Source organism: Paracidovorax cattleyae, assembly GCF_900104515.1.
GTDB lineage: Bacteria > Pseudomonadota > Gammaproteobacteria > Burkholderiales > Burkholderiaceae_C > Paracidovorax > Paracidovorax cattleyae.
Genome location: NZ_FNJL01000023.1, coordinates 1 through 55481, shown reverse-complemented (window position 1 = coordinate 55481; position 55481 = coordinate 1). Strand labels below are relative to the sequence as shown.

50 protein-coding genes, 1 pseudogene and 1 riboswitch (1 of these 52 running past the window's edge) are annotated in these 55481 nt (G+C 69.1%); of the genes and pseudogenes, 23 read left to right on the top strand and 28 right to left on the bottom strand.

Translation table 11 applies throughout. The annotated features are described in order from the left end of the window. The 5 genes in view from BLR05_RS17845 to BLR05_RS17825 are tightly spaced (at most 41 nt apart) and all read right to left on the bottom strand, a layout consistent with a single transcriptional unit that may run on beyond the window. Positions 1 to 424, bottom strand: the 5' portion of a protein-coding gene (locus BLR05_RS17845; protein ID WP_235491989.1) for an AzlC family ABC transporter permease. It extends 308 nt beyond the left edge of the window; 424 of the gene's 732 nt are visible here — the first part of the coding sequence; it begins with the start codon at positions 422 to 424; its stop codon lies beyond the left edge, outside the window. Between the two features lie 14 nt (positions 425 to 438). Beyond that, a complete protein-coding gene (locus tag BLR05_RS17840; RefSeq protein WP_092836748.1) occupies positions 439 to 2184 on the bottom strand; it encodes a dipeptide ABC transporter ATP-binding protein in 1746 nt (581 codons plus the stop codon). A 34-nt stretch (positions 2185 to 2218) separates the two neighbouring features. Continuing rightward, entirely contained in the window at positions 2219 to 3100 is an 882-nt protein-coding gene (locus BLR05_RS17835) for an ABC transporter permease (protein WP_092836745.1), read from the bottom strand. A 41-nt stretch (positions 3101 to 3141) separates the two neighbouring features. After that, complete coding sequence (locus tag BLR05_RS17830) at positions 3142 to 4083, bottom strand: ABC transporter permease (protein WP_092836743.1); 942 nt, start codon at positions 4081 to 4083, stop codon at positions 3142 to 3144. Between the two features lie 16 nt (positions 4084 to 4099). Further along, positions 4100 to 5737, bottom strand: a complete 1638-nt coding sequence (locus tag BLR05_RS17825; RefSeq protein WP_092836740.1) for an ABC transporter substrate-binding protein — start codon at positions 5735 to 5737, stop codon at positions 4100 to 4102. Between the two features lie 197 nt (positions 5738 to 5934). Here BLR05_RS17825 and BLR05_RS17820 point away from each other — a divergent pair, with 197 nt between their 5' ends. Then, on the top strand, positions 5935 to 7350 hold the full coding sequence (locus BLR05_RS17820) for an aminotransferase-like domain-containing protein (RefSeq protein ID WP_092836737.1): 1416 nt from the start codon (positions 5935 to 5937) through the stop codon (positions 7348 to 7350). 28 nt (positions 7351 to 7378) lie between these two features. Here BLR05_RS17820 and BLR05_RS17815 read toward each other — a convergent pair whose 3' ends face one another. The 6 genes from BLR05_RS17815 to BLR05_RS17795 form a co-directional block, all read right to left on the bottom strand. Next, positions 7379 to 9502, bottom strand: a complete 2124-nt coding sequence (locus BLR05_RS17815; RefSeq protein WP_092836845.1) for a TonB-dependent siderophore receptor — start codon at positions 9500 to 9502, stop codon at positions 7379 to 7381. A gap of 339 nt (positions 9503 to 9841) precedes the next feature. Continuing rightward, positions 9842 to 10015 carry a hypothetical protein gene (locus tag BLR05_RS26620; RefSeq protein ID WP_167361291.1) on the bottom strand — a complete coding sequence of 58 codons (174 nt, stop codon included), beginning with the start codon at positions 10013 to 10015 and terminating at the stop codon, positions 9842 to 9844. After that, positions 10015 to 10566, bottom strand: coding sequence for a hypothetical protein (locus BLR05_RS17810; protein WP_230681189.1), 552 nt, complete (start codon positions 10564 to 10566; stop codon positions 10015 to 10017). The genes BLR05_RS26620 and BLR05_RS17810 overlap by 1 nt, the downstream gene beginning before the upstream one ends. A 217-nt stretch (positions 10567 to 10783) precedes the next feature. Then, positions 10784 to 11206, bottom strand: a complete 423-nt coding sequence (locus BLR05_RS17805) for a DUF4087 domain-containing protein (RefSeq protein WP_092836734.1) — start codon at positions 11204 to 11206, stop codon at positions 10784 to 10786. After that, positions 11203 to 12117: a glycoside hydrolase gene (locus BLR05_RS17800; RefSeq protein WP_092836731.1), complete on the bottom strand. Its 915-nt coding sequence runs from the start codon at positions 12115 to 12117 to the stop codon at positions 11203 to 11205. Before BLR05_RS17800 ends, BLR05_RS17805 begins: the two co-directional genes overlap by 4 nt. A 31-nt stretch (positions 12118 to 12148) precedes the next feature. Next, positions 12149 to 13120 (bottom strand): LysR family transcriptional regulator, encoded by a 972-nt coding sequence (locus tag BLR05_RS17795; protein WP_092836728.1) that lies wholly within the window; start codon positions 13118 to 13120, stop codon positions 12149 to 12151. Between the two features lie 139 nt (positions 13121 to 13259). Here BLR05_RS17795 and BLR05_RS17790 point away from each other — a divergent pair, with 139 nt between their 5' ends. Further along, positions 13260 to 13682: a PACE efflux transporter gene (locus BLR05_RS17790; RefSeq protein ID WP_026432501.1), complete on the top strand. Its 423-nt coding sequence runs from the start codon at positions 13260 to 13262 to the stop codon at positions 13680 to 13682. Between the two features lie 7 nt (positions 13683 to 13689). On the opposite strand, the gene BLR05_RS17785 is transcribed toward BLR05_RS17790, so the two are convergent. Together BLR05_RS17785 and BLR05_RS17780 are read right to left on the bottom strand one after the other, a co-directional pair. Further along, positions 13690 to 14613: a response regulator transcription factor gene (locus tag BLR05_RS17785; protein ID WP_092836725.1), complete on the bottom strand. Its 924-nt coding sequence runs from the start codon at positions 14611 to 14613 to the stop codon at positions 13690 to 13692. Continuing rightward, positions 14600 to 18061, bottom strand: a complete 3462-nt coding sequence (locus tag BLR05_RS17780) for a hybrid sensor histidine kinase/response regulator (protein ID WP_092836722.1) — start codon at positions 18059 to 18061, stop codon at positions 14600 to 14602. The genes BLR05_RS17785 and BLR05_RS17780 overlap by 14 nt, the downstream gene beginning before the upstream one ends. Positions 18062 to 18248: 187 nt before the next feature. Between BLR05_RS17780 and urtA the strand changes: the two genes are divergently transcribed. From urtA to BLR05_RS17740, 8 genes are all read left to right on the top strand, one after another. Continuing rightward, positions 18249 to 19517, top strand: a complete 1269-nt coding sequence (gene urtA, locus BLR05_RS17775) for an urea ABC transporter substrate-binding protein (RefSeq protein WP_092836719.1) — start codon at positions 18249 to 18251, stop codon at positions 19515 to 19517. A 206-nt stretch (positions 19518 to 19723) separates the two neighbouring features. Then, positions 19724 to 20638 carry an urea ABC transporter permease subunit UrtB gene (urtB, locus tag BLR05_RS17770; protein ID WP_092836716.1) on the top strand — a complete coding sequence of 305 codons (915 nt, stop codon included), beginning with the start codon at positions 19724 to 19726 and terminating at the stop codon, positions 20636 to 20638. A gap of 43 nt (positions 20639 to 20681) precedes the next feature. Then, complete coding sequence (gene urtC, locus BLR05_RS17765; protein WP_092836713.1) at positions 20682 to 21899, top strand: urea ABC transporter permease subunit UrtC; 1218 nt, start codon at positions 20682 to 20684, stop codon at positions 21897 to 21899. Positions 21900 to 21927: 28 nt separating this feature from the next. After that, positions 21928 to 22671, top strand: a complete 744-nt coding sequence (gene urtD, locus BLR05_RS17760) for an urea ABC transporter ATP-binding protein UrtD (protein ID WP_092836710.1) — start codon at positions 21928 to 21930, stop codon at positions 22669 to 22671. Between the two features lie 430 nt (positions 22672 to 23101). Continuing rightward, on the top strand, positions 23102 to 23791 hold the full coding sequence (gene urtE, locus BLR05_RS17755; RefSeq protein ID WP_092836707.1) for an urea ABC transporter ATP-binding subunit UrtE: 690 nt from the start codon (positions 23102 to 23104) through the stop codon (positions 23789 to 23791). 27 nt (positions 23792 to 23818) lie between these two features. Next, complete coding sequence (fmdA, locus tag BLR05_RS17750; protein ID WP_092836704.1) at positions 23819 to 25045, top strand: formamidase; 1227 nt, start codon at positions 23819 to 23821, stop codon at positions 25043 to 25045. 28 nt (positions 25046 to 25073) lie between these two features. Then, positions 25074 to 25439, top strand: a complete 366-nt coding sequence (locus tag BLR05_RS17745) for an FmdB family zinc ribbon protein (RefSeq protein ID WP_092836701.1) — start codon at positions 25074 to 25076, stop codon at positions 25437 to 25439. Positions 25440 to 25501: 62 nt separating this feature from the next. After that, positions 25502 to 26536 carry an aliphatic amidase gene (locus tag BLR05_RS17740; protein ID WP_092836698.1) on the top strand — a complete coding sequence of 345 codons (1035 nt, stop codon included), beginning with the start codon at positions 25502 to 25504 and terminating at the stop codon, positions 26534 to 26536. Positions 26537 to 26568: 32 nt separating this feature from the next. On the opposite strand, the gene BLR05_RS17735 is transcribed toward BLR05_RS17740, so the two are convergent. Together BLR05_RS17735 and cynR are read right to left on the bottom strand one after the other, a co-directional pair. Further along, on the bottom strand, positions 26569 to 27084 hold the full coding sequence (locus tag BLR05_RS17735) for a hypothetical protein (RefSeq protein WP_092836695.1): 516 nt from the start codon (positions 27082 to 27084) through the stop codon (positions 26569 to 26571). Next, positions 27081 to 28010 (bottom strand): transcriptional regulator CynR, encoded by a 930-nt coding sequence (cynR, locus tag BLR05_RS17730; RefSeq protein WP_092836692.1) that lies wholly within the window; start codon positions 28008 to 28010, stop codon positions 27081 to 27083. Before cynR ends, BLR05_RS17735 begins: the two co-directional genes overlap by 4 nt. 126 nt (positions 28011 to 28136) lie before the next feature. Between cynR and BLR05_RS17725 the strand changes: the two genes are divergently transcribed. Beyond that, a complete protein-coding gene (locus BLR05_RS17725) occupies positions 28137 to 29348 on the top strand; it encodes a muconate/chloromuconate family cycloisomerase (protein WP_092836689.1) in 1212 nt (403 codons plus the stop codon). A 65-nt stretch (positions 29349 to 29413) separates the two neighbouring features. Beyond that, a complete protein-coding gene (locus BLR05_RS17720; RefSeq protein ID WP_244160127.1) occupies positions 29414 to 30463 on the top strand; it encodes a tripartite tricarboxylate transporter substrate binding protein in 1050 nt (349 codons plus the stop codon). Here the strand turns inward: BLR05_RS17720 and argC are convergent. Next, positions 30435 to 31391, bottom strand: coding sequence for an N-acetyl-gamma-glutamyl-phosphate reductase (gene argC, locus BLR05_RS17715; protein WP_092836686.1), 957 nt, complete (start codon positions 31389 to 31391; stop codon positions 30435 to 30437). The two genes, BLR05_RS17720 and argC, sit on opposite strands and share 29 nt — an antisense overlap. Before the next feature lie 114 nt (positions 31392 to 31505). Between argC and BLR05_RS17710 the strand changes: the two genes are divergently transcribed. Continuing rightward, the gene (locus tag BLR05_RS17710) at positions 31506 to 32399 is read left to right on the top strand and encodes a LysR family transcriptional regulator (RefSeq protein WP_092836683.1); all 894 of its coding nucleotides are present in this window, start codon (positions 31506 to 31508) and stop codon (positions 32397 to 32399) included. A gap of 39 nt (positions 32400 to 32438) precedes the next feature. On the opposite strand, the gene BLR05_RS17705 is transcribed toward BLR05_RS17710, so the two are convergent. Further along, positions 32439 to 32672 (bottom strand): hypothetical protein, encoded by a 234-nt coding sequence (locus BLR05_RS17705; protein ID WP_092836680.1) that lies wholly within the window; start codon positions 32670 to 32672, stop codon positions 32439 to 32441. Positions 32673 to 32819: 147 nt separating this feature from the next. On the opposite strand from BLR05_RS17705, the gene BLR05_RS17700 reads away from it, so the two are divergent. Then, on the top strand, positions 32820 to 34196 hold the full coding sequence (locus tag BLR05_RS17700; protein WP_092836678.1) for an aminotransferase-like domain-containing protein: 1377 nt from the start codon (positions 32820 to 32822) through the stop codon (positions 34194 to 34196). 14 nt (positions 34197 to 34210) lie between these two features. Here BLR05_RS17700 and BLR05_RS17695 read toward each other — a convergent pair. Both BLR05_RS17695 and BLR05_RS17690 read right to left on the bottom strand, forming a co-directional pair. Continuing rightward, positions 34211 to 34681: pseudogene (locus tag BLR05_RS17695) on the bottom strand (class I SAM-dependent methyltransferase); the annotation flags it as partial. A 9-nt stretch (positions 34682 to 34690) separates the two neighbouring features. After that, positions 34691 to 35584, bottom strand: coding sequence for a LysR family transcriptional regulator (locus tag BLR05_RS17690; protein WP_092836675.1), 894 nt, complete (start codon positions 35582 to 35584; stop codon positions 34691 to 34693). Positions 35585 to 35728: 144 nt separating this feature from the next. Between BLR05_RS17690 and BLR05_RS17685 the strand changes: the two genes are divergently transcribed. Next, positions 35729 to 36469, top strand: a complete 741-nt coding sequence (locus BLR05_RS17685) for an SDR family NAD(P)-dependent oxidoreductase (RefSeq protein WP_092836673.1) — start codon at positions 35729 to 35731, stop codon at positions 36467 to 36469. 45 nt (positions 36470 to 36514) lie between these two features. Here the strand turns inward: BLR05_RS17685 and blaOXA are convergent, their stop codons facing one another. Both blaOXA and BLR05_RS17675 read right to left on the bottom strand, forming a co-directional pair. Further along, a complete protein-coding gene (gene blaOXA / locus BLR05_RS17680) occupies positions 36515 to 37345 on the bottom strand; it encodes a class D beta-lactamase (RefSeq protein WP_196290533.1) in 831 nt (276 codons plus the stop codon). A gap of 60 nt (positions 37346 to 37405) precedes the next feature. Next, positions 37406 to 38386 (bottom strand): GlxA family transcriptional regulator, encoded by a 981-nt coding sequence (locus BLR05_RS17675; protein WP_092836667.1) that lies wholly within the window; start codon positions 38384 to 38386, stop codon positions 37406 to 37408. 104 nt (positions 38387 to 38490) lie between these two features. Between BLR05_RS17675 and BLR05_RS17670 the strand changes: the two genes are divergently transcribed. Further along, positions 38491 to 38952, top strand: coding sequence for a tautomerase family protein (locus BLR05_RS17670; RefSeq protein ID WP_092836664.1), 462 nt, complete (start codon positions 38491 to 38493; stop codon positions 38950 to 38952). Between the two features lie 34 nt (positions 38953 to 38986). Here the strand turns inward: BLR05_RS17670 and BLR05_RS17665 are convergent, their stop codons facing one another. Beyond that, on the bottom strand, positions 38987 to 39928 hold the full coding sequence (locus tag BLR05_RS17665) for a LysR family transcriptional regulator (protein ID WP_377778457.1): 942 nt from the start codon (positions 39926 to 39928) through the stop codon (positions 38987 to 38989). 160 nt (positions 39929 to 40088) lie between these two features. Between BLR05_RS17665 and BLR05_RS17660 the strand changes: the two genes are divergently transcribed. Next, positions 40089 to 41006, top strand: a complete 918-nt coding sequence (locus BLR05_RS17660) for an amino acid ABC transporter substrate-binding protein (protein ID WP_092836662.1) — start codon at positions 40089 to 40091, stop codon at positions 41004 to 41006. Continuing rightward, positions 41006 to 42391 (top strand): aminotransferase class V-fold PLP-dependent enzyme, encoded by a 1386-nt coding sequence (locus BLR05_RS17655; RefSeq protein WP_092836659.1) that lies wholly within the window; start codon positions 41006 to 41008, stop codon positions 42389 to 42391. The genes BLR05_RS17660 and BLR05_RS17655 overlap by 1 nt, the downstream gene beginning before the upstream one ends. A 14-nt stretch (positions 42392 to 42405) precedes the next feature. Here BLR05_RS17655 and BLR05_RS17650 read toward each other — a convergent pair whose 3' ends face one another. The 6 genes from BLR05_RS17650 to BLR05_RS17625 all read right to left on the bottom strand — a co-directional run bounded on the left by BLR05_RS17650 (position 42406) and on the right by BLR05_RS17625 (position 46667). Then, positions 42406 to 42921: an ureidoglycolate lyase gene (locus tag BLR05_RS17650; protein WP_092836656.1), complete on the bottom strand. Its 516-nt coding sequence runs from the start codon at positions 42919 to 42921 to the stop codon at positions 42406 to 42408. Next, positions 42918 to 43655 (bottom strand): amino acid ABC transporter ATP-binding protein, encoded by a 738-nt coding sequence (locus BLR05_RS17645; protein WP_092836653.1) that lies wholly within the window; start codon positions 43653 to 43655, stop codon positions 42918 to 42920. Before BLR05_RS17645 ends, BLR05_RS17650 begins: the two co-directional genes overlap by 4 nt. Next, the gene (locus tag BLR05_RS17640) at positions 43642 to 44295 is read right to left on the bottom strand and encodes an amino acid ABC transporter permease (protein ID WP_092836650.1); all 654 of its coding nucleotides are present in this window, start codon (positions 44293 to 44295) and stop codon (positions 43642 to 43644) included. Before BLR05_RS17640 ends, BLR05_RS17645 begins: the two co-directional genes overlap by 14 nt. Then, positions 44292 to 45017: an amino acid ABC transporter permease gene (locus tag BLR05_RS17635; protein WP_092836647.1), complete on the bottom strand. Its 726-nt coding sequence runs from the start codon at positions 45015 to 45017 to the stop codon at positions 44292 to 44294. The genes BLR05_RS17640 and BLR05_RS17635 overlap by 4 nt, the downstream gene beginning before the upstream one ends. Positions 45018 to 45078: 61 nt before the next feature. After that, positions 45079 to 45903 (bottom strand): transporter substrate-binding domain-containing protein, encoded by an 825-nt coding sequence (locus BLR05_RS17630; protein ID WP_092836833.1) that lies wholly within the window; start codon positions 45901 to 45903, stop codon positions 45079 to 45081. After that, positions 45900 to 46667 carry a FadR/GntR family transcriptional regulator gene (locus tag BLR05_RS17625; protein WP_244160126.1) on the bottom strand — a complete coding sequence of 256 codons (768 nt, stop codon included), beginning with the start codon at positions 46665 to 46667 and terminating at the stop codon, positions 45900 to 45902. The genes BLR05_RS17630 and BLR05_RS17625 overlap by 4 nt, the downstream gene beginning before the upstream one ends. Positions 46668 to 46914: 247 nt before the next feature. Between BLR05_RS17625 and BLR05_RS17620 the strand changes: the two genes are divergently transcribed. The 5 genes from BLR05_RS17620 (at position 46915) to cas2 (ending at position 55434) form a co-directional block, all read left to right on the top strand. Continuing rightward, positions 46915 to 47682, top strand: a complete 768-nt coding sequence (locus tag BLR05_RS17620) for a hypothetical protein (RefSeq protein WP_092836644.1) — start codon at positions 46915 to 46917, stop codon at positions 47680 to 47682. A 68-nt stretch (positions 47683 to 47750) separates the two neighbouring features. Beyond that, a riboswitch (S-adenosyl-L-homocysteine riboswitch) is annotated at positions 47751 to 47865 on the top strand. A 56-nt stretch (positions 47866 to 47921) separates the two neighbouring features. Beyond that, on the top strand, positions 47922 to 50618 hold the full coding sequence (gene metH / locus BLR05_RS17615; RefSeq protein ID WP_244160125.1) for a methionine synthase: 2697 nt from the start codon (positions 47922 to 47924) through the stop codon (positions 50616 to 50618). A gap of 380 nt (positions 50619 to 50998) precedes the next feature. After that, positions 50999 to 54133, top strand: a complete 3135-nt coding sequence (gene cas9, locus BLR05_RS17610; RefSeq protein ID WP_353615682.1) for a type II CRISPR RNA-guided endonuclease Cas9 — start codon at positions 50999 to 51001, stop codon at positions 54131 to 54133. Between the two features lie 6 nt (positions 54134 to 54139). Continuing rightward, on the top strand, positions 54140 to 55069 hold the full coding sequence (cas1, locus tag BLR05_RS17605) for a type II CRISPR-associated endonuclease Cas1 (protein WP_092836638.1): 930 nt from the start codon (positions 54140 to 54142) through the stop codon (positions 55067 to 55069). Between the two features lie 38 nt (positions 55070 to 55107). Then, complete coding sequence (gene cas2, locus BLR05_RS17600; RefSeq protein WP_013592779.1) at positions 55108 to 55434, top strand: CRISPR-associated endonuclease Cas2; 327 nt, start codon at positions 55108 to 55110, stop codon at positions 55432 to 55434. The last annotated feature ends 47 nt before the right edge of the window (positions 55435 to 55481 follow it).

Here is a 55481-nt window from a genome sequence, read left to right as displayed (position 1 = left end):
CGGGCGTGGACCGCCCGCCCGGAGCGGGCTGCGGAAAGCGCTGTACGAAGCGTGCGTAGATCGGGTCGCCCGCCAGGTAGGCCAGCAGCATGCGCCGCCATCGCCCGTGGCCACCGAAGTAGCGCCGCCAATGCACGCTGAAGACCACGAAGCGCAGGTTCAGCACCCAGGCGGTGGCGGCGATGACCCAGAGCGGCGCGCCCACGGCGATCAGCGGCAGGCAGGCCAGCTGTGAGGCGCTGGCGAACACCAGCAGCGACATGGCGAGGACCAGTTCCAGCCCCAGGCCGCTGTTGCGCATGGCCACGCCCGTCACCAGGCCCATGGCCACGGTGCCCAGCGCGGCGCCGGCGATGTCGCGCCCGCCGCGCAGGAAGGCGCGGCGCCAGGCCGCATCGGCGGGCAGCAGGCGGCGCCGTGACAAGGAAAGGGATGGCATCAGGCGGCCGCAGCGAAGGGACGCGGATCGGCGCCGGCTTCGGCGTCTACATCGGCCGCGGCACCGGCCAGCTCGGCGCGGGGCGCGGCGGCCAGCAGGCGGCGGGTGTAGTCGTGCGCGGGCGCGCCGAACACGGCGGCGGTGGCGCCTTCCTCGACGATGCGGCCCTGGCTCATCACGATCACGCGGTCGCACAGCTGGGCGGCCACGCGCAGGTCGTGGGTGATGAAGAGGATGCCCAGGCCCAGGTCGCGCTGCAGCTCGCGCAGCAGGTCGAGGATCTGCGCCTGCACCGACACGTCGAGCGCCGACACGGCTTCGTCGGCCACCAGCACCTGGGGCTGGCAGGCGATCGCGCGGGCGATGGCCAGCCGCTGGCGCTGCCCGCCCGAGAACTGGTGCGGATAGCGCTGCAGCGCGGTGCGCGGCAGCTGGATGCGGTCCATCAGCTCTTCGGCCATGCGCTGCGCGTGGCGGCGGTCCATTCCGAAATTCATGGCGCCTTCGATCATCGACGAGCCCACCGTGCGGCGCGGGTTGAGCGAGCGGTTCGGGTCCTGGAACACCACCTGCACGCGCGAGCGCAGCGGCCTGAGGCGGCTTTCGGGGAGGGACTGGACCTCGCGCCCGGCCCAGGCGATGCGGCCTTCGCTGGGGTCGATCAGGCGGATCATGCAGCGCGCGAAGGTGGACTTGCCCGAGCCCGATTCGCCCACCACGCCCACGGTCTCGCCGCGGTGCACGGCCACGCTCGCGTCCTGCAGCGCGGTATTGCGGCGGGCGCGGCCCAGCCAGTCGCGGCGGATGTAGGTCTTGCCCACGCCCTGGCCCTGCAGCAGCGGGCTGCCGCCGGGCAGAGCGCGTGCGGGCGGCGGCGTCATGCCGGGCACGGCGGCCAGCAGCATGCGGGTGTAGGCCTCGCGCGGACGGCGCAGCACCTGCTCGCAGGGGCCGTGCTCCACCAGCGCGCCGCGGTGCATCACCATCACCTCGTCGGCAATCTCGGCCACCACGCCCATGTCGTGCGTGATGAACAGCACGGCGCTGCCCTGCTCGGCCTGCAGTTCGGCGATGAGCTGCAGGATCTCGGCCTGCGTGGTCACGTCCAGCGCGGTGGTGGGCTCGTCGCAGATCAAAAGGCGCGGCTTCAGGATGATGGCCATGGCGATCACGATGCGCTGGCGCTGGCCGCCCGAGAGCTGGTGCGGGTAGCTGCCGAAGATGCGATCGGGGTCGGGCAGGCGCACGCGCGCGAACACCTGCAGGATGCGGCGCTTGCGCTCGGCCGCGCCCTCGGCCGTGTGGGTGCGCAGCAGTTCGTCGATCTGCTCGCCGCAGGCCAGCACGGGATTGAGCGCCGTCATCGGCTCCTGGAACACCATGCCCATGGCCCGGCCGCGCAGCGCGCGCAGGCGCTTTTCGGGCACGTAGCGGCCGGCCTGCAGCAGTGTCTCTCCGCCCAGGCGGATATCGCCTGCGGTGATCGCCAGGCCCTTGGCCAGCAGGCCCATCACGGTGGTGGCGAGCACCGACTTGCCGGAGCCCGATTCGCCCACGATGCACAGCGTGCGGCCGGCCTCGATGCGCACGTCCAGGTGCGCGATGGCATGCGGCCGGTCGGCATCTGCGGGCAGGGCGACCTGCAGGCCGCGCACGTCCAGCACGGTGCGCAGGGCGTCGGATCCGGTGCCGGTGCCGGCGGCGAGCGCTTCGCCCAGGGCGCGTTGTTGGGGGTGGGGTTTCATGGCGTGGGGCCTTCCGTGGCTTGCATGCACGCGTTCACGCGCGGCGGGAGAATTTGGGATCGAGCACGTCGCGCAGGCCGTCGCCCAGCAGGTTGATGGCCAGCACCGTCGGCACCAGGAAGAGCGCGGGCCACAGCACGTTGCCCGGCGCCTGCGAGAACAGCACCCGGCCTTCGGCCATGATGTTTCCCCAGGTGGGCACGTCGGACGGCAGGCCCAGCCCCAGGAAGCTCAGGATGGCCTCGGTCAGCACGGCCGACGCCGCGATGAAGGTGCCCTGCACGATCAGCGGCGCCAGCGCGTTGGGCAGGATGTCGCGCCACAGAATGGTGGCGTTGGGCGTGGCCAGGGCGCGGGCGGCCTCGACGAAGGGCTCGTCGCGCAGGCCGATCACCAGCGCCCGCACCAGGCGCGTGACGCGCGGCACCTCGGGCACGGCGATGGCCAGGATCACGGTGGGCAGCGTGGCGCCCAGCATGGCCACCAGGGTGATGGCCAGCAGCACGGCGGGAATCGCCATGAGCCCGTCCATCACGCGCATCAGCACCGCATCGGCCGCGCGGAAGTAGCCTGCCAGCATGCCCAGCGTGCAGCCCAGCACCACGGCCAGCGCGGCGGTGAAGCAGCCCACCATCAGCGAGATGCGGGTGCCGTAGAGCACGCGGCTCCAGATGTCGCGGCCCACGCTGTCGCTGCCCATCCAGAAGGTGTGCTGCACCTGCGCGCCGTCGGGCAGGGTGACGGCGCCAGAGACGCCGGCCGCCGCGTTGATGAAGGAGGCGTCCATCGCCGCCGGGTCGATGGTGCCCAGCCAGGGCGCCAGCAGGCCCAGCAGCGCGAGCACGGCCAGCACGGCGGCGCCGCCGCGCACGGCGCCGTGGCGCAGCAGGCGGGTCCGGGAAGTGGTGGGGTTCATGGGAGGGGCTCCAGGTCTTGAGCGGGGCGTTTTCCTGCCGGTCAGTAGCGGATGCGCGGATCGAGGGCCAGGTAGCTCAGATCGACCAGCAGGTTCACGGCGACATAGATCAGCGCGAAAAACAGCACCACCCCCTGCAGCACGGGAAAGTCGCGGTTGAGCACCGCATCCACCGTGAGCTGGCCCAGGCCGGGAATGGCGTAGACCGTCTCGGTGACCACCACGCCGCCCAGCAGCAGCGCGGCGCTCACGCCGATCACGGTGACCACCGGCACGGCGGCGTTACGCAGCGCGTGGTGGCTGAGCACGACGCGCTCGCTGATGCCCTTGGCGCGGGCGGTGCGGATGTAATCCTCGGTCAGCGCCTCGCTCACCGCCGCGCGCGTCACCCGCGCCAGCAGGGCCACGTAGGTCACGGCCAGGGTGAGGCAGGGCAGCACCAGCTGGCGCGCCCAGGGGCCCAGGCCGTCGGCCATGCGCCGGTAGCCCTGCACGGGGAACCACTGCAGCTTCATCGCCAGCAGGTAGATGAGCACGTAGCCGATCACGAAGACCGGGACCGAGAAGCCCGCCACCGAAAACGCCATCACCGCCTTGTCGAGCCAGCTGCCCATGCGCCACGCGGCCAGCGTGCCCAGCGGCAGCGCGATGGCCACGGCCAGCACCAGGGTCCCTGCGGCCAGCGACAGGGTGGGTTCCACGCGTTGGGCGATCAGTTCCAGCACCGGCTTGTTCAGGAAGAACGAGAAGCCCAGGTCGCCCTGCAGCACCTTGCCCGCCCACAGCAGGAACTGCGTCCACAGCGGCTGCGTGAGGCCCAGCTGCGCCCGGATGCGATCCAGGTCTTCGCTGGTCGCGCTGTTGCCGCCGATGATGGCCGCCGGATCGCCCGGCGTGAGCCGCACGATCATGAAGACGGTGATGGCCACCACCAGCACGACCGGCAGGGTGGAAAGCAGGCGTTTGCCGAGAAAGGCCAGCATGGTTGCGCTCCCCGCCTTACGGCTTGCGGATGTTCCAGTACACCTGGGCGCCGGCCGGCACCAGGCCGCTCACGCCCTTGCGCACCGCCGCCGGCTGGCTGAACTGGCCCACGGGCACATGGGTGACGGTCTCGAAGGCGCGCAGCTGCGCGGCTTCGGCGAACTTCTTCTTGTCGGCGTCCGTGGCGGCGGCGGCGAACTGCTTCTTGATGGATTCGAGCGTGGGGTCGTCCTGCCAGCCGAACCAGCCCTTGTCGCCCGTGGCGTTCATCATCGACATGGTCAGCGGGTTCAGGATGTCCGAGGCCGTCCAGGCGGTGAGGAAGGCGCTCCAGCCGCCGGCGCCGGGCGCATCCTTGCGGGCGCGGCGGCTCACCAGCGTCTGCCAGTCCATGTTCTGCAGATCGACCTTGAAGCCGGCCTGCTCCAGCTGCTGCTTGGCCACCAGCGGCAGCTTGCCGATGGTGCCGTTCTCGGCCGGGCGCATGAGCACCACGGGCTCGCCCTTGTAGCCTGCCTCCTGCAGCAGCGCGCGGGCCTTCTGCGGGTTGGAGACGCCGGTGTATTCGCCCGTCCTGTCCGATTCGAACGGCGTGCCGCAGGGGAACATGCTCTTGCACAGGCGCGTGAGGCCGGGCGCGCCCACCTGGGTGCGCAGGAAGGCCTCCTGCCCCAGCGCCAGCATGGCGGCGCGGCGGATCTTCTCGTTGTTGAACGGCGCATGCAGGAAGTTGAAGCGCAGGATGAACTGGTTGCCCGCGGGCTGCGCGTCCACCAGTTCGATCTGCGGACTGGCGCGCAGCACGGCGTACTGCTCGAACGCGGGCTGCTCCAGGATGTCCGCCTCGCCGTTGAGCAGCGCGTTGAGCTGCGTCTGCGCATCTCGGATGAAGAGCCATTCGACGCGATCGACGTACACGTTCTTGCCGCCGGCCGTGCCCGAGGGCGCCTCGGCGCGCGGCTTGTACTTCGCGTTCTTCACGAACACGGCCTTCTCGCCGGGCCGGAATTCGTCGGCCTTGAAGAGGTAGGGACCGGAGCCGATGGTTTCCTTGACCTGCACGTCGCCGGGCGTATCGGCCACGCGCCGGGGCATGATGAAGGGCACGTTGGACGAGGGCTTGCCCAGCGCTTCGGTCACCAGGCCGAAGGGCTCCCTGAGCTGGATTACGAAGGTCCTGGCGTCGGGCGTCTCGTACCGGTCGATGGCCCTGGCGAGCTGGCCGCCGAAGGTGTCCCGGCTGGCCCAGCGCTTGAGCGAGGCCACCACGTCCTCGCTGGTGACGGGCTTGCCGTCGCTGAATTCCAGCCCGTCGCGCAGCGTGAAGGTCCAGGTCCTGTTGTCCCTGGACGCGTTCCATTTGCCCACCATCTGCGGCTGGATCCGGCCCTGCGCGTCGGTTCCGAACAGGGTGTCGTAGATCATGTAGCCGAAGTTGCGCGAGATGTAGGCGGTGGTCCAGATCGGGTCCAGCACGGTCATGTTCGATGCGGGAATGATGCGCAGCGTCCCGGCGGCTGCGGCGGGCTGCGCGGATGCGCCGGCCGGCAGGCCGCAGGCCAGTGCGGCCGTGACGGCGCAGGCCCAGCGCGCAACGCGCGCTGCGGCGCGGCGGCGGGCCGGCAGGGCGGGGGAGGACGGTTTGGTGTGCATGCGGGGCTTCCTGGGTGGCGGGTTCGGGCCGTATCGAGGACGGCTGGCTGGACGCTATTGAGGCACCGAATGCAAGAAATGTGTATGTACAGTTGGCACGGCCTGTTGTAGAACAGTTGCCGCCGCGCCCCTTTTTGGGGGCCCACCGCGCACAGCTTGCGTGCATCGCCTGATCGCTTCCACCGTCCGAGCCCGCCATGATCCATCTCGACCCCGACAGCCCGCAGCCGCTGGTGCGGCAGGTGTACGACGCCCTGCTGGGCGACATCACCACGGGCCGCCGGCCCGCCGGCGAGCGCCTGCCCTCGGTGCGCAAGCTGGCGCAGGCCTGCGGCATCAGCACCATGACCGCGACCAACGCCTACCAGCGGCTGGTGGCCGAAGGCCATGTCGAGGCGCGCCCGGCCAGCGGCTACTTCGTGGCCGCGCTGCCGGTGGACCGGGCGCAGCGCCGCCGCCCGTTCCAGGGGCGCACGTCGGTGGATTCGCTCTGGCTGCTCAAGCACGTGTACGAGGACGACCGCGCCCTGCGCAACGCCGGCTGCGGGTGGATCCCGCCCGAATGGCTCTATGCCGACGGCGTGCGGCGGGCCATGGCGGCACTGGCGCGCAAGGCGCCCACGGGCCTGGCCCGCTACGGCACGCCCTACGGCTACCTGCCGCTGCGCCAGCAGATCCAGACCCTGCTGGGCCAGCGCGGCATCGAGGCCGCGCCGCACCAGATCGTGATGACGCACGGCGCATCGCAGGCGCTGCTGCTGGTCGCCAAATGCCTGCTGCAGCCCGGCGATGTGGTGCTGGTGGACGAGCCGGGCTCCACCAACCTGTTCGCCATGCTACGCTCCATGGGCCTGAAGCTGGTGGGCGTGGAGCGCACGCTGCAGGGGCCCAGCCTGGCGGCGCTGCAGTCGCTGCAGCAGCGCCACCGCGCCAAGGCATTCTTCACCACCTCCAACCTGCACAACCCCACAGGCAGCCAGATCAGCCCCGCCGTGGCCTACCAGCTGCTGCGCCTGGCCGAGCAGATGGATTTCACGCTGGTGGACAACGAGGCCATGGCCGGGCTGGAGCCGGCCGGCTCCACCTGCCTGGCGCGGCTGGACCAGCTGCGCCGCGTGATCCACGTGGGCAGCTTTTCCAAGACCGTCTCGCCCGGCCTGCGCGCGGGCTTCGTGGCCTGCAGCGAGGAGATGGGAGAGAAGATCATCTTCCAGAAGATGGTCAGCAGCCTGACCACGTCGGAGCTGAACGAGAAACTGCTGCTGGCCGTGCTGGTGGACGGCCATTTCCGCGCCCACCTGCAGCGCCTGTCAGAGCGCCTGCAGCAGGCGCAGCAGGCCGTCTGCCGGGGCCTGCAGGCCGCGGACATGCAGCTTTTCATGGAGCCTGCGGGCGGCCCCTTCCTGTGGGCCCGCTTCGAGCGGGACGACGTGGACATGCGCGCCCTGGCGCAGCGCGCCATCGACCATGGCTTCCTGCTGGCGCCCGGCGACCTGTTCCGCAGCGACCTGCGGCCCGCGCCCTGGCTGCGATTCAACGTCGGGTATGCCGACGATGCGCAGCTCTACCGCTTTCTGGAGCGCGAGGCGCTGGCGCTGCGAAGGCAGGCATGAGCCATTCCCTCCACGGCACTCCGGCGCGTCAGAACCTGACCTGCACCCCCGCCACCACCTGCCGCCCCATGCCCGGGATGACCGCGATCGCGTTCCACGAGGCGGCGGCGTAGTGCTTGTCGAACAGGTTGTGGATGTCCAGCGTGAGCCGGGTGCGCGGGTCGATCTGCCAGTAGCCCGTGAGGCGCGCCGTGGTGTAGGCGGGCAGCCGGTAGGTGTCGGTGGCGGTGCCGGTGCGCTCGCCCACGTGCACCAGGCCGGCGCCCACGCCATAGCGCCCGCCGGATGCCAGGCGGTCTTCGCGGATGGCGAACAGGCCGGCGCTCACGCGCGGAATGCCCAGCAGGCGCTTGCCCACGAGGGCGGGATTGTTGTCGCGCAGCACTTCGGTGTCGGTGAAGGCGGCATTGGCCGTCAGGCGCCAGTGCGCATCCAGCCGGCCCGCCACGTCGGCCTCGAGGCCGCGGCTGCGCACCTCGCCCGCCGCCACGCTGAAGTTCCCGTTGTTGGGGTCGCGCGTGAGCACGTTGGTCTTGCGGATGTCGAACACGGCCACCGAGGCGTTCAGGCGCTGGTCGTCCGATTGCCACTTCGCGCCGGCTTCCCAGGCCTTGCCCTTCTGCGGATCGAAGGAATTGCCTGCGGCGTCGGTGCCGGCATTGGGCCGGAACGAGCGGCCGTAGGAGACATAGACCGAGCTGTCCGGCGTCACCATGTAGCTCAGGCCCACGCGCGGCGTGGCGGACGAGTGCTGCTGGTTCTGGCGCGCGTTCTCCATCCAGTTGACGAAGTCCTCGTGGAAGCGGTCGAACCGCAGGCCGGCCATCAGCTTCCAGCGCGGGGTCAGGTCGATCTGGTCCTGCAGGAACAGGCCGGTGGCGCGCAGGCGGTCGTCCTGCAGGTAGCCCTGCACCAGCGGGCCGCGCGGCACGTTGCCGTAGGTGGGGTTGTAGATGTCGATCGGGTACTTCTGCGCGGAATAGCGGATGTCCTGCCCCATGTAGAGGCGCCAGGATTCCAGGCCGGCGAGCACGGTGTGGCGCAGGCTGCCGGTGCTGAACTTGCCTTCCAGCTCGGCCTGCACCGACACGTCGCGCGATGGCAGGGTGCGCCAGCTGTCCGTGCGCGACAGCGTGCGCCCGTCGGCACCCAGCAGGCCGATCTGGCCCGTGCCGAAGTCCACGGCGTTGCCGTAGAGATCGGTTTCGCGGTAGGTGCCGCCGACGCGCGTGCGCCAGCCGCCGCCCAGGTCGTGGTCCAGCGTGAGCTGGTGCGTGTCGCCATTGACGTGCAGGTTGCCGCGGTCGGGCTCTTGCAGGAAGCGGTCGGCGGGCAGGGCCAGGGCGTTGCCGTTCACCTGCACGATGCCGCGGTCCAGCGGCGTGCGGATGCGGATGATTTCTGCCTCGTACTGCAGCACGGTGTCGGCGCCCAGCGTCCAGGCGAAGGCGGGGGCGACCACGTACTTGCGGTTGTCCACGAGGCCCGTCCGGCTGGCGCCGTCCTCGGCTGCCACGTTCAGCCGGTAGGCCAGGTTCTGCGTGAGCGGGCCGGTCAGATCCAGCGTGGCGCGGCGCATGCCCAGCGTGCCGATCTGCAGGCCGGCGGTGCGCGCGGCGGTGAACTGCGGCTTCTTGGTGACCACGTTGAGCGTGCCGCCGGGCTCGCTGCTGCCGTAGAGCGCGGCGGCCGGGCCTTTCAGGAACTCCACCCGCTCGATGGTGGCCGCGTCGCGCTGCGGGCCATAGCCGCGGCCGGAAGCGAAGCCGTTCAGCAGCGAGCCGCCTTCGGTGTTGCTGAAGCCGCGGATCGCGTAGTTGTCCCAGGTGCCGCCGAAGTCGTTCATGCGGGTGACGCCGCTCACGAAGTCCACCGTGTCGGCCAGGCGCGTCGCCCCCAGGTCTTCGATCAGCTGGCGTGGCACCACGCGCACCGCCTGCGGGGTCTCGATCAGCGGCGTGTCGGTGCGCGTGGCCGCGGTCTGGCGCTGCGCGCCCTGGTAGCCGGAACCATCGGTGGCATCCTGCACGCGCACTTCCTGCAGCGTGGCCGCCGGGGCCGGGGCGGGCTCCTGCGCATGGGCCGCGTGCTGGGCGGAGAGGGTGGCGGCGAGCGCCAGCACGGCCTGCACCAGCGGGGCGCGGCGGAGCATGGCAGGGCGCGAGGTGGCTGCGGCCACGGTGGCCGGGATGGAGGGCGACAAGAGAGCGGGCATGTGCAGCAGGCCGGAGGCGGCTCCGGCGAGGGGATGCGGAATGGGCGGGGAACGGGTCAGCGCACAACGGTGTGCAACTCGGCCGTGAAGGCGCCGAACTGTAACACCAGGTTGAGAACTACTCTCATTCGCTGTCGCATTGCCGCGACGCTGCGCCCGGGCTGTTCGCCGGGGCCATGTGAAGCGAGCCGCGAGCTGTGCGGCGACCGTATTGAACGGGTGTCCCCGGTGGCGCCAAGCTGGCGAGTGGCTCGCAACCGGACCTGTTCGAGCAGTTCAGCCGCTGTCCTCCTGCCCGTCCTTGTTGAAGAACGCCTGGTAAATCACATACGGAATGACGGAAACCACCATCCACCACCAATTGCCCTGCAAGTAGGCCGGCACCCAGCAGATCCAGCCGAAGAGGACGGCGCACCAGCCGAAGACGGTAGAAAGGCGAGGGCGTTTCATCAGAGCATCCTCACACCGTTGAAGCCCCACCGCACGTACACAAGGTAAGGAAGGATACGGACGGTGCCGGCTGGGGTCGAAAGGTGTATCGGAATCGTCGCGGCCTCCTTGATCATCATGTTCAAAGGGCGGCCGAATCTGGCCATGTACACGCCAGGCCCGAAAAACCCATGCACGCCGAATTTGCTGGAGTGGATGACGGCGGTTCGCGCGATGCCTGCGGCCCCTGCCTTCGTCGTAAAGTGGATCAGGCTCTTCGGCAGCGCTGCAAAGCCATATCCGGCAGTGCCCAGTACCGTTGCCGTGGTGGGTGCAACGTCATGGGTCCACAGTGCGGCGAACACGCCGGGCACGTGGGCCAGCGGCGCCAGAGGGCTCCGAGACTGGGTGGCGACGTCTGCCCAGTATCGGGTAGCTTCATCGGCCGCCTGTGTGGATTGGACGTAGAGCTGCCGCAGCTTGAGCATGAGTCGGTTGATGGCACCCGCATCGGAGATCCGGACGGGTGTGCTGCAGCCCTCGCGGCGGCAGATCAGTGAGTTATCGGCCATGGGTCTCGTTTTTTTGTGATGCCGCTCCGCAATATGCTGAGAGCGTACCGACCTCCCTGCCGGTCCCCAGGATCACCCTGAATCTCGATGTATCGCGATGCAGGGACTGGTTTGATCTCAACTACTTCAGCCACGGAGGGCGAACATGGCCGGCCAGGCCGCCCCACCGGAGAGCGCCCTGCGGCCATCTGCCGGCCCGGTCACCCGGCCGCCGGGTTCACTTGAGGGGGTTCTCGGGCTCCTTGCCCGCCAGCGCCTTGTCCTTGCGGCAGACCGACAGGGCCTGCGAGCGTGCCGAGAAGATGTGCGTCACCTCCTGGGTATCGGCGCGGGCGCTCACCTTCAGGCAGGCGCAGCCGTAGCCCGCGCTGCCGGTGCCGGTCGCCACCCAGCGCGCCTTGGGGAACGTCGGCCAGTCGCCTTCGGCCTGGTGGCCTCCCTGCATGCCGATGGTCCATTCCCCGTCCTTGTCCACCAGGGTCGCGTTGCCCGGCGTCGGGTTGTCGAACCAGCCGCAGCGGGTGGTCGTGTCGGGCGGCATCGCGGCGGCCGCGAACTGGCAGGCGCCCAGCCACAGCAGGGCATGGAGGACGCGGGCCGTCCTGGGGACGCGCGGGGTCGGGGCAGTGCAGCGTGTCATGGCGTGGCGGTGGCAGGTGTGGGTGTGGGTGTGGTGATGGCGTTCGGCCGGGCCTTCAGCAGGGCCGCCTCGAATTTCCGGGCGATCTTGGCGATGTCTTCGGCATGGTCGCTGCCGTTGACCATCTTCCGGGCCGACACGTAATCGGTCGTGTCCCCCGAGAAGTAGAGCGAGAACTTGCGCCCGTTCGCGAAGATGCCGCCCGTGCGCATGCCGTAGGACATCAGGGCATAGGCGGTCTCGGGCGTCTTGACCTGTTCAGGGTCCGTCAGCAGCCCCAGCCCGTGGCCGAGCGCGATGCCCGCCCTGGCGTAGTTGGACCACCAGGTGAGCTGCACGTAGCCGCGCCCGTAATAGGCCTGCTCGACGCCGTCATCGGCATCGTAGGACTTGGCCGCTGCGCCGCCGTCCTTGGTGCCCATCTTGGCACCCTTGGTGAGCGGGGAGATGACCCCGGCCCCCGTGACGGAGAACGGGTCGCCGTCCTGCTCCGTGATGCGCGCTCCGCCATCCGGCAGCAGCTTGACCTTGACGGGCTCGTGGTACTGCCGCCCCTTGCCGTGGCCGATCTCGGCCACGGGGGCCATGGTCATCAGCCATTTCTTCTGCTTGAGTACGACGGGCTGCCCTTTCTTGTCCACCAGGGGCTGCCCCTTCTTGTTGGTCGCCACCTTGGTGACGGTGACCGGCGACGTGGTCTCCCACATCACGGTGGCGAGCATGTAGGCGGCCTGGCGCACGTCGTTGATGGCCGTGTCGCGCTCGATCATGCCGAGCAGGGACAGCATGTCGGGAATGGCTGCGGCGTTGTACCTGCCGCTGGTGCCGAACTGGCGGGTGAATTCTTCCTGGAAAACGACCCGGTCATAGGGGCCGGTATGGTGGTAGTTGATTTTTTGCGGCGCAGGCATGGATCCATCCACGGTACGGAAACGGTCCAGTCTATGGTGCTGGTTTGCGCCTTTGTTTTGCGGGATGTAATTTCTGCAAGCCTCCGCTGCCCGCGGCTTGCCGCGCCCCGGAGGCCGGCGCGGCCTGGCGCAGCCGCTCCACGAAGCGCCGCGCGCCCAGGCCCTGGGGCCGCTCCCGGGACCACACCACGTCCACCCACAGCTCCACGCCGTTGGTGAGGTTGTCGAACGGCATTTCCACCAGCGTGCCGGCCTGGATGCGGGGCTCCACCAGCTCGCGCGGCTGCCAGCCCCAGCCCAGGCCGGCCTCGATGAGGCTGAGCGCGGCCAGGTGGTTGTCGGTGCGCCAGTGGTGGCGTGCGAAGACGAAGCGCGGGTCGGTCTGCGCGAGATCGCGGCCGGCCACGACGATCTGGCGCGTGGTGGTCAGGTGGACCTCGCTCAGCGGCGCGCCGGCGGCCGCCTGCATGACCGGGTGCTGCGGCGCGATGACCGCCACCAGCGTTTCGCTGCCCACTTCCTGGAAGCCCTCGCGCCCGTCGAGGCTGGACCGCTCGAACACCAGCGCCAGCTGGGCGCGGCCCGCGTGCAGCAGCGCCATGGCGTCGGCCTGCGGGGCGGCCAGCACCTCCGCCTGCAGCTGGGGGTATTCGGCAGTGAGCGCGGCCAGCGCCTCGGTCCAGGGGCCGGCCAGCAGCTCGGGCGCGATGGCGATGGTCAGGCGCTCTTCCAGTCCCTGAGTGAGGGCCAGGGCCTGCGCGTTGAGCTGCCGCAGTTGCGCGCCCAGCAGCCGGGCCTGCGGCTCCAGAGCGCGGGCGGCGGGGGTGGGGCGCGGCTCGCGTCCGCTGCGGTCGAAGAGCTGCACGTCCAGCTCGGCCTCCAGGTGGGCGATGGTCATGCTCACGGCCGAGGGCACGCGCGAGAGCGCCCGGGCGGCGGCCGAGAACGAGCCGTGGTCCAGCACCGCCAGGAATACGTTCACGCTGTCGGAAGAAAATGTCATGGCCGTAGTTCTATCAGAAAAACTGAAACAAGCTGACTTTATGTATCAGCCCGGCACACATAAAGTGCGACGCATGTCCGTGCCATCCTCCTCTTCCGCCGCCGTCTCCGCATCCGCTGGCGCCCGTGAAGCCCCGGGCCTGCAGGGCCCCTGGCGCCGCGTGGTCTATGTCTCGCTCTACGAACTGATCGCCATCGCCTTCGCGACCGCCGGCCTGGCCATGCTGACGGGGCAGGGCGCGGGCCATTCCAGCGCCGTGGCGGTGGCGTGCTCGGTGATCGCCATCGTCTGGAACGTCGGCTTCAACTGGGCGTTCGAGCGCTGGGAGTCGCGGCAGGCGGTGCGCGGCCGCAGCGTGGCGCGCCGCGTGGCCCATGCGATCGGCTTCGAGGGCGGGCTGGCGCTCATCCTGGTGCCGCTCTTCGCCTGGTGGTTCGACGTAACCCTATGGCAGGCGCTGGTGATGGACCTGGGCCTGCTGCTGTTCTTCCTGGGCTACACCTTCGTCTTCAACTGGCTCTTCGACCGGGTGTTCGGCCTGCCGGCCTCGGCGCGGGGCTGATCCGGCGTCATTCCTGGAGCCACTGTCCTGCCAGGGCGGCCGCGGCAGTACGTGTTTCCACGCCGAGCTTCTCGAAGATGTGCTCCAGGTGCTTGTTCACCGTGCGCGGGCTCATGCCCAGGATGTCGGCGATGTCGCGGTTGGTCTTGCCCTTGGCGATCCAGGACAGCACCTCGGTCTCGCGCGGCGTCAGGTCCACGCGCGGCAGGCGTGCGGCAGGCGCCGTGCCGGCGGCCTGCACGGACAGCAGCAGCATGGTTTCGCCCAGCCCGCTGGCCCCGAGCGGGCGGGCCATGAGGCGCTGTCCGGGCTCCAGGCCGGTGGCGCCTTCGCCCGCCCGCTGCGCCTCGGCCAGCCAGCGTTCCATGGCCCGCGGCGGCGCGGCACCGTCGGCGAAGGCGGCCTCCAGCCAGCATGTGGCCTGGGGCGAGCGCCAGGCGATGCGGTCCTGGCCGTCGAGCACCACCACGCCCATGCCGGCCACGTCCACCGCCTCGCGCGCCAGCCGGGCGGCGCGGGCGTTGGCGACGTGCGTGGCCAGCCGGGCCAGCACCTCGGGCAGGCGCAGGGGCTTGACCACGTAGTCCACCCCGCCGGCCGCGAAGCCGCGCACGATCTGTTCGGTCTCCGACAGGCCGGTCATGAACACGATGGGCACATGCGACCACGGGGGCGTGGCCTTGATGCGCGCGCAGAGCGTGAAGCCGTCGGTGCCGGGCATGAGGGCGTCCAGCAGCACGCCGTCGGGCACGGCGAGGTCGAAGCGCTCGAGCGCCTCGTCGGCGTCGCGGGCAGCGAGCACGGCGTAGCCCTCCGCGGCCAGCGCGTCGCCGAGCATGCGCAGCGTGGCGAGGTCGTCGTCCACCACCAGGATGGCGCGCTGCGGCGCGGCGGGGGATGGGGAAACGGGAGCGGGGTCAGGCGGATTCATCGGTATCGTCGTCTTCGGGTTCGCGCAGCAGCCGGGTGAGCCGGTCGAAGTCCAGCTGGCCGGCCGCGCCATCCAGTTGCTCCAGCAGCGCGGCATGGCCGGGATGGTCGGCACGGGCCGCATGCAGCCGGGCGCGCAGCGCGGAGGCCTGGCCGGAGCGGGCCAGGTGGTGCAGGGCTTCCCGCAGCGGTTCCGGCAGTGGTCCCGCGCAAGCCGCCGCGGTATGGGCGTGCGCCGGGCGGGCACCGGTGGCGCGGGGCACCCCGTGCGGCGCCGGGTCGTGCAGCCACTGCAGGCCGAGCGCGGACTGCAGCGCCTGCAGCAGCTCCGACTCCACCACCGGCTTGCCCACGAAACCCTGGCATCCGTGGGCGGCCACGCGCGCGCCGTCGTTGTCGAACTGGTTGGCGGAGACGAAGACGATGGGCAGCGCCTCGGTCGGCAGGCGCTCGCGCAGCAGCGCGGCAGTCTGCCAACCGTCCAGGTCGTCCATGCTGATGTCCAGCAGCACCAGGTCCGGGGGCGACTGCCGCACGATCTCCAGGCACTCGCGCCCGCTGGCGGCCTCGCGCACGTCGAAGCCCAGCGGCACCAGCAGGCCCGCGAGCAGCTGGCGCTGCAGCGGCTGGTCGTCCACCACCAGCAGGGTGCGCCGCGGCGGCCGGTAGCCCACCACGGGCCGCAGGGCGGCCTGCGCGGGCTGCCAGGCCGGGTCGGGCGCGGCAGCGGGCAGGTACAGGCGCGCGGTGAAGGTGCTGCCTTCGCCCACGGTGCTGCGCACGCTGAGCTGCCCGCCCATGAGCTCGGTCAGCAGGTGGGTGATGGTCAGGCCCAGGCCGGTGCCGGGCTCGCTGGCGCGGCGGCCTGCGCTGCCGCGCTCGAACGGCAGGAAGATGCGTTCCAGATCCTGCGGCTCGATGCCGATGCCGGTATCGATCACCTCGATGCGCGCGACATGGGCGCGGAAGTCCAGCCGCAGCCGCACCTCGCCCTGGTGGGTGAAGCGCACCGCGTTGGAGAGCAGGTTGATCAGAATCTGGCGCAGGCGCCTGGCGTCCGCGCGGATCCATTCGGGCATCGTGCCCAGCACCTCCACGGCGAAGGCCAGGCCCCTGGCCTCGGCCTGCGGGCGCAGCATGCTTTCCACGTCGCGCACCAGCTCGGGCAGCGGCAGCGGCGCGAGGGCCTGGCGCAGCCGGCCGGCCTCGATGCGGGCCAGTTCCAGCGAGTCGTCGATCAGCGCATGCATGTGCCGGCCGCTGCGCTCGATGGTGGAGAGCGCGTCGCGCAGCGCGTGGGCGTCCGGCGGGGCCTTCTGCAGGATCTGGGTGTAGCCCAGGATGCTGTTGAGCGGCGAGCGCAGTTCATGCGTCATGCCGGCCACGTAGCGGGTCTTGGCCATGTTGGCGGCCTCGGCGCGGTCTCGCGCGGCCTGCAGCTCGGCGTCGGTGCGCTTGTGCGCCTCGATCTCCTGCAGCAGCAGCTGCGTCTGGCGCTCGGATTCGTCCTGCGCCATGCGCCGGCTGCCGGTGCTGAGCACCACCCACCACGCGCACACGGCGGCCAGCAGCGCCAGCAGGGCGTAGACCTTGAGGAACGGCGTGCGCAGGAACTGCGCGGGGGTCTCCAGCCCTTCCTGCACGTACACCACGCCCACCAGGAAGGCGACCACCGCGCAGAGCGACGCGAACACCATCAGGTACTGGCCCAGCCGGAAGTTCATCTTCGCCGCCCAGGCGCGCGGCAGCAGCAGCGCGGCCAGCGAGCGCAACTGGTCGGCCGCGCGCGAGCCGGTCTTGCAGCGGTCGTGGCAGCGCGACTCGAGCGAGCAGCACAGCGAGCAGATGGCCGCGCCATAGGCAGGGCAGCGGGCCATGTCCTCGGATTCGAAGCGGTTCTCGCACACGGCGCAGCGCACCAGCTCGCCCGGCGCCCAGTCGGTGGCCGGTGGGCGGGCCAGGTAGTAGCGCCCGCCGGTCCACCACGCGAACAGCGGCGCCAGCGCCATCGACAGGGCCAGCGCGATGAAGGGCGAGAAGGCCGCCGCGGCCTCGCCCAGCAGGCCCGCATAGGCGCAGCAGGCCACGGCCGCGGCCACCACCATCGCGCCCAGGCCGACGGGGTTGAAGTCGTACAGGTGCGCCCGGCGGAACTCGATGCCCCGGGGCGACAGGCCCAGCGGCTTGTTGATGACCAGGTCGGCCACCAGCGCGCCAACCCAGGCGATCGCCACGTTGCTGTACACCGCCAGCACCTTCTCCAGCGCGCCGAACACGCCCAGGGTCATCAGCAGCGTGGCGATGCCCACGTTGAACACCAGCCACACCACGCGCCCCGGGTGGCTGCGGGTGACGCGTGCGAAGAAGTTGGACCAGGCCAGCGACCCCGCATACGCATTCGTCAGGTTGATCTTGATCTGCGAGACCACGACGAACAGCACCGTCACCGCCACCGCCATGCCGGGCAGGCCCAGGGACTGCATCACCTGCCGGAACCCCGCGAGGAACATCTGCGTGGGCTCGGCCGCGCGGTGCACGCCCACCTCGAACTGCAGTGCCGCGAACGCGAGGAAGGCGCCGCCCGCCATCTTGAGCATGCCCATGGCGATCCAGCCCGGCCCGGCCACCAGCACCGCGCTCCACCAGCGCCAGCGGTTGGCCGCGGTGCGCTCGGGCAGGAAGCGCAGGAAGTCCACCTGCTCGCCGATCTGCACCACCAGGGAGAAGATCACCGCGCAGGCCGCACCGAACATGAGCGGATCGAACCCGCTGCTGCCGCTGCGCAGGCCCGAGAGGCTGGCGAAATCGCGGTAGAGCTGCGGCTGCGCCAGCGCGATCCACACGAAGGGCAGCAGCAGCAAAAAGAGCCACAGCGGCTGCGTCCACGCCTGCAGGCGCGAGATCAGCGTGATGCCGCGCATGGCCAGAGGCAGGATGACGAGCGACGAGAGCACGTAGCACCACTGCAGCGGCCAGTCCACCACCAGCTGCAGGGCGAGGGCCATGATGGCCGCCTCCAGTGCGAAGAAGATGAAGGTGAACACCGCGTAGATCAGCGAGGTGATGGTCGAGCCCAGGTAGCCGAAGCCCGCGCCGCGCGTGAGCAGGTCCATGTCCAGCCCGTAGCGCGCCGCGCAATAGGCGATCGGCAGGCCGGTAAGGAAGATCAGCACGCCCACCGCGAGGATCGCCCACATCGCATTGGAGAAGCCGTAGTTCAGCGCGACCGCGCCGCCGATGGCTTCCAGCGCCAGGAACGAGAGCGAGCCGAACGCCGTGTTCGCCACGCGGAATTCGCTCCAGCGCCGGAAACCCTTGGGCGTGTAGCGCAGCGCATAGTCCTCCATGGACTCGTCGGCCACCCAGGCGTTGTATTCGCGCCGGAAGCGGAAGATCGTCTGCGTCGCGGCGGGTGCCTCGGAAGGGGTGGCGGTGGGGAGGGCGGCCATGCCCGGACCGCATGCAAGAAACGTTCTTGGCGCGGTGCGGGCGGCGCCGTACGCAGGCCACTACGTTAATTGACGTATGGGCGCGTCGCAGGGTTCTCCCTAACCTTCATTCCAGCGCGGCACCTGTCGTCCATCCGGTGCGACACCACCGCCGCCTTCCACCCTGCCAGACGCAAGGAGCGCCTTCATGAAGCACCCCCTCGACCCCCGGAACGTTTCTCCCCTGGCCAGCGCCGACGCGGGCCGCCGCCGCCTGCTGCAGGCCATGGGCGCCGCGTCCATCGCCGGCCTGCCGGCCTGGGGACATGCCCAGCCCACGGCGCAGGTCAACACGACCAAGCTGGCCGTGACCGACACCGAGGTGACGGTGGGCCAGCTGCATTCGGCCACGGGCACGATGGCGATTTCGGAGACGGGCTCCATCCAGGCCGAGCAGCTCGCCATCGACCAGATCAACGCCATGGGCGGCGTGCTGGGCCGCAAGATCAAGGTCATCAAGGAAGACGGCGCCTCCGACTGGCCCACCTTCGCCGAGAAAGCCAAGAAGCTGCTCATCAACGACCACTGCGCAGCCGTGTTCGGCTGCTGGACCAGCGCCTCGCGCAAGGCGGTGCTGCCGATCTTCGAGAAGGAGAACGGCCTGCTGTACTACCCCACCTTCTACGAAGGCCTGGAGCAGTCGAAGAACGTGATCTACACGGGCCAGGAGGCCACCCAGCAGATCCTCTACAGCCTGGACTGGGCGCAGAAGGAGAAGAAGGCCAAGACCTTCTTCCTGATCGGTTCGGACTACATCTGGCCGCGCACCTCGATGAAGATCGCGCGCAAGCACATCGAGAACTTCCAGAAGGGCAAGGTCGTCGGCGAGGAGTATTACCCGCTGGGCAGCACCAACTTCGGCTCGCTGATGAACAAGATCAAGGTGCAGAAGCCCGATTGCATCTTCGTGGCAGTGGTGGGCGGCTCCAATGTGGCCTTCTACAAGGCGCTCAAGGCCGCCGGCATCACGGGCGACAAGCAGCTGCTGGTGACGCTGTCGGTCACCGAGGACGAGATGACCGGCGTGGGCGGGGAGAACTTCGCGGGTTTCTATTCGTCGATGAAGTACTTCCAGTCGCTGGACAACGAGAACAACAAGAAGTTCGTGGCCGCCTTCAAGGCGAAATACGGCCCCAACGCGGTGATCGGCGACGTGACGCAGGCCGGCTACCTGGGCCCCTGGCTCTGGAAGGCCGCGGTGGAGAAGGCCAAGAGTTTCGACGTGGACAAGGTGGTGGCCGCATCGCCCGGCATCGAGCTCAAGACCGCGCCCGAAGGCTACGTGAAGGTGGACGCCAACCACCACCTGTGGAGCAAGTCGCGCATCGCCCAGGGCCTGCCGGACGGCACGTTCAAGGTGGTGTCCGAGTCGCCCGAGCTCATCAAGCCCGATCCGTTCCCCAAAGGCTATCAGTAAGCCACCCCCTGAAGCGCTGCGCGCCTTCCTCCCTCTCTCGCTGCTCGGGAGGGAGACGACACCTTCGGTGCGGGGCGGCCCTTCCTCGGTGTCTCTGGCCTTTGGCCGCGAAGGCCTTCGATGCCGCGCCCGGTGCGGGCCGCTGCGGCGGCTGGTGCCGGCGCAGATCGCATTTTCCCCCTTGGCTTGCACGCAGGAGCTGCACCATGACTTTCTCCGAGATGATGAACATCGGCCTGATGCAGGGTTTCGCGGGCCTGAGCCTGTTCGCGGTGCTGCTGCTCATGGGCCTGGGGCTGGCGATCATCTTCGGGCAGATGGGCGTGATCAACATGGCGCACGGCGAGTTCATGACCATCGGCGCCTACACCATCTACCTGGGCTCGACGCTGACGGCGCAGTACGCGCCCGGCTTCATGCCGTTCTACTTCCCGCTGGCCATCGTGGCGGCCTTCGGTTTCGCCTTCGTGGCCGGCTGGCTGGTGGAGTGGGGGCTGATCCGCCACCTCTACAAGCGCCCGCTGGATACGCTGCTGGCCACCTGGGGCGTGAGCCTGGCGCTGCAGCAGTGCTTCCGCACCTTCATCGGCCCCAAGGAAGTGAGCCCCACGCTGCCGGACTGGCTGATGGGCTCCTGGGCGCCGGCCGAGGGGCTGGACATTCCCGTCAACGGCCTGTTCGTGCTGGCCCTGACCGTGGTGGTGACGGCCGGCGTGCTGATCGCGCTGCACCGGAGCCGCTGGGGCCTGCGGGTGCGCGCCACCGTGAGCAACCGCGTGATGGCCAACGCCATCGGCATCGACACGAAGAAGACCGACCGCCTCACCTTCGCCATCGGCTGCGGCATCGCCGGCGTGGCGGGCGCGGCCTTCACCACCATCGGCTCCACAGGGCCCACCTCGGGTTCGCTCTACATCGTCGATGCCTTCCTGGTGGTCACCTTCGGCGGCGCGGCCAGCCTGCTGGGCACGGTGGTGTCGGCCTTCGGCATCGCGCAGACGCAGTCGATCACCGAGTTTTTCCTGGCCGGCTCCATGGCCAAGGTCATCACGCTCTCGCTGATCGTGCTGATCCTGATGGTGCGGCCGCAGGGGCTGTTCGCCTCCAAGGTCCGCCGCTGAACCGGCGCGCTCCCGTCCTTTCCGCATCCACCGGAGTCCTCCCATGAACGCCCTCAAAGCCTGGGTCCAGCGCTACCAGCTCGCCAGCCTGGTGCTGCTCACCGTGCTGCTGGCCGTGGTCCTGCCGCTGGCCCTCGACGTCTTCCGCCTGAACCTGGTGGGCAAGTACCTGACCTATGCCTTCGTCGCCATCGGCCTGGTGATGGTGTGGGGCTACGGCGGCGTGCTGAGCCTGGGGCAGGGCGTGTTCTTCGGCCTGGGCGGCTACGCCATGGCCATGTTCCTGAAGCTCGAGGCATCCGACCCCATCAGCACCAGGATCCAGTCCACCCCCGGCATCCCGGACTTCATGGACTGGAACCAGATCACCGCGCTGCCCTCGTTCTGGGTGCCGTTCAAGAGCCTGCCGTTCGCGCTGGCCGCCGTGGTCGTGCTGCCCACGCTGCTGGCCTGGATCGTGAGCTTCGCCATGTTCAAGCGCCGCGTGGGCGGCGTGTATTTCGCGATCATCACGCAGGCGGTGGCGCTGATCTGCACGGTGCTCATCATCGGCCAGCAGGGCTACACGGGCGGAGTGAACGGCATGACCGACCTGAAGACGCTCTGGGGCTGGGACACGCGCACCGACAGCGCCAAGGTCATCCTCTACTACGTGTGCGTGGCGCTGCTGGTGGCGTCCATCGTGCTGTGCCGCTACATCCAGACGAGCAAGCTGGGCACGCTGCTGCTGGCCATGCGCGACAAGGAAGACCGCGTGCGCTTCTCGGGCTACGACGTGGCCAACTTCAAGGTCTTCACCTTCTGCCTGGCGGCGGCGCTGTCGGGCATCGGGGGCGCGCTGTTCACGCTGCAGGTGGGCTTCATGTCGCCGAGCTTCGTGGGCATCGTGCCATCCATCGAGATGGTGATCTACGCTGCCGTGGGCGGGCGCATGAGCCTGGTGGGCGCGGTGTATGGCGCGCTGCTGGTGAACGCGGGCAAGACGTATTTCTCCGAGAGCTTTCCAGACCTGTGGCTGTTCCTCATGGCGGCGCTCTTCATCGGCGTGACCATGGCCTTCCCGATGGGGCTGGCCGGCCTGTGGGAAGAGCGCATCGTGCCCTGGTGGAAGGGCCGCCGCGAGGCCCTGCGCCGTGCCGCCGTGCCGGCACCCGCACCGTGGCCCGCACCTGCCGGGGAGCCGGAGGCTTCCACCGCTGCACCCCTGCCACCGGCCGCACCTGCTCCGCTGCCCCAGGGCACGCGCCACCAGGGCGTCTGAACCTCCACCACCGCGCAGGAGCCTTTGCATGAGCAATACCGACTTCGCCCTCGCCGTGGAAGACCTCACGGTGTCGTTCGACGGCTTCAAGGCCATCGACAACCTCACGCTCTACGTGGACCGCAATGAGCTGCGCGTGATCATCGGCCCCAACGGCGCGGGCAAGACCACGTTGCTGGACCTCATCTGCGGCAAGACGCGGGCCACCGGCGGCAGCATCAAGTTCAAGAACGAGGAGCTGACCCGCATGGCCGAGCACCAGCGCGTGCGCCTCGGCATCGGCCGAAAGTTCCAGACGCCGTCCATCTACGAGAACCTGTCGGTGTTCCAGAACCTGGAGGTGTCGTATCCCACGGGCCGCACGGTGTTCGGCGCGCTGGCTTTTCGCTGCACGGATGCGGTGAGGGAGCGCGTGCAGGCGGTGGCGGAGGACATCGGCCTGGCCCAGCGCCTGGAGACGGAGGCCGGGCTGCTGTCGCACGGGCAGAAGCAGTGGCTGGAGATCGGCATGCTGCTGATGCAGGAGCCCGAGCTGCTGATGCTGGACGAGCCGATCGCGGGCATGAGCGCGCGCGAGCGTGAGCTGACGGCCGAGCTGCTGGAGCGCATCTGCCGCAACCGCGCGGTGATCGTGATCGAGCACGACATGGAGTTCGTGAAGCGCATCGCGCACAAGGTGACGGTGATGCACCAGGGAAAGATCCTGGCCGAGGGGCCGATGGACAAGGTGCAGGCGGATCCGAAGGTCATCGACGTGTACCTGGGGCATTGAGCATGCAGTGCGAACGACGGTTGCCTTCATTGCCCTGGTGTCCGAACGAAGGCCGCATGGCGCGTGGGTTCGGGGTGGCCCGTGGCGGCGGCATGCCCCGATCCGCGAATGTCCCCCGGCCTGCGGCCTCCTCCTTGATTTCGCTGCGCGGGGCATGCCGCCACCACGGGCAAACATCGCCGCGCCTTCTCCATGGCCGGCAAGGCAGAGCGGTGAACAGGCCGGGAGTGCCGGGTGGCCCCTGCAGCGAAATAAAGGAGGAGGCGAAGCCGGGGGACATTCGCGGAAGGGGCCACCCGGCGATCCCGGCCCGGGCTCCCATCCCGCACATCAAGGACTCTGCAGCGACGGCGACTGAAACAACGCAGAGCAAGCACATCCGCGCCGACGACGTACCAAGCACCCCAAAGCACCCCCCAGGAGCGATCCCATGCTGAAAGTCACCGACCTCCACGTCGCCTACGGCCAGAGCGAGGCCCTGCACGGCATCTCGTTCGAAGGCCGCGCCAACGAAACCGTCGCCATCATGGGCCGCAACGGCATGGGCAAGACCACGCTCTTCAAAAGCCTCATGGGCGTGCTGCCCACCAAGAGCGGCAGCATCCGCGTGGCGGACCAGGACGTCACGCGCGACGAGAGCTTCCGCCGCGTCGCCAAAGGCATCGCCTACGTCCCCCAGGGCCGCATGATCTTCCCCACCCTCACCGTGGAAGAGAACATCCAGACCGGCCTGGAGAACGCCAAGGAAAAACGCATCCCCGACGAGATCTACGCGCTCTTCCCCGTGCTCTGGGACATGCGCCGCCGCAAGGGCGGCAACCTCTCCGGCGGCCAGCAGCAGCAACTCGCCATCGCCCGCGCCCTCGTCACCGACCCCAAGGTGCTGCTCCTCGACGAACCCACCGAAGGCATCCAGCCTTCCATCATCAAGGACATCGCCCGCGCGCTCAACGAGATCCGCCGGATGCGCCAGCTCACCATCGTCGTGTCCGAGCAGGTGCTGAGCTTCGCGATGGACGTGGCCGACCGGCTCTTCGTCATCGAAGGCGGCCGCCTGGTGCACGAGACCACCCGCGCCGGCACCGACCAGCAGCGCATCAAGTCCTACCTCTCCGTCTGACCACCATCCACCCCCAAGGAGCCCGCCATGACCGACACCCTCATCCAAGTCGACCTCACGAAGTCGCCCACCGAGAACGAGAACATCCACAACCGCTGGCACCCCGACATCCCGATGGCCTGCTGGGTGAACCCCGGCGACGACTTCATCCTGGAAACCTTCGACTGGACCGGCGGCTTCATCAAGAACAACGACAGCGCCGACGACGTGCGCGACATCGACCTGACCACCGTGCACTACCTCTCCGGCCCGGTGGGCGTGAAGGGTGCCGAGCCAGGCGACCTGCTCGTCGTGGACCTGCTCGACATCGGCGCCAAACAGGACAGCCTCTGGGGCTTCAACGGCTTTTTCTCCAAGAAGAACGGCGGCGGCTTCCTGACCGAGCACTTCCCCGAGGCGCAGAAGTCCATCTGGGACTTCAAAGGCATGTTCACCAGTTCGCGCCACATTCCCGGCGTGAACTTCGCCGGCCTCATCCACCCCGGCCTGATCGGCTGCCTGCCCGACCGGGCGATGCTCGACCAGTGGAACGCGCGCGAGCAGGCGCTGATCGACAGCGACCCCACCGCCGGCCTCGCCAACCCGCCGTCGCCCGGCACCGCGCACATGGGCAGGATGACCGGCGACGCGCGCGACAAGGCCGCCGCCGAAGCAGCCCGCACCGTGCCGCCGCGCGAGCACGGCGGCAACTGCGACATCAAGGACCTGTCGCGCGGCGCGAAGGTGTATTTCCCCGTCTACGTGGACGGTGCGGGCCTGTCGGTGGGCGATCTGCACTTCAGCCAGGGCGACGGCGAGATCACCTTCTGCGGCGCGATCGAGATGGCCGGCTGGGTGCATATGAAGGTCACGCTCATCAAGGGCGGCATGGCCAGGTACGGCATCAGGAACCCCATCTTCAAGCCCAGCCCCATCGTGCCCACCTACAACGACTACCTGATCTTCGAGGGCATCTCGGTGGACGAGGCCGGCAGGCAGTACTACCTGGACGTGAACGTGGCCTACCGCCAGGCCTGCCTGAACGCCATCGAGTACCTGAAGAAGTTCGGCTACAGCGGCGCGCAGGCCTATTCCATCCTGGGCACGGCCCCGGTGCAGGGCCACATCAGCGGCGTGGTCGATGTGCCCAACGCCTGCGCCACGCTCTGGCTGCCCACGCAGATCTTCGACTTCGACATCAACCCGAGCGCCAGCGGCCCCGTGAAGATGCTGGACGGCAGCATCGACATGCCCCTGTCGCCCGACCTTGCCTGAGAAAAAAGCGAACGGACGAGGCCCGCACATGCCCACCTACGACTACCACTGCGCGGAATGCGGCGGCTTCGACGCGCTGCGCGGCCTGGCCCAGCGCAACGAGCCCGCCGCCTGCCCGGAATGCGGCGCGCCGTCGCCCCGCGTGTTCGCCAGCGCGCCGCGGCTGGCCTGCCTGGGCCCGGAGCAGCGCCGCGCCCACGACACCAACGAGCGCGCCCGCCATGCGCCGCGCTCCTCGCGCGAGTCCGAGGCCGGCAGCTACGGCCGGCTGCGCCACCCCGCGGGGTGCGGCTGCTGCAGCAGTGGCGGTGGAGGCAAGCGCGGCGCCACGGTCACCGCGCCGGGCGGCGCCAAGGCATTCCCGTCGAAACGCCCCTGGATGATCAGCCACTGAAGCGCTGCGCCAGGACGGCCGCCCATCCCGTTCATTCATTCCCTACCCAAGGAGCCCGCGCCATGATCCACGGCGACATTTCGAGCAGCGACGACACCGTCGGCGTCGCGGTCGTCAACTACAGGATGCCCCGTCTGCACACCCGGGCCGAGGTGCTGGACAACGCCCGCAGGATCGCCGACATGCTGGTCGGCATGAAAACCGGCCTGCCGGGCATGGACCTGGTCATCTTCCCGGAGTACAGCACCCACGGCATCATGTACGACAGCCAGGAGATGATGGACACCGCCGCCCACATTCCCGGCGACGAGACCGAAATCTTCGCCGCCGCCTGCCGCAAGGCCAAGGTGTGGGGCGTGTTCTCGCTCACCGGCGAGCGGCACGAGGAGCACCCGCGCAAGGTGCCCTACAACACGCTCATCCTCATGAACGACCGGGGCGAGATCGTGCAGAAGTACCGCAAGATCATGCCGTGGACGCCCATCGAGGGCTGGTACCCCGGCGACCGCACCTACGTCACCGACGGCCCCAAGGGCCTGAAGATCAGCCTCATCATCTGCGACGACGGCAACTACCCCGAGATCTGGCGCGACTGTGCCATGCAGGGCGCCGAGCTGATCGTGCGCTGCCAGGGCTACATGTACCCGGCCAAGGAGCAGCAGATCCTGATGAGCAAGGCCATGGCGTTCGCCAACAACAGCTACGTGGCCGTGGCCAATGCGGCCGGCTTCGACGGCGTGTACAGCTACTTCGGCCACAGCGCGCTGATCGGCTTCGACGGCCGCACGCTGGGCGAATGCGGCGAGGAGGAAATGGGGGTGCAGTACGCCGCGCTCTCCAAACACCTGATCCGCGACTTCCGCCGCCACGGCCAGAGCGAGAACCACCTGTTCAAGCTGATGCACCGGGGCTACACCGGCTTGCTGAACTCGGGGGAGGGCGACCAGGGCGTGGCGGACTGCCCCTACGGCTTCTACCGCCAGTGGGTGACCGACCCGGCCGCCGCGCGCCGCACGGCGGAGGCCGTCACGCGCGGCACCGTGGGCACGCCGCAATGCCCCATCGACGGCATTCCCCGCGGGGCGCCGCAGTCCTGACGCTTCGCCGCGCTCCGGGCTTTCAACCGCTCTTACCGCCCCCTGGACGAATAATCGCTCTCGATCCACGCCAGCGCGCTGCCCTGGCTGAGCTTGAAGTTCGCCTCCACGCGCGCCTCGCCCAGCAGCTGGCCGGAAGCGTCATGCGCCGTCAGCATGGCGTACGGATATTCCTCATCCGGCACGATACGCAGCGCCACCCGGACTAAGTCGGCGCCGGAACCCACGGCCACCTCCTTGTGCAGCTGCGCGTGCAGTTGCTGCTCGTGGCGGCGCAGCACTTCGGAGGCGGTCTTGACCAGCGTGTGGAAGGCCGCCACGTCCAGCGGCTTGGGGTTCTTCTTGTCGCGGCCCATCGTCCACGGGCCGACCAGCGCCGGCTCGGATTCGCCGCGCAGCGTCATGGCCACGGCCCAGCCGTCGTCGTCTTCGTTCTTGATCACCTCGGCCGTCCAGCGTCCGTCGCTCCAAAGTCGTGCCTCCTGGATGGGCGCTGCGGTGGTCTCGGGGGATGCCCCGTCGGTCTTCTGCATGGGGGAGTCGTTCATCGCTGCATTGTCCGGCACGTGGCCGGCCGGCTGGCAGCAACGGTAGTGGCGCCCACCATCGGCCGCAGCCGCGCCACGAACTCCCGCGCTGCCGCGCTGCGCGATGCACCCCGGCGCCACAGCACGCCCGCGCGGCGCACGGTGGCGGGTTCGGTCAGCGTGATGGCGCGCATGCCCGGCCCGGCCTGGCCCGCCGCCCGCTCGGCCGCGATGGTGGCCAGTGGCCCGCTGCGGCAGGCGTGCAGCAGCGCGTCCACCGACTCCATCTCCACCCGCACCACGGGCGCCACGCCGGCCTGCGCGAAGGCCGCGTCGATCATGCGGCGCGTGGCGAAGCTCTGCGGCAGCAGCGCCAGCGGCACGCCGGCCAGCTCGCGCATGCGCAGGCTGCGGCGGCGTGCGAGCGCGTGGCCCGCGTGCACCACGAGCTGCAGGCGTTCCTCGAAGAGCGGCTCGGCCTCGATCTCCTCGCGGTGCGCGGGATGGAAGGAAATGCCCACGTCCAGCCGGCCGGCGATCAACTGCTCTTCGATCGGGCCGCCGCGCAGGTCGCGCACCACCACCTGCACGCCCGGGTAATCCGCACTGAAGGCGGCCACCGCATCCGGCACCAGGTGCGTGAGGAAGGTGGGAATCACACCGACGGTGAGCGTGCCCGCCTGTAGCCCCGCCATGTCGGCCAGCGCCATGCGGCCGGCCTCCAGTTCCTGCAGCGCGCGTGCCGCGTGGCTGCGGAATGCCATGCCCGCCTGCGAGAGCTTCAGCCCCCGCCCCAGCCGGTCGAACAGCGGCAGTCCCAGTTCGGCCTCCAGCTGCCGCAGCCCGTGCGACAGGGTGGATTGGGTGACGAACAGCGCGTCCGCCGACTGCGTGAGGTGCTCGGTCTCGGCCACGCTCAGGAAATAGCGCAGCTGGCGCAGCTCCATGGGGGCTCCTTGGGGAATGGGTGTTGTTGGGGGGCGAACGGTGCGGATGATCGTTCGATGGTATCGAATGAATCATGTCATATATACCATTGGATCGCAGGCTTTTCCCGGGATAAGGTGGCGCCCATGACCGCCATCCCCTCCGCCGGCCTGCGCATCGAGCGCATCGAGGCCCGCATCCTCGACATCCCCACCATCCGGCCGCACAAGTTCTCGTTCGGCGCGATCCACCGCCAGAGCCCGGTGGTGGTGCAGCTGTGGCTGGCGGACGGCGCCTGCGGCTTCGGCGAGGCCGCCACCATCGGTGGTCCTTCGTGGAACGAGGAATCGCCCGAAACCATCCTGCACGCCATCACGCAATACCTCGGCCCCGCGGTGGCCGGGCAGGACGCAGGCCGCTTCGAGCAACTGCTGGCGCGCATGGACGCCGTCTGCAAGGGCAACCGCTTCGCCAAGAGCGCCGTGGAGATGGCCGCCATCGACGCCGTGGCCCGGTCCCTGGGCCTGCCCGCCTGGCAGCTGCTGGGCGGCAAGCGGCACGAGAGCCTGCCGCTGGCCTGGACGCTCGCCAGCGGCGATTCGGCCCGCGACGTGGAAGAGGCCGAGCGCATGCTGGAGGCCCGCCGCCACCGCATCTTCAAGCTCAAGATCGGCGCGCGCGCCCCGCAGGACGACGTGGCCCATGTCACCCGCATCGCGCGCGGCCTGGACGGGCGCGCCGACATGACGGTGGACATCAACCAGGCCTGGGACGGCAACACCGCGCGCCGCTACGTGCCCCAGCTCATCGACGCGGGCGTGACCCTGATCGAGCAGCCCGTTGCCCAGTGGAACGTGGAGGCCCTGCGCCAGCTCACCGCCGGCCTGCCCGCCGGCGCGCTGGTGATGGCCGACGAGACCGTCTGCACGCCGCAGGACGCCATGCTGCTGGCGCGGCAGGGCGCCTGCCACGTCTTCTCGCTGAAGGTGGCCAAGCACGGCGGCCTGCTGCGCACCCGCGCCGTCGCCGCCGTGGCCGAGGCCGCGGACATCGGCTGGTACGGCGGCACGATGCTGGAAACGTCGCTGGGCAGCGCCGCATCGGCCCACGTCTTCGCCACCCTGCCCGGCACGCACCACAACTGCGAGCTGTTCGGCCCGCAACTGCTGGTCAACGACATCGTCGCCACGCCCATGGCCGTGCGCGACTTCGCGTTGCAGCTTCCCGACGGCCCCGGCTTCGGCGTGGAGGTGCTGCCCGAGGCCCTGCACCGCTTCGACCGCGCCCGCGAAGGCCTCGCGCCCGTGCACGTGGACATGGGCCGCCAGGCGGCCGCCTCCGCCGCACCGGCCGACTGACGCCAGCGCTGCCCTTTCATCCCTCCAATCCTTCATCGCGCCCTATAAATCCGGAGACAAGTCCCATGCCATCCATCCGCGCCCAGGCCCTGCCGTTCGCCCACACTCCCACGCGCCGCCGCGCCCTGGCCCTCGCTGCGGGTGCCGCCGCCACCGCCGCGGCCGCCCTGGCGGGCGTGCTGCCCGCGCCGGCCCATGCACAGCAGGCCGACGCCGCCGCATGGCCCTCCAAGCCCGTCCGCTGGGTCGTTCCGTTCCCGCCCGGCGGTGCCATGGACGTCATCGCCCGCACCCTGGGCGAGCGTGCCGGCCGCACCCTGGGCCAGCCCTTCGTGATCGAGAACCGCCCCGGCGCGGGCGGCAACATCGGCGCGGACGCCGTCGCCAAGTCGCCGGCCGACGGCTACACGATCATGATCACCTCCATCGGCATGGCCACCAACAAGGCGCTCTACGCCAGGCTGAGCTACGACCCGGTGAAGGACTTCGCGCCCGTCAGCCTGCTGGCCATCGTGCCCAACGTGCTCGTGGTGCACGCCAACAGCCCGGACAAGACGGTGGCCGACGTGATCGCGCACGCCAAGCGCGAGCCCGGCAAGCTCACCTACGCCTCGGCCGGCAACGGCACCTCCATCCACCTGGCCGGCGAAGTGTTCGCCTCCATGGCCAGGCTCAACCTGCTGCACGTGCCCTACAAGGGCAGCGGCCCGGCCATGACCGACATGCTGGGCGGGCAGGTGGACCTGATGTTCGACAGCATCACCTCCGCCGCCCCGCACATCCAGTCCGGCAAGCTGCGCGCCCTGGGCGTCACCAGCGCCAAGCGCTCGGCCACGCTGCCTAACGTGCCCACCATCGCCGAGGCCGGCGTGCCCGGCTACGAGGTTTCGCCCTGGTTCGCCGTGTTCGCCCCGGCCGGCACGCCCGCGCCCATCGTGCAGAGGCTCAACGCCGCCCTGCTGGACGCCATGAAGCAGCCGGACACCAAGGCCCGCTTCGACGCCATCGGCGCCGAGCCCATCGGCAGCACGCCCGCGCAGCTGGCCACGCACCTGGACAAGGAAATGGCGCGGTGGGGAACGCTGATCAAGGACCGCAACATCCGGATGGATTGAATCCCGACCCTCCCAGCATCAGGTCGAGGTTCTGTACCGCCGCACCCGCGGCGCCCTTGCCCAGGTTGTCGAATACCGCAGTCAGCAGGACCTGCTCCTGCCGGGGCTGGCCGAACACCGCCAGTCGCACGTGGTTGGTATCGTTGAGCGCACGGGGGTCGAGCCGCTGTGCGTCCGCGTCGTCAGCCAGCGGCTGCAATTCGACGCAAGGCTGGCCGGCGTACCGCGCCTGCAGCGCGGCGTGCAGGTGCCCGGTGGTCACACCGGCGGGCAGCAGGCGAAGGTGCAGGGCGATGGTCACCACGATGCCCTGCCGGTAGTTGCCATAGGCCGGCACGAACGCCGGGGCATGCACCAGGCCCGAGTGTTGCCGGATCTCCGGCACGTGCTTGTGGTGCAGGCCGAGGCCATAGACCTGGAACGGCACGGCGGTCGATGCGTTCGCGCCTTCATGGTCCTGAAGGCCCGTGCGGCCCCGTCCCGAGTAGCCCGATACCGCATGGATGGCCACCGGGTAGTCGGCCGGCAGCAAGCCGGCGTCGATCAGCGGCCTGAGCAGCATCAACGCGCCGGTCGGGTAGCAGCCCGGATTGCTGACACGGCGGGCATTCGCGATGCGATCGGCCTGGCCCGCTTCCAGCTCCGGCAGCCCATAGACCCAGCCCGGAGCAGTGCGATGCGCCGAACTGGCATCGATGATGCGCACGCCGGGCCGGCGTACCCACGCCACGGCTTCACGCGCGGCGTCGTCCGGCAGGCACAGCAAAGCGATGTCGCAGTCGTTGAGCGCTTCGGCCCGGTGCACGGCGCTCTTGCGTTGCTCGGCCGGCAACTGCAGCAGGCGCAGATCGTCGCGGCCTGCGAGCCACTGGCGTACCTGCAGACCGGTGGTGCCCTGGTCACCGTCGATGAATACATGGGGGGTCATTGCGTGCTCCGTGGGTGTGTGGGGCGCATGGTGCAACGCAAGACGCATGCAGGTCAGTTGAATCTGGCAAACTGGAGATTCATGAATCCTGAATAGGCGGTACGCCGTCAAGCCATGCGCGAAATCAATCTCGACCGTCTGCGCACATTGCTGGCGGTGGCGGATCTCGGATCCTTCGCCGCAGCCGCGAAGGCGCTGCACCTGGCGCCGCCCACGGTGACGCTGCATGTGGCACAGCTGGAAGCCCGCCTGGGTGCACGCCTGCTGCACCGCACGTCGGCCGGCGCCAAGCCGACGTCGGCCGGCAGTCTGTTGATCGACAGGGCGAGACGGCTGTTGGCCGAGGCCGACGATCTTCTGCAGTCCGTGGAGCGGCAGATCGCTGCGCGAGGCGGTCGCGTGCGCCTGGGCGCATCCACGGGCGCACTGGCGCACCTGCTGCCCCGGGCACTGGAAACCCTGGCTGCCCGGCATCCGGAGATCGACGTGCAGGTCGGAGTGATGACGAGCGAGGAAGCCCTGGTGCGCCTGGCGGCCGGCAGCCTGGACATCGGCATCGTCGCGCTGCCGCAGCCGGTGCTGCGCGGCCTGCAGGTGCAGGCCTGGCGCCAGGACCCGGTGCTGGCGTTCATCCCGGCTGCCTGGAAGCCGCCGCGGCATGTCACGCCGGCCTGGCTCGCTGCCCGGCCGCTGATTGCCAATGACAGCGGCACGCGGCTATCGCGCCAGACGGCTGAATGGTTCGCCGCCGGCGGCGAGCGGCCCAAGGCACGCATCGAGTTGAATTACAACGATGCGATGAAGAGCCTGGTGGCCGCAGGCTACGGTGCCGCATTGCTGCCCCACGAAGCAGGCGCGCCGCAGCCCGATGCCCGCATCAGTACCCGGCCATTGCGCCCGCCGCTGTCCAGGGCGCTGGGCATCGCACACCGGACCCGCCTAGATGACGACGCAACGGCGGTGACGCTTCAGGCCTTGCTGGACATGGAGCATGGCGGGAGGGCATAGACCCCCTGCCTGGCAGGCCGCCCCGCCCGGCCTCGGCCATCACGGCAGGCTCAGGTCCATCCCGAGATGCCTGGCCAGGGCGAACGTCAACCACAGCACCACCGCCAGCGCCAGCAGGAAGGCAGCACCGAGCTTGCAGGTGGTCAGCAGCAGCGCGCGCCTGTCCATCCTCTTGCCGCCCTGGTCGTAATGCCACTTGATGGCGAAGAACATGCACGTGCCGAACACGAGCACTTTGAACACAATGAAGACTACGGGGATCCAATCGATCATCTGGGGAGCTTCCGGGCCGGCGGCCTGATACGGTGCATGGGTGGCGGCAGGGGAGAATGCAGGGGTGCCGCCGCCGCCCGCTCCGGGACATGGTACGCAGAAGCAATATCCATACATCCACGGCCCACGCTGCCATCCATCCCAGCCATGCAAGACGACAACGCGCCCCTCTGGCTGCCGCGACTGGCCGCGCAGGGCGGGCCCCGCTTCCTGCAGATCGCGGATGCCCTGCAGGCCGCGGTGGCGGACGGATCCCTGGCCCCGGGCGACCGCCTGCCGCCGCAGCGCCTGCTGGCGGCACGGCTGGGCGTCGATCTCACGACCATCACGCGCGCCTACGACGAAGCCCGGCGCCGCCACCTGCTGGAGGGGCGCGGCGCCCGGGGCACCTATGTCGCGGCGCCGAAGGTCGAATGGACCCCGATCCTCGACCTGGGCATGAACATCCCCCCGCCACCGGAGGGCGTGGACTTCGATGAGCTGCTGAGGCAGGGCGTGTCGCAGGTCCTGATGCGGGCGGATGCCGGGTTGCTGATGACCTACCACCCGGGCGGCGGCAGCGAGGCCGACCGTGGGGCCGGGGCCCGATGGATCGCACCGATGCTGGGCGATGTGGAGGCGGGGCAGGTCGTCGTCTGCCCCGGCGCGCAAGCGGCCATCGCCGCACTGGTCCTGGCGCTGACGGAGCCGGGCGATGCGATCCTCGCGGAGCCCGCCAGCTATCCCGGCCTGCTGGCGGCCGCGGCGCAATTCGGCCGGCGCATCGTGGCGGTGGAAGCGGACGGGCACGGCATGGTGCCCGAGGCGCTGGAGCAGGCGTGCCGGCAGCACCGGTCCGGGCTGGTGTATCTCAACCCGACACTGCAGAACCCGACCGCCGTCACCATGCCGGAACACCGGCGCAAGGCCCTGGCCGGCATCGCGCAGCGCTGCAATGTGCGCATCATCGAGGACGACCCGTACTGGCTCCTGGCCGATGCCCCGCCGCCACCCATTGCCACGTTCGCACCGGAACGGGTGACCTACCTCTCGACCCTGTCGAAATGCCTGACGCCCGGCCTGCGCGTCGCCTTCGTCCTGATGCGTGACCTGCACGAGCGCGAACGTTTCCTGGCCGCGCTGAGGGCCTTCGCGCTGATGGCCGCGCCCCTGACGGCCGCACTGGCCACGCAATGGATCCTCGACGGCTCGGCGGCCGGGCTGATGGGGGGCGTGCGCAAGGAAGCGCGCCTGCGCCACCGGATGGCGGGGGATCTTCTGGCGGGGCGGTACAGCGGCGCGGGAGACGGCCTGCATGTATGGCTGGAGTTGCCGGGGTATTGGAGTTCCTCGCAGCTGGCGCGGGCCGCCCGCAGCGAAGGCATCGCGGTGATGCCGGCGGAGGCCTTCGCCATGGGCGGCGGAGCGGTGCATGCGAATGCCATTCGGATCTCGCTGGGCAGCATTCAGGACCGTGGGTGTCTGCAGGCGGGGCTGCGGACGCTGTCTGGTCTGTTGGCGCGGCGGCCCGAACGGGCCAGTTGATTGCGTCCTGGCGTGCCGCCGGGCACGAGCACGCGCGCGCACTCCCGCCCCACGGGCCGCACATTCGGCACGTAGCAGTTGGAGATGGGGTGGAAGATCAGGTCGAAGCTGCCATCGGCGAACACGCCCAGGTCCCGCATGTCACCCTGGACGCAGCGCAGGTCCAGCCGCTCCCGCTCGGCCACGGCGCGGTCCTGCGCGAGCTGGCCGGCCGAGGCGTCGTACACCGCCACCTCGGCGCCCGCCGCCGCGAGGATGGGGGCCTGCTGGCCCCCTCCGGCGGCCAGGCAGAGGATGCGCAGGCCGGCGACCTGCTCCAGCCATCCCGCGGGCAGCGGGCCCGGCGTGAGGTGGACCTGCCAGCGTCCGGCGCGCGCTTCGGCGATGGCTTCGGGGCCGACCGGGGCGGACCATTCGCAGCCCTGTGCGGCCTGGCGGTCCCAGGCGGCCTGGTGGTGGGCGAGGATGTCGATGGGGTGGTGCATGGCGGGATCTCAGCGATTGCAGCGCAGGAGCAGGAAGTCGATGAAGGCCCGCAGCTTGCGCGGCACGTGGACGCGGGTCGGGTAATAGAGGTAATAGCCGGGAAACGCCGGCCACCAGGCCTCCAGCAGCGGCACGAGCCGGCCATCGGCGATCTCGTCCGCCACCATGGCCTCCATGGGGCAGGCGATGCCCACACCGGCCCGCAGCGCGGCCATCATGGTGGCACCATCATTGGTCACGACCGGGCCGCGCGTCTCGATCGTGAAGTCATGGCCGTCGCGCGCGTATTCCCACCGGTAGATGCCGCTTTGCAGCCGGACCTGGATGCAGCGGTGATCGCGCAGGGCATCCGGCGTGAGCGGCGCCTGGCGCCTGGCCAGATAGCTTGGCGCCGCCACCGTGGCCAGGCGCTGCCGGGGCCCCAGCGGCACGGCGACCATGCCATCGACCAGGTCCTCCCCCAGCCGGATGCCCGCGTCGAAGCCGCTGGCGACGAGATCGAGCAGCGCGTTGTCGCAATGGAGTTCGAGCACGATGTCCGGACAGGCATCGGCAAAGGCCGCCAGATGGGGCTGCAGCACCGACATCACCGCCGAATGGGAAACGTTCAGGCGCAGTTGGCCGGCAGGATGCTGCCGGGATTCATCCAGGCCACCGATGGCTGCGGCGAGTGACGCCAGCCCCGGCGTGGCCTCGTCAAGAAAGCGCTGGCCCGCTTCGGTCGGGCGCACGTGGCGCGTCGAGCGCTCCAGCAGCCGCACCTGCAGGCGGGCCTCCAGGGTGCGCATGGACTGCGACAGGGCGGAAGGCGAGACGCCGAGCTCCGCCGCGGCGCGCGTGAAGCTGCCGTGGTGCGCCACGCGGGCGAACGACGCGATGGCAGGGAGCAGGTCGGGTGACATGAGGGAGATGCCGTGCGCAGATCATGAAGCTATGCTTCAAACCAGTATGAGCATAACCGTGTTTTTCTGGATCAACCATCGGCCTAACCTGCGAGCCAGGCCGTGTCGTCCGACGCGGCGTTTCTTGCAAAGGCATATCCGGAAATGACAGTTCTCCAAGGCAAGGTTTCCCTCGTGACCGGGGCCTCCAAAGGCATCGGCAGGGGCATCGCATTGCGGCTGGCCGCAGAAGGCGCGGCTGTCGTCGTCCACTACGCCAGGGCGGCGGACGATGCGGAGGCCGTGGTGCGGCGGATCGCCGAGGCGGGCGGCCGTGCCATTGCCGTCCAGGCCGATCTGGCGCGACCCGAACAGATCGGGCCCCTGGTCGAGGCAGCCATCACGCATTTCGGCCGGCTCGACATCCTCGTCAACAACGCCGGCATCTACGCCGCCGGTGCGCTGGACACGATCACGGCCGAGCAATTCGATGCGCACTACCACCTCAACGTCCGCGGGCTCCTGCTGGCAACGCAGGCGGCCGCCCGCGTGATGCCGGCGGGCAGTGCCGTCGTCAACATCAGCTCCGGCGTGGCGAAGAGCCCCGGGGGCGCCCTGCATGTCTATGCCAGCACCAAGGGGGCGGTGGACGTGCTGACGCGTTCGCTGGGCATCGAGCTGGGTCCCCGCGGTATCCGGGTCGTCGGCATCGCGCCCGGCTTCGTGGAGACGGACGGCAATGCCCACCTGGCCGAGGACCTTGCTCCATCCCTGGTCGCGAAGACGCCCCTGGGCCGGACGGGGTTGCCGGCCGACATCGCGGCCGCCGTCGCATTCGCGGTTTCGCCGGATGCCGCCTGGGCGACGGGCACGACGATCGACGTGGCGGGCGGGCTGGTGTTCTGACTCCCGCGCCCTCAGTCCTGCGCGGCCTGGTGGTGGGCGAGGACGTCAATGGCGCGGTGCATCGCTGGCATGGATCAGGGTGGGGAGCTCCTTCAGGAGACCGTCGCGCGCACGCAGCCCCGCATTGGGGGCCGTGGGCTGGTCGTCCTGGATCAGGCGGGCGAAAACCACCGTGCGGGACGCCGTGGTCGCCCAGCCCACGAACCATCCGTAGGCACGTGCCGGGTCGTACCGCCCGTCCATGCCGGGCGAGCCGGTGCCGGTTTTCCCGTGGACCTCGATGCCGGGCTCGCCGGGTTCGATGCGGGTGATGCGGCCGGTCATCTCGTAGGCCTGCGGCTTGACGGGCAGCTGCCGGTTCACGATCTTTTCCATGAAGCGCACCTGCTCCAGCGGAGAAATCCGCAGGGATGCATTGATCCAGGCGCCGGATGTCCCGTTGTGCTTGCCGGCCTCGCCGGAGACATCCTCGTTACCGTACTGGAAGGCGCGGGTGTACTGCTGGAACCGGGCCTCGCCCAGCTGCCCGGCGATCTGCTGCGAGAACCAGACCACGGAGTACTTCATCCAGCGGGCCGGGTCGGTCGTCTGGCGCCAGGGCTCCCCGCCCCAGTCCGCATAGCCCTGCCGGAAAGGCCAGGCAGGGGCATGGTCGTCCTGCAGGATGCCCGCATCGAAGCCCATCAGGCTCAGCGCGATCTTGAAGGTCGAGGCCGGCGTGACCCGGGTCGTGCAGTCGCCTTCCTGCACGAGGATCTTGCCGGTGGAGGCCTCCGCTGCGACGGTGCAAAGGGTTCGGGTGGCGGCGGGTGCGCTTCCTGCCGCAACGGCCAGGAGCGCGCCTGCCATCCAGCGTCTCAGTGATTCAGCGTTCATGGTTTCGACTTTCAGCTTGATTTCGAGGACGGTGCCAGCGCCTTCGGTAGCGGGTGGGGATCAGCGCCAGTTCTCCCTGGTGCGAAAGGCGCTGGGATTGGCCCCGGCACCCCGGCGCATCAGCCGCCGCAATGCCGTCGCATCGATGTACCCCACCTCCTGCGCGACCAGGTCCACCGGCATCCGGCTGTTCTCGATCAGCAGGCGGGCCCGGTTCAGGCGGACGGCCTGGACCAGGGCCAGGGGGCTCTGGCCGGTGGCGGCGCGCACGTGGCGAGCCAGCGTGCGGGGCGACATGGCGAAGGCATCCGCCAGTTCGCTGACGCTGGGGGGATGGGGCAGCGCAGATTCGATGGACGCGGTCAGGCGCCCGATCAGCTCGTTGCCGCCGGCCAGCATGGCCGGCACCATGAACCGCGACTGCGCCTGCCGGCCGTCGATCAGCAGCACTTTGCCCACCGCGTCGGCCAGGGCGGCGGAGAACCGCACGCGGATGAGGTGCAGCATCAGATCCGTCTGCGCGAAGGCCGCCCCGGCGGTGGTCACCGGGCCGTCACTGACCACCATGCGGTCGGCATCCACCGCGCAGTCGGGCTGGAGCCGGCGCAGTTCCGGCGCCAGCCACCACGACGTGGTGGCGCGGCGTTTGCGCAGCAGGCCCGCGGCCTGCAGCAGGAACACGGCGGAACAGGAGGCCGCCACCGTGCCGCCGCCAGCGACGTGCCGGGCCAGGCGCCCGGCGGCCTGGTGGGCGGCCGGGCCGGACAGACGGGCCGCGACGTCGCCGGGGCTGTCCACGCTCAGCCCCGGCACGACCCAGGTGGACGGATCGGCTGGCGCGCGCACGGGCATGCGCGTGGTGGCGATGCCCAGCCCGCCGGAAAGCGGCACGGCCCCGCCATCGGGCGACACGACGCGCCACCGCGGAGGCGGCAGCTTGCAGCGCGGCGCCAGCGCCGCTGCTGCCTGGAGCATGTCCTGCGTGAGCGCGACGCTGGCGGCATAGGTGCCGGGCAGCACGAGAAGGGTGAAGTCGTGCATGGCGGATTTGGCTGGAAAAATGTCCAAACGGACACTCGCAGTCTAGCGGCGGGCGAGGTGCAATGGCGGTGTCTTGCTTACCCAACCCATTGCCATCGACCACCATGCCCCACATCATCGTTCGCATTCCCAAGGACTCCTATCCCGGCGAGGCGCGCGCTGCGCTTGTGCGCGGCATCAACGAGGCTGCGGCGCTGGCCGAGCAGATTCCGGCAGATCCACGCAAGCGCATGCTGTGCTGGGTGCTGATCGAAGAAGCCGCTTCCGGCGCCTGGACCTGCGGCGGCGCCGACCTCACTGCACAGCTGCTGCCCTGCGTGGCCTGGGTCTATCTGCCCACGGGTGTATTGGATGACGCCTCGCGGGCCGTGTACGTGCAGGCGCTGCACCAGGCGTTTCAGCGATCGATGCCGGCACAGGACATGCGCCGGCTCGCCAGTTCGGTGATCCTGCAGGAAGTCGCCGATGGCACATGGGGCGTCAATGGGGCGGTATGGACACTGCCCAGGTTCGCGGAAGCGGCGGGCTTCGCCCATCTGCAAGGGCTGGTGAACCACGGCGGCTGACCGGCTGGGTGGCGGCAGGGGCCGCGCCGGCCTGCTACGGGCCCGTGCCAGAAGGGGCCATGTCCGCCCCCGCCTGGAACACCCGCGCAAAATCGCAGCACGACTGCGCCAGCATGATCACCGACCCCACCAGCGCGCTGCGCTGGTCCCCGCGCACCATCGCCACGTAGGGCACGGGCGGCAGCGGCGGCTGCACGTCGATCTCGGCCAGCATGCCGGCGGCGACCAGGGGGGCGAGGCACTGGCGGGGCAGGTAGCTCACGCCCAGGCCGGAGATGGTGAGGCCGGCCAGCGCGATCAGGTTGCTGACCACCAGGGTGTCCGCGGGCTCCACGCCGCGCTCGCGCATCCAGCCGTCGTAGATGCGGCCGGTGCCGGAGGCGTTGCCCTGCACCAGCAGGCGGTGGGCGGCCAGGTCGTGCAGGCGCACGGGGCGGCCGGGGGCGGGCGGCTGCACGAGGCCGGGACGGCACATCCAGGCGCTTTCGACCTGTCCCACGGGCTTGGCGGGCAGGCGGCTGTCGGCGAAGGCGTCGGGCACGATGATGAGGTCCAGCGCGTCGGCCAGCAGTTTGTCGCGCAGGGGCACGCTGCCGTCCACGTCGGGCTCCAGCGTGACCTTGGGGTAGTGCGCGCGCACCAGTGCCACCAGGCGCGGCAGCCAGGTCATGGCCGTGAGTTCCGTCACGCCGATGCGCAGGCGGCGCTCGATCACCCCGGGCTTGCCGAACTGCTCCACCGCCGCATCGCGCTCGCGCAGCAGCTTGCGCGCGAGCATGAACATCTCCTCGCCTTTTTCGGTCAGGCGGGCGCTGCGCTGGCTGCGGTCGAACAGGGCGGTGTCGAAGATCTGCTCCAGCTCGTGCACCCGCTTGGAGATGGCGGACTGCGTGGTGTGCAATTTGCGGGCGGCAGGCGCGAAGCCGCCGAGCTGGCCGATCCAGTACAGGGCTTCCAGCTGCTTGAAGGTCATCATGGCGGTCTCGATTCATCGCTTTTGTTCATGCGATTCGAGCACAAAAAATCGCTTTTCGAGAAATGACACGGCTTTCACAATGGGCTGCATCCCGGCCGTGGCGCTGACCGCCCATGGTTGTCCTTCCGTCCGCAGCCGCCTTCATCCAGGAGTGCCCGCCATGACCTCTCGCCGCCTTTTCTCGTCTTCGTCCCTGGCCGCCGTGCTGGGCGCCTGCCTGCTGGCCCACGGCGCCGCCGCCGGCGCGCAGGAGATCGACACGCTGGCGCGCATCAAGCAGACCGGGGTGATCCACATCGGCAACCGCGACAGCTCGATTCCGTTCTCGTACAGCCCCAGGGGCGGCGGCGATCCGGTGGGCTTTTCCAACGACATCTGCCTGAAGATCGTCGATGCGGTGAAGGCGAAGCTGGGCCTGCCGGCGCTGCGCGTGCAATACACCCTGCTCAATTCGCTCAACCGCATTCCGCTGATGCAGAACGGCACGGTGGACCTGGACTGCGCCACCACCACCAATTCCGTGGTGCGCCAGCAGATGGTGGCGTTCGCGCCCAGCCATTTCGTGGCGGGCATCACCGTGGCGGTGAAAAAGAATTCGGGCATCAACTCCCTGTCGGATCTCGCGGGCAAGACCGTGGCTACCGTGGCCGGCAGCACCTCGGTGCAGCTGCTGCGCACCTACAAGCGGACCGAGGCGCTGGACGTGCGCGAGCTGAGCGGCAAGGACACGGCCGACGCCTTCCTGCTGCTGGCCAACGGCCGGGCCGACGCCTATGTGCTGGACGACGTGCAGCTGGCCGGGCTGATCGCCTCCTCGCCCAACCCGGGCGAGTACCGCATGCTGCGCGACGTGGTGCTGCGCCAGGAGCCCTACGGCATCATGCTCCGCAAGAACGATCCGCAGTTCGAGGCGCTGGTGGACGAGACCGTCACGCAGCTCATGAAGAGCGGCGAGATGGAGCGCCTCTACGCCCGCTGGTTCACCCAGCCGATCCCGCCCAACAACGTGAACCTGAACTTCCCGATGACGGAGGCCGTGCGCGAGGCCTACCGCAACCCCAGCAAGAAGGGCGTGTGATGGCCGGCCACGATGCGATCTCGGCCCGCTACCCGCAGGGCCTGCTGTTCCCGGAGGCGGTGATGCGCGAGGTGCGCGGCCGCTTCCTGCAGGTGGAGCACGACCACGCGGGCCGCCCGCGGCTCTATTTCGACAACGCGGGCGGCTCGTTCCGCCTGAAGGCGGCGGTGGAGCGCTTCGCGCAGATCGATGCCGTGCCCGACAACACCGAGCGCATCCACCCCGTGGCGCGCGAGCTGCAGGCCATCCAGGCCACGGGTACCGACGACCTGCGGATGGTGCTCAACGCCGAAGGCGGCAGCGTGCATGCCGCGCTCACCGCTTCGGGCGCCATGTTCGAGATGGTGCGCGCCATCGCGCTGAATGTGCCGGGCACCAACATGGTCACGACGGTGCTGGAGCATCCCTCGTCCTACGATGCCATGGAGCGCTATGCGCGCGAGACCGGCCGCGAACTGCGCGTGGCGCCCAGCAACCCGGCCACGGGCGGGGTGGACGCGGAGGCCGTCGTGCGGCTGGTGGACGAAGGCACGACGCTGCTGAACGTGATCTACGCCTCCAACATCTCGGGCGCCAAGCTCGACCTGGAGCGCATCGTGGCCGCGGCACGTGCCGTGAAGCCCGACCTCTACATCGTGGTGGATGCCGTGCAGCACGCGCCGCACGGCCTGATCGACCTGCAGAAGACGCCGGTGGACGGCATCAACCTCGCCCCCTACAAGTTCTTCGGCTGCCGGGGCTCGGGCCTGGCCTGGCTGTCGGAGCGCGCTGCCGCGCTACCGCACCACAAGCTGTCGGCCAAGCCGGAAGGCTTCTGGGACCTGGGCAGCTCCTCGCCCTGGCAGTTCGCCGTGGTGACCGAGATCGCCGACTACGTCTGCTGGCTGGGCTGCCAGGCCCTGAAGGAGCTGCCGGAGCTGGCCGCCGCCGTGGATGCGGGCGCGGATGCCGGCGAGCCGCCGCGCCGGGCCCTGTTCGCGGCCGGCATCGAACGCATCATGCTGCACGAGCGCGCCCTGCTGGCGCGCCTGCTGGACGGCGACGGCGGCGCCCGCAACGGCCTGCGCGGCATGCCCGGCGTGCAGGTGTTCCTGGACCACCCGGACCTCACCCTGCGCGACCTCATCATCGCCATCGGCATCGACGGCGTGGACTGCACCCAGGCGGTGCATGAATACGGGCTGCGTGGCGTGACTGTCTATGAGCGCAGCGTGGCGAGCCTGTATTCGCGGCGCATGCTGGAGTCGTTCGGCCTGAAGGGGGCGGTGCGCGTGTCGCCGCTGCACTGCCACACGGCGCAGGACGTGGATGCATTCCTGCGGGTGACGGAGGACATCGTGCGGGTGCATGCCTCGTCCGCTGCCCGCGAGGCCGCGGTCGTGTAGCGCAGCGTTCCGCCTTACAGCCTGCAGTCCATGCCCCAGGCGTGGATCGGGACCACATCGCAATCCACCTCCGCCGCGATGCGGTCGGCCACCAGCCAGGGGCCGGCCTGCAGCGACAGCAGCGGGTGGTGCCACACGCCGGGGGCCAGCTGCAGCCCCTGCCGGCCGTCCGTGACGAAGGCGCGCAGGTGCTCCGGGCCCAGCGCTTCGGGTGCGACGGCCGCATCGGCCACCACGGCCACCATCTGCAGCACGGCGCCGAAGGGCGCGAAGGACTGGCTGCCCAGCCGGTGCCGCTCCATCAGCGTGAGCCGCGCGGGCAGCGCGGTGGCGGTGGCATCGAACAGGCTGAAGGCCACGGCGCCGGGTCCGGCAGCGACGGGCCGGGCCAGGTCGTGGTGGCGCATGCAGCGGCCGTCGTTGATGGGGATCTGACGGGTGCCATTGCCCCCCAGCGCGATCACCTGGCCGTAGGGCGCGAAGGCTTCGGCGGTGAGGGGCTGCACCGGCAACACCACCCCCCCGCTCATTGCACCGCGCCGATGAAGCCGGCCAGTTCCGGCGTGCGCGGCTGGGCGAACAATTCCCTGGCGGGCCCGCATTCGTGCACGCGGCCCTGGTGCATGAACACCAGCTGGTCGCCCACGTCGCGGGCGAAGCGCATTTCGTGGGTGACCATGATGAGCGTCATGCCCTCGGTCGCCAGTTGCTTGACCACGGCCAGCACTTCGTTGACCAGCTCCGGGTCCAGCGCCGAGGTGATCTCGTCGCACAGCAGCACCTTGGGTTGCATGGCCAGGGCGCGGGCGATGGCCACGCGCTGCTGCTGGCCGCCGCTGAGCTGGTCGGGGTAGGCGTCGTATTTCTCGGCCAGGCCCACCTTGGCCAGCATCTCGCGGGCCAGCTGCCGGGCCTCGGCCTTCTTCGCGCCCTTGACCACCACGGGCGAGAGCGCCACGTTCTCGCCGGCCGTGAGGTGTGGGAACAGGTTGAACTGCTGGAACACCATGCCCACGTTCAGGCGCAGCGCGCGCAACTGCGCGGGCGTGGCCTGCGACCCCTTGAGCACGGCGTCATCGACGACGATCTGGCCGTCGTTGATGGACTCCAGCCCGTTGATGGAGCGCAGCAGCGTGCTCTTGCCCGAGCCGCTGCGGCCGATGATGGCCACGACCTGGCCGCTTTCGACGCGCAGATCGACGCCCTTGAGCACATGGTTGTCGCCGTAGTACTTGTGCACGGCGCAGACGTCAACGAGCGGCATAGAGTTTCTTCTCCAGATGGGATGCACAGGCGGACAGCGGCCAGCACAGCAGGAAGTAGCCGGCGGCGACGAGCCCGTAGATGAGGAAGGGCTGGAAGGTGGCGTTGGCCAGCATGGAGCCGAGCTTGGTGAGGTCCTCGAAGCCGATGATCGAGGCCACGGCCGTGCCCTTGACGATCTGCACCGAGAAACCCACGGTGGGCGCGATGGCCAGGCGCACGGCCTGCGGCAGCACCACGTGGCGCATCTGCTGGAAGTAGCCCATGGCGAGGCTGGACGACGCCTCCCACTGCCCGCGCGGGATGGCCTGCACGCAGCCGCGCCACACCTCGGCCAGGTAGGCGCTGGTGTAGAGCGTGAGGCCGATGGCGGCGGCCGTCCAGGCCGACACGTCGAAGCCCGCCATCGACGCGCCGAAGAACACCAGGAACATCTGCATGAGCAGCGGCGTGTTCTGGAAGACCTGGATGTAGGTGCGGCTCACGCGCTGCAGGCCGGCGTGCCGGCCCACGCGGGCGAACAGCACCGCCAGGCCGGCCGCGCCGCCCAGCGCGAAGGCCATGAGCGACAGCAGCAGGGTGGCCCACAGGCCTTCGGCCAGCTTCAGCAGGATGGGCAGCAGGGGGATGTCGGCGATCATGCGGCGTCTCCGGCCGGTGCGGCGGCGGGGCGGGGCGTGGACGGGGCTGCGGCCGGCGTGCGGCGCGCCACGATGACGTGCTGCCCGATCCAGGCCAGCGCCTGGCGCAGCAGCAGGGCCAGCGCGAAGTAGAGCGCCGTCACCACGATATAGGTCTCGAACGCGCGGAAATTGCGCGACTGGATGAAATTGGCGGCGAAGGTCAGGTCCTGCGCCGCGATCTGCGACACCACCGAAGTGCCCAGCATCACGATGACGATCTGGCTGCTGAGCGCAGGCCACACCTTCTGCAGCGCGGGCCGCAGCACCACGTGCCGGAAGCAGGCCCAGCGGCCCATGCCCAGCGCGCTGGCGGCCTCCAGCTGGCCGCGCGGCGTTTCCTGGATGCCGGCCCGCACGATCTCGGTGAGGTAGGCGCCCAGGTTGACCACGGTGGTCAGCAGGCAGGCCTGCCATTCATTGAGCTGCAGGCCCAGCGACGGCAGGCCGAAGAACACGAACATCAGCTGCACCAGGAAGGGCGTGTTGCGGATGGCCTCCACGTACAGCTTGAACAGCCAGTTCAGCGGTGCGATGCGCCAGGCGCGGCAGACACCGCCTGCCACGCCGATCACGCCGCCCAGCACGGCGCCGGCCGCCGTCAGCCCCAGCGTGAAGGCGGCGCCCTGCGCCAGCTGGCCGCTGTAGTCGAAGACGGCGCCGAAGTCGAATGCGTATGCCATGGAGGCCTTCTTGTGCTCTTGGTGCGTTCAACAAGCCTTGCGGACGCAGCGGTCCGGTGGCTTACATCTTGGCCGGCAGGGGCATCTTCATCCACTGCTCGGACATCTTGTTCAACTGACCGTCGGCCTTGGCCTTGGAGATGATCGCGTCCACCTTCTGCAGCAGCGCGTCCTCGCCCTTGGCGACACCCACGTAGCAGGGCGTGTCTTCCACGGCGAACTTGGCGTCCAGCTGGCGCAGCTTGGTGCGCTCGTTCACGGCGTTGGCGACGATGTTGCCCAGCGTCACCAGTTGTACCTGGCCGGTGAGGTAGCTCTGCGCCGTGGCGTTGTTGTCTTCATAGCGCTTGATGGTGGCCGAGGCCGGCGCCAGCTTGGTGAGCGACAGGTCTTCCGTGGAGCCGCGCGTCACGCCGATGGTCTTGCCCGCCAGGTCGGCCGGGCCCTTGATGACGGCCTCCTTGGGGCCATAGACGCTCTTGGGGAAAGGCGCGTAGGCCTGGGTGAAGTCGATCACCTTGGCGCGTTCGGCGTTCTTGCCCAGGCTGGAGATCACCAGGTCGGCCTTGCCGGTGGTCAGGTAGGGGATGCGGTTGGTGCTGGTGACGGGCACCAGCTCCAGCTTCACGCCCAGCTCCCTGGCCACCAGGTTCGCCATGTCGATGTCGTAGCCCTGCAGCTTCAGGTCGGTGCCCAGCGAGCCGAAGGGCGGGAAGTCCTGCGGAATGGCCACGCGGACCACGCCGGCCTTCTGGATGTTGGCCAGCACGTCGGCACGGGCGGACGCCGCGCCGCCCAGGGCTGCGGCCGCGAAGGCGGTGGCGGCCAGCAGGGCGCGGAGGGCGCCGCGGCGGGCGGTCGAGGGGGAAGTGGCGGTGCGGGTCATTGGGAAAACTCCTTCGGGGAACGGGGGGAGGGGGGAACGAGTCGAAAGGAAACCGGTGCGCCGGCCGCGGGGGGCTCCGGCGCATCCATGTCGATGCCGCCGCGGCGCGCCGCCGACAGCAGGTGGGCGTGCATGGCCTGGGCGCTGGCGGCGGCATCGCCCGCGCGCAGCGCCTGCACGATGGCGTCGTGCTCGCGCGCGGGCTCGTCGTCGGCACCCGTGCGGGCGAACGGCAGGCGCAGGCTGTGCGCGATGGCCGGTTCCAACTGCCGGGCCATGGCGATCAGGCCGGGGTTGCCCGACAGCTGCGCCAGCAGCAGGTGGAAATGCAGGTCCGCCTCGGCGGCGCTCAGCAGATCGTTGCGCCGCAGCGCGTCGGACTGCTGCTGTTGCAGCCACTGCAGTTGGTGGTGCGCGCCCGTGTCGGCGCGGACGGCGGCCAGGGCCGTCCAGCCAGGTTCCAGCACCAGCCGCAGCTCGATCAGCTGGCGCGGCGAGAGGGTGCCCATTTCGGGCGTGGCGAAGGCGCGGTGCGTGCGCTCGCCGCTGGCATGCGGGCCCCGCACCATCACGCCCCGGCCGGGCAGGATGTCCACCAGCCCCAGCGTCTCCAGCACCGACAGTGCCTCGCGCAGCGAGGCCCGGCTGATGCCCAGGCGCTGCGCCAGTTCGCGCTGCGCGGGCAGCGGGCTGCCGCTGGCGTAGTGGCCGCTCAGGATCTGCTGCTGCAGCGTCTGCGCGACGGAGGAGGGGATGCGGTGCATGGGCTCGTTGGTTCGGTGGCCTGACAGGTCAGACCAGTGGCCACGTCAAAGCGATTTGCGTGCCAGACTCAAAAACAGGAGCAGGAAAGCATTGCCGGTCCAGCAGAATTCCCGGGCGGAAGGCCCATCTTCCGCAGAAGGAGGGTGTTCGCTGTGCCGCGTCCCGCCGGGGGAACGCCTGCATTTGGTGCGCTGCAGCACGGCACCGGGCAGGAGGTGCCCGGCGCCTGCCCATAATCCCGACGTGATGACGAAGGCCGACTCCCCCCTTTCCCGCCGCTGCCTGCTGGGGCAGGGCTGTGCGCTGGCCGGTGCCCTGCTGGCCGGCTGCGGGACGCCGGCCCACACCGAGCGCGGCGAGGTGCAGGCTGCCGACATCGAGCCCACGGAACTGGCGCAGTCCGACGTGAACCGCATGGCCACGCTGGGCATGCGCGCCAACCTGGACAGCCTCTACCTGCTGATGGACAAGCTCTACCGCCGCAACCCGGCCGAGTGGCGCAAGGGCCAGGCGCCGGACCAGCTGCCGGGCCGCATCCTGGCCGGCCAGCGCGTGCGCGACGCCATCGAGCAGCGCCAGCCCTGGGCGCCGCTGCAGGGGCGGCGCGACATCGCCGCGCTGGCCTTCTCGCTCAGCCCCGAGTTCACGGGCGACCGGGTGGCCGCGGTCATCCACGCCACGGCCGACATGATCGTCACCGCCCACGGCAGCAAGACCCGTTTCTTCCTGATCGACGGGCTGGACGCGCAGCACCTCTACAACGCCGCGCGCAACGTGGAGATCGCCGTCTGGCTCATTGCCCAGCGGCAGGGCCCCGACGGCCGGCCGCTGCTGCTGGCCGACGAGATGGCGCCCGGCGTGCGCAACGTGAGCTTCGAGCGCGAGTTCGGCAAGATCATCGCGCGGCTCGACCTGCTGGCCGCCGTGGTGGCCGAGAAGTACCGCCGCGCGGCCATCAGCTACGTGCAGAACCTGGTGGGCGGCACCTTCCTGCAGTTCCTGCCTGTGCGCTAGCCTGCTTGTGCGCTAGGCGCAGAGGCCTCCCCGGCGGCGCACCGCCGTCCCCGTTTAAAATCCGCCCGCCCTCCGAGGAGCGTTGCAGCGGCCCGTCCGCCGGCGTCGGTCACGACCGCCGCGGGCGCGCCGTCAGGCTCGGAGCCTGTGCCGAAGATTCGATGCCAACGACGCTCACCTGTCCTTTCCCACCGTCCGCGCAGGTGAGCCCCATGTCCGCCCCCCATTCCCTTCCTCCCATGAAGCTGTCCGGCCTGGAGCCGGTCTCCATCGGCGAGGGCACGCTGTTCGTCAACATCGGCGAGCGCACCAACGTGACGGGCTCCAAGGCTTTCGCGCGCATGATCCTCAACGGCCAGTACGAAGAGGCCCTGGCCGTGGCGCGCCAGCAGGTGGAAAACGGCGCCCAGGTGATCGACATCAACATGGACGAGGCCATGCTCGACAGCAAGGCCGCCATGGTGCGCTTCCTGCAGCTCATCGCCTCCGAGCCCGACATCGCCCGCGTGCCCATCATGGTGGATTCCTCCAAGTGGGAGGTGATCGAGGCCGGGCTGCGCTGCATCCAGGGCAAGGGCATCGTCAACTCCATCAGCATGAAAGAGGGCGTGGAGAAGTTCAGGCACGAGGCGCGCCTCGTCAAGCGCTACGGCGCCGCCGCCGTGGTCATGGCCTTCGACGAGGTGGGTCAGGCCGACACCTATGCGCGCAAGATCGAGATCTGCGAGCGCGCCTACCGCGTGCTGGTCGATGAAGTGGGCTTCCCGCCCGAGGACATCATCTTCGACCCCAACATCTTCGCGGTGGCCACGGGCATCGAGGAGCACAACAACTACGCGGTGGATTTCATCGAGGCCACGCGCTGGATCAAGCAGAACCTGCCGGGCGCCAAGGTGTCGGGCGGCGTCTCCAACGTCTCCTTCAGCTTCCGCGGCAACGACCCGGTGCGCGAGGCCATCCACACCGTGTTCCTCTACCACGCCATCAAGGCGGGCATGGACATGGGCATCGTCAACGCCGGCATGGTGGGCGTCTATGACGACCTGGAGCCCACGCTGCGCGAGCGCGTGGAAGACGTGGTGCTCAACCGCCGGCCCGACGCGGGCGAACGCCTGGTCGAGATCGCCGAGACCGCCAAGAGCGGCGCCAAGGACGAGAGCAGGAAGCTCGAATGGCGCAACCATCCGGTGCGCGAGCGGCTCGCCCATGCGCTGGTGCACGGCATCACCGACTTCATCGTGGAAGACACGGAAGAGGCCTACCAGGAGATCCTGGCCAGGGGCGGCCGCCCGCTGCACGTGATCGAAGGCCCGCTCATGGACGGCATGAACATCGTGGGCGACCTGTTCGGCGCCGGCAAGATGTTCCTGCCCCAGGTGGTGAAAAGCGCGCGCGTGATGAAGTCCGCCGTGGCGCACCTGATTCCCTACATCGAGGAGGAAAAGCGCCAGGACGAACTCGCCGGCCGCGACGTGCGCAGCAAAGGCAAGATCGTCATCGCCACCGTGAAGGGCGATGTGCACGACATCGGCAAGAACATCGTCACCGTGGTTTTGCAGTGCAACAACTTCGAGGTGGTGAACATGGGCGTGATGGTCCCGTGCCACGAGATCCTCGCCAAGGCCAAGGTCGAGGGCGCGGACATCGTGGGCCTGTCGGGCCTCATCACGCCGAGCCTCGAAGAAATGCAGTACGTGGCCGGCGAGATGCAGAAGGACGAACACTTCCGCGTCAAGAAGATCCCGCTGCTGATCGGCGGGGCCACCTGCTCGCGCGTGCACACCGCCGTCAAGATTGCTCCGCACTACGAAGGCCCCGTCGTCTATGTGCCCGACGCCTCGCGCAGCGTAAGCGTGGCGCAGAGCCTGCTGGGCGACGGCGCGCAAAGCTATGTCGAAGAGCTGAACGCCGACTACGACAAGGTGCGCCAGCAGCACGCCAACAGGAAGCAGACGCCCCTGTGGCCCTTGGCCAAGGCGCGCGCCAACCGCACGCCGGTCAACTTCAGCACCTACCAACCCCCGCAGCCGCGCCTGCTGGGCCGCCGCGTGTTCAAGAATTTCGACCTGACCGAGCTGGCAAAGTACATCGACTGGGGCCCCTTCTTCCAGACCTGGGACCTGGCCGGCCCGTACCCCGCCATCCTCGACGACGAGGTCGTGGGCGAGCAGGCCCGCCGCGTCTTCGCCGACGGGCAGGTCATGCTCAGGAAGCTTATCGAAGGCCGCTGGCTCAGCGCGAGCGGGGTGCTGGCCCTCTACCCCGCCAACAGCGTGGGCGACGACATCGAGTTCTACACCGACGAATCGCGCACCGAAGTCGCCATGACCTGGTACGGCCTGCGCCAGCAGACCGAAAAGCAGGTGATCGACGGCGTGATGCGCCCCAGCCGGTGCCTCGCCGACTTCGTCGCGCCCAAGGAGAGCGGCACCGCCGACTACGCCGGCCTCTTCGCCGTGACGGCCGGCCTGGGCGTGGAGAAGAAGGAACAGGCCTTCATCGACGCGCTGGACGACTACTCCGCCATCATGCTCAAGAGCCTGGCCGACCGCCTCGCCGAAGCGTTCGCCGAATGCCTGCACCAGCGGGTGCGCACCGACCTCTGGGGCTATGCGGCCGGTGAAGCCTTGAGCAACGACGACATGATCGCCGAGAAGTACCAGGGCATCCGCCCCGCGCCCGGCTACCCCGCCTGCCCGGACCACAGCGCCAAGCAGGACCTGTTCCGCGTGCTGCAGTGCGAGGAGATCGGCATGGGCCTGACGGAAAGCCTGGCCATGACCCCCGCCGCCAGCGTGAGCGGCTTCTACATCGGCCACCCCGAGAGCACGTACTTCAACGTCGGCAAGATCGGCGAGGACCAGCTGCACGACATGGCCGGGCGCCGGGGCATGGAAGAGGCTGTGCTGGCGCGGCTGCTGGCGCCGAATCTTTGAGACTGCGAGCCCCGCGCTGGGCTCTGGAAAAGACGAAGGCCCCGCATGCGGGGCCTTCCATTTGGTGCATCTTTCAGCTTGTTAGCGTCCAGAGCGCATATCCCAGTGATAAGTGTCACTAGTCTATCGCGCATCTGGCCGTAGAGCACTGGGATATGCGCACTAGCCGGAAATACACGACACCTTCGCATTTGAAATTTGCCAAATGGGGAAATGACATGTATTAACTGCACCAAATGAGGCTGAGTTCTTCACCGCGCATGGCAGAGCCTGATCAAACCATGCGCTGACAACTCTTCTTTTCAGCATTTGAATGCCTTTCTTTGAGTAGATGGGTTGGAACTATACTGTCTAATTGGTGTCGTATAGGAAATAATTTTATGAACATGCTTGGGGGGAGCGTTCACTATCGGCTTGCTCTTGATTTGGGGTCCACATCGCTGGGATGGGCCCTTTTCCGGTTGGATACTGCGGGCAGTCCGTCGGCCATCGTCAAGGCTGGCGTGCGCATCTTCAGCGATGGCCGCAACCCCAAGGATGGATCGTCCCTCGCCGTCACCCGCCGGGCCGCACGCGCCATGCGACGGCGGCGTGATCGGCTGCTCAAGCGCAAGGCCCGCATGCTGGCCGCGCTGGAACGGCATGGGTTCTTTCCGCAGGAAGAGGTAGCCCGCAAGGCACTTGAGAAGCTAAATCCCTACGAGCTGCGCGCCCGCGGGCTGGAGGTCGCGCTCAAGCCGGAAGAATTCGGCCGGGCCCTGTTCCACCTGAACCAGCGCCGGGGTTTCCAGAGCAACCGCAAGACCGACCGCAAGGACAGCGACAGCGGCGCGCTCAAGCAAGCCATCGGCACGTTGCGGGCGCAGATGCACGAATCCGGCTGCCGCACGGTGGGCGAGTGGTTCTGGAAGGTGCGCATGGAGCGCAAGCCCGAGGGCGTGAAAGGCCAGGGCGTGCGCGCCCGCTACCGCGAAACGCCTTTCACTACCGACGAGGGCAAGAAACGCATCGACAAGCGCTATGACCTGTATGTCGATCGAGCCATGGTGGCGCAGGAATTCGACGCACTGTGGGCCGCTCAGGCGGCATTCATCCCCGCGCTGTTCAACGAAGCGGCCCGCGCCGAGTTGCGCGACATCCTGCTGCACCAGCGCAAGCTGCGACCCGTGCAGCCCGGCCGCTGCACACTGGTGCCCGAGGAGCCGCGCGCCCTGCTGGCGCTGCCCAGCACGCAGCGCTTCCGCATCTACCAGGAAGTGAATCATCTGCGCGTGCTGCATGACGAGTTGCGCGAAGAGGCGCTGACCCTGGCGCAGCGCGACCAGATCGTGGCGCTGCTGGAGAAGCAGGCCAAGGTGACCTTCACCGCCATGCGCAAGGCGCTGGGCTTTTCGGCCCTCTTCAACCTGGAAGACGCCAAGCGCGATGGCCTCAAGGGCAATGCCACGACTGCGGCGCTGGGCAAGAAGGACTTGTTCGGCCCGCTGTGGGCCGGATTCGACACCGCGCTGCAGGACGAGATCGTTACGCAGCTGATGACCGAGGAAAGCGAGCCGCGCCTGATCGCCTGGCTGCAGGAACACACGGGCGTGGACGAGGCGCGGGCGCAGGCCATCGCCAATGCCGGCCTGCCGGAAGGCTACGGCAGCCTGGGACGGACGGCGCTTGCGCGCATCGTGCCGGAGCTGCAGCGCGACGTCATCACCTACGACAAGGCCGTGCAGGCGGCAGGCTTTGCGCACCATAGCGATCTGGGCTTCAGCTTCGAGCACGATGCGGACGAAGTGGAACGCATCGGCGAGCGCACCATCGCCTCCACCGGGGAGATCAAGCCCGTCTTCGCCTTCAAGCAACTGCCCTACTACGGTCGCGCCTTGCAGCGGCATGTAGCGTTTGCCAAGGAGAACCCACGCAACGACGAAGAGCGCTACGGCAAGATCGCCAACCCCACCGTCCATATCGGACTGAACCAGGTGCGCGTGGTGGTCAATGCGCTGATGTGCCGCTATGGCCGGCCGGCCGAAGTGGTGATCGAACTGGCGCGCGACCTCAAGCAAAGCCGTGAGCAGAAGCTGGAAGCGCAGCAGCGGCAGGCGGACAACCAGAAGCGCAACGCGCGCATCCGCCGCTCCATCGCCGAGGTGCTGGGCATCAGCGAAGAGCGCGTGCGCACGCTCGACATCCAGAAGTGGATCTTGTGGGAAGAGTTGAGCCACGATGCGGCAGACCGCCGCTGTCCCTACAGCGGCGTGCAGATCAGCGCCGCCATGCTGCTGGGCGAGCGCGTGGAGATCGAACACATCCTGCCGTTCTCGATGACCCTGGACGACAGCCTGAACAACCGGACAGTGGCCCTGCGCGAAGCCAACCGCATCAAGCGCAACCGCACGCCCTGGGAGGCCCGCGCCGACTTCGAGGCCCATGGCTGGAGCTATGACGGCATCCTGCAGCGCGCCGAGCGCATGCCGCTGCGCAAGCGCTACCGCTTCGCGCCCGACGGCTACGAACGCTGGCTGGGCGAAGACAAGGACTTCCTGGCCCGCGCGCTCAACGACACGCGCTACCTCTCACGCGTGGCCGCTGAATACCTGCGGCTGGTGTGCCCCGGCAGTGCCACGCGCGTGATCCCGGGCCAGATGACGGCACTGCTGCGCGGCAAGTTCGGCCTGAACGATGTGCTGGGCCTGGACGGCGAGAAGAACCGCAACGACCACCGCCACCATGCAGTGGATGCCTGCGTGATCGGCGTGACCGACCAGCGCATGATGCAGCGCTTCGCCCAGGCCAATGCGCAGGCGCGTGAAGATGGTTTGACACGCCTGGTTGAAGACATGCCGCTGCCCTGGCCCACCTATCGCGCCCATGTGGAACGCGCCGTGCGCCACATCTGGGTCAGCCACAAGCCCGACCACGGCTTCGAAGGCGCCATGATGGAAGAGACCAGCTACGGCATCCAGCGCGACGGCCGCATCAGGCAGCGCCGCAAGGCAGACGGCAGTGCCGGGCGCGAGATCAGCAACCTGATCCGCATCGCCGAGCCCCGCCAACCCCAGCGTCATGGAGTCGATGCCGAAGGCCGGCCGCTGCCCTACAAGGGCTATGTGGGCGGCAGCAATTACTGCATCGAGATCACCATCAATGACAAGGGCAAGTGGGAAGGGCAGGTGATCTCCACCTTCGATGCGTATCGCATCGTGCGGGAGGGAGGGCTGCGGCAGTTGCGGCATCCGACCCAAGGCCAGAATGGGCGGGCATTGGCCATGCGACTGGTGATTGGCGATAGCGTGCGGCTGGAGACAGGTGATGGGAACCTGCAAATTTTGCGCATCGCGAAGATGTCTGCGGCGGGACAGGTCTTCATGTCAGAGGTGAACCAAGCCAACGTGGATGCCCGCAACAGAAGCGGCGATTTGCCCTATGTCTCCAAGATGGCTGGTTCCTTCCAAAAAGCCAGGGCCCGCCAAGTCACCATCTCCCCCATCGGCGAACTCCGCGATCCGGGGTTCAAGGGCTGACGCGCCATGGTCGGCCGCATCGTCGAAATCGCGGACGACCGGCGGCACCTCTTCTTGCATCGGGGCTTCCTCGTCGTGCGAGACACCGAGGGCGAACGCAAGGAACTCGGCCAGATCCCCCTGGATGACATTGCCGCCGTCATTGCCAACGCCCACGGCCTGAGCTACACCAACAATCTGCTGGTGGCCCTGGCCGAGCGCGGGGCTCCGTTCGTGCTCTGTGGCGCCAACCACAATGCTGTCGGCATGCTGTTGTCCATCGACGGCCACCATGTGCAGGCCAAGCGCATCGAAGCGCAACTGGCCGCTGGCCTGCCCTTGCTCAAGCGCCTCTGGGCCACCGTGGTGAAGGCCAAGCTGGAACAGCAAGCCGCCGCGCTGGAGGCCGCAGGCGCCGCCACGGCACCGCTGCTGGCCCTGGTGGGGAAGGTGCGCAGCGGTGATCCCGAGAACATCGAAGGGCAGGGGGCGCGGCGCTACTGGGGCCTGCTGTTCGGTGCGGATTTCCGGCGCGACCAGGACGGCGATGGCCTGAATGCCTTGCTCAATTACGGCTACACCGTGCTACGGTCCGCCACCGCCCGGGCCGTGGTGGCTGCCGGCCTGCACCCCAGCCTGGGCCTGCACCACAGCAACGACGCCAATCCCATGCGGCTGGTGGACGACCTGATGGAGCCATTTCGGCCGATGGTGGACCTCAAAGTCTGGCAATTGCTGCGGGCCGGAGAGGCCCACGTCACGCCCGAAACCAAGCGCGCCCTGGTGCGCGTGCTGTACGACGACATGCAGACCCTGCAGGGCGTGACACCCGTCATGGTGTGCATGCAGCGCATGGCGACTTCACTGGCCCAGGTGTATCTGGGGGAACGGCTTCGACTCGATCTTCCCCTGCCCGGATTGCCGCTATCGCTGGCGGGCAGCTTCGATCCCGATTGAAGTGACGCTGAACGGACGCATGCGACAGGATTGCAACCATGCTGACGGGGTACCGACTGATGTGGATGGTAGTGATGTTCGATTTGCCCGTGATCACGAAGGCGGAACGCAAGGCGGCCACGGGGTTTCGCAATGCCTTGCTGGACGTAGGTTTCCAGATGAGCCAGTTCAGCGTCTACCTGCGCTTTTGCACCAGCCAGGCCCAGGTGGACACGCTCTGCCGACAGGTGGAGCAGGCCTTGCCGGCCGGGGGCAAAGTGCATATCTTCCAGTTCACCGACAAGCAGTACGAACGGGCCATTTCCTTCCACGGCCGGAGCCGCCAGCCCGCGCAAAAAGCGCCCGACCAGTTTGATCTTTTCTAGCCAGACGCCATGTTTTCCTGGACCGCAGAAGCGAAAAAACCCTTGAC

What these genes read in the sequence shown, in the direction of transcription:
- BLR05_RS17720 (WP_244160127.1), top strand. Translation starts at nt 29,414, where the DNA reads ATGCCATCCATCCGCGCCCAGGCCCTGCCGTTCGCCCACACTCCCACG.
- fmdA (WP_092836704.1), top strand. Translation starts at nt 23,819, where the DNA reads ATGACCGACACCCTCATCCAAGTCGACCTCACGAAGTCGCCCACCGAG.
- BLR05_RS17800 (WP_092836731.1), bottom strand. Translation starts at nt 12,117, where the DNA reads ATGCCTGCGCCGCAAAAAATCAACTACCACCATACCGGCCCCTATGAC.
- cas2 (WP_013592779.1), top strand. Translation starts at nt 55,108, where the DNA reads ATGCTGACGGGGTACCGACTGATGTGGATGGTAGTGATGTTCGATTTG.
- BLR05_RS17830 (WP_092836743.1), bottom strand. Translation starts at nt 4,083, where the DNA reads ATGCTGGCCTTTCTCGGCAAACGCCTGCTTTCCACCCTGCCGGTCGTG.
- BLR05_RS17685 (WP_092836673.1), top strand. Translation starts at nt 35,729, where the DNA reads ATGACAGTTCTCCAAGGCAAGGTTTCCCTCGTGACCGGGGCCTCCAAA.
- BLR05_RS17780 (WP_092836722.1), bottom strand. Translation starts at nt 18,061, where the DNA reads ATGGCCGCCCTCCCCACCGCCACCCCTTCCGAGGCACCCGCCGCGACG.
- BLR05_RS17635 (WP_092836647.1), bottom strand. Translation starts at nt 45,017, where the DNA reads ATGGCATACGCATTCGACTTCGGCGCCGTCTTCGACTACAGCGGCCAG.
- argC (WP_092836686.1), bottom strand. Translation starts at nt 31,391, where the DNA reads ATGACCCCCCATGTATTCATCGACGGTGACCAGGGCACCACCGGTCTG.
- BLR05_RS17660 (WP_092836662.1), top strand. Translation starts at nt 40,089, where the DNA reads ATGACCTCTCGCCGCCTTTTCTCGTCTTCGTCCCTGGCCGCCGTGCTG.
- BLR05_RS17740 (WP_092836698.1), top strand. Translation starts at nt 25,502, where the DNA reads ATGATCCACGGCGACATTTCGAGCAGCGACGACACCGTCGGCGTCGCG.
- BLR05_RS17785 (WP_092836725.1), bottom strand. Translation starts at nt 14,613, where the DNA reads ATGAATCCGCCTGACCCCGCTCCCGTTTCCCCATCCCCCGCCGCGCCG.
- metH (WP_244160125.1), top strand. Translation starts at nt 47,922, where the DNA reads ATGAAGCTGTCCGGCCTGGAGCCGGTCTCCATCGGCGAGGGCACGCTG.
- BLR05_RS17725 (WP_092836689.1), top strand. Translation starts at nt 28,137, where the DNA reads ATGACCGCCATCCCCTCCGCCGGCCTGCGCATCGAGCGCATCGAGGCC.
- urtE (WP_092836707.1), top strand. Translation starts at nt 23,102, where the DNA reads ATGCTGAAAGTCACCGACCTCCACGTCGCCTACGGCCAGAGCGAGGCC.
- urtC (WP_092836713.1), top strand. Translation starts at nt 20,682, where the DNA reads ATGAACGCCCTCAAAGCCTGGGTCCAGCGCTACCAGCTCGCCAGCCTG.
- BLR05_RS17665 (WP_377778457.1), bottom strand. Translation starts at nt 39,928, where the DNA reads ATGATGACCTTCAAGCAGCTGGAAGCCCTGTACTGGATCGGCCAGCTC.
- cynR (WP_092836692.1), bottom strand. Translation starts at nt 28,010, where the DNA reads ATGGAGCTGCGCCAGCTGCGCTATTTCCTGAGCGTGGCCGAGACCGAG.
- BLR05_RS17805 (WP_092836734.1), bottom strand. Translation starts at nt 11,206, where the DNA reads ATGACACGCTGCACTGCCCCGACCCCGCGCGTCCCCAGGACGGCCCGC.
- BLR05_RS17705 (WP_092836680.1), bottom strand. Translation starts at nt 32,672, where the DNA reads ATGATCGATTGGATCCCCGTAGTCTTCATTGTGTTCAAAGTGCTCGTG.
- BLR05_RS17795 (WP_092836728.1), bottom strand. Translation starts at nt 13,120, where the DNA reads ATGACATTTTCTTCCGACAGCGTGAACGTATTCCTGGCGGTGCTGGAC.
- BLR05_RS17670 (WP_092836664.1), top strand. Translation starts at nt 38,491, where the DNA reads ATGCCCCACATCATCGTTCGCATTCCCAAGGACTCCTATCCCGGCGAG.
- BLR05_RS17840 (WP_092836748.1), bottom strand. Translation starts at nt 2,184, where the DNA reads ATGAAACCCCACCCCCAACAACGCGCCCTGGGCGAAGCGCTCGCCGCC.
- BLR05_RS17645 (WP_092836653.1), bottom strand. Translation starts at nt 43,655, where the DNA reads ATGCCGCTCGTTGACGTCTGCGCCGTGCACAAGTACTACGGCGACAAC.
- BLR05_RS17690 (WP_092836675.1), bottom strand. Translation starts at nt 35,584, where the DNA reads ATGTCACCCGACCTGCTCCCTGCCATCGCGTCGTTCGCCCGCGTGGCG.
- BLR05_RS17620 (WP_092836644.1), top strand. Translation starts at nt 46,915, where the DNA reads ATGACGAAGGCCGACTCCCCCCTTTCCCGCCGCTGCCTGCTGGGGCAG.
- BLR05_RS17640 (WP_092836650.1), bottom strand. Translation starts at nt 44,295, where the DNA reads ATGATCGCCGACATCCCCCTGCTGCCCATCCTGCTGAAGCTGGCCGAA.
- blaOXA (WP_196290533.1), bottom strand. Translation starts at nt 37,345, where the DNA reads ATGAACGCTGAATCACTGAGACGCTGGATGGCAGGCGCGCTCCTGGCC.
- cas1 (WP_092836638.1), top strand. Translation starts at nt 54,140, where the DNA reads ATGGTCGGCCGCATCGTCGAAATCGCGGACGACCGGCGGCACCTCTTC.
- BLR05_RS17655 (WP_092836659.1), top strand. Translation starts at nt 41,006, where the DNA reads ATGGCCGGCCACGATGCGATCTCGGCCCGCTACCCGCAGGGCCTGCTG.
- BLR05_RS17735 (WP_092836695.1), bottom strand. Translation starts at nt 27,084, where the DNA reads ATGAACGACTCCCCCATGCAGAAGACCGACGGGGCATCCCCCGAGACC.
- BLR05_RS17630 (WP_092836833.1), bottom strand. Translation starts at nt 45,903, where the DNA reads ATGACCCGCACCGCCACTTCCCCCTCGACCGCCCGCCGCGGCGCCCTC.
- BLR05_RS17710 (WP_092836683.1), top strand. Translation starts at nt 31,506, where the DNA reads ATGCGCGAAATCAATCTCGACCGTCTGCGCACATTGCTGGCGGTGGCG.
- BLR05_RS17820 (WP_092836737.1), top strand. Translation starts at nt 5,935, where the DNA reads ATGATCCATCTCGACCCCGACAGCCCGCAGCCGCTGGTGCGGCAGGTG.
- cas9 (WP_353615682.1), top strand. Translation starts at nt 50,999, where the DNA reads ATGAACATGCTTGGGGGGAGCGTTCACTATCGGCTTGCTCTTGATTTG.
- urtA (WP_092836719.1), top strand. Translation starts at nt 18,249, where the DNA reads ATGAAGCACCCCCTCGACCCCCGGAACGTTTCTCCCCTGGCCAGCGCC.
- BLR05_RS17825 (WP_092836740.1), bottom strand. Translation starts at nt 5,737, where the DNA reads ATGCACACCAAACCGTCCTCCCCCGCCCTGCCGGCCCGCCGCCGCGCC.
- BLR05_RS17835 (WP_092836745.1), bottom strand. Translation starts at nt 3,100, where the DNA reads ATGAACCCCACCACTTCCCGGACCCGCCTGCTGCGCCACGGCGCCGTG.
- BLR05_RS17675 (WP_092836667.1), bottom strand. Translation starts at nt 38,386, where the DNA reads ATGCACGACTTCACCCTTCTCGTGCTGCCCGGCACCTATGCCGCCAGC.
- BLR05_RS17650 (WP_092836656.1), bottom strand. Translation starts at nt 42,921, where the DNA reads ATGAGCGGGGGGGTGGTGTTGCCGGTGCAGCCCCTCACCGCCGAAGCC.
- urtB (WP_092836716.1), top strand. Translation starts at nt 19,724, where the DNA reads ATGACTTTCTCCGAGATGATGAACATCGGCCTGATGCAGGGTTTCGCG.
- BLR05_RS17745 (WP_092836701.1), top strand. Translation starts at nt 25,074, where the DNA reads ATGCCCACCTACGACTACCACTGCGCGGAATGCGGCGGCTTCGACGCG.
- BLR05_RS17810 (WP_230681189.1), bottom strand. Translation starts at nt 10,566, where the DNA reads ATGGCCGATAACTCACTGATCTGCCGCCGCGAGGGCTGCAGCACACCC.
- BLR05_RS17815 (WP_092836845.1), bottom strand. Translation starts at nt 9,502, where the DNA reads ATGCTCCGCCGCGCCCCGCTGGTGCAGGCCGTGCTGGCGCTCGCCGCC.
- urtD (WP_092836710.1), top strand. Translation starts at nt 21,928, where the DNA reads ATGAGCAATACCGACTTCGCCCTCGCCGTGGAAGACCTCACGGTGTCG.
- BLR05_RS17700 (WP_092836678.1), top strand. Translation starts at nt 32,820, where the DNA reads ATGCAAGACGACAACGCGCCCCTCTGGCTGCCGCGACTGGCCGCGCAG.
- BLR05_RS17625 (WP_244160126.1), bottom strand. Translation starts at nt 46,667, where the DNA reads ATGCACCGCATCCCCTCCTCCGTCGCGCAGACGCTGCAGCAGCAGATC.
- BLR05_RS26620 (WP_167361291.1), bottom strand. Translation starts at nt 10,015, where the DNA reads ATGAAACGCCCTCGCCTTTCTACCGTCTTCGGCTGGTGCGCCGTCCTC.